The 41,337-nt window shown below is 58.0% G+C and carries 39 protein-coding genes and 1 pseudogene (1 of these 40 running past the window's edge); 8 read left to right on the forward strand and 32 right to left on the reverse strand.

What is annotated here, in order from left to right; translation table 11 throughout:
- The 3 genes in view from TU86_RS19050 to TU86_RS19060 are tightly spaced (at most 19 nt apart) and all read right to left on the reverse strand, a layout consistent with a single transcriptional unit that may run on beyond the window.
- Nucleotides 1-218 carry the beginning of a CynX/NimT family MFS transporter gene (locus TU86_RS19050; RefSeq protein WP_048365865.1) on the reverse strand. Its footprint begins 979 nt before the window's first position, so the window shows 218 of its 1,197 coding nt (coding positions 1-218); the start codon lies at nt 216-218; the stop codon falls past the left edge of the window.
- Entirely contained in the window at nt 205-666 is a 462-nt protein-coding gene (locus tag TU86_RS19055; RefSeq protein WP_048365866.1) for a nucleoside deaminase, read from the reverse strand. Before TU86_RS19055 ends, TU86_RS19050 begins: the two co-directional genes overlap by 14 nt.
- Nucleotides 667-685: 19 nt before the next feature.
- Entirely contained in the window at nt 686-1,345 is a 660-nt protein-coding gene (locus tag TU86_RS19060; RefSeq protein WP_048365867.1) for an ankyrin repeat domain-containing protein, read from the reverse strand.
- Nucleotides 1,346-1,454: 109 nt separating this feature from the next.
- Here TU86_RS19060 and TU86_RS19065 point away from each other — a divergent pair, with 109 nt between their 5' ends.
- The 3 genes from TU86_RS19065 (at nt 1,455) to TU86_RS19075 (ending at nt 5,299) form a co-directional block, all read left to right on the forward strand.
- Complete coding sequence (locus TU86_RS19065; RefSeq protein WP_048365868.1) at nt 1,455-2,318, forward strand: LysR family transcriptional regulator; 864 nt, start codon at nt 1,455-1,457, stop codon at nt 2,316-2,318.
- A 288-nt stretch (nt 2,319-2,606) separates the two neighbouring features.
- Nucleotides 2,607-3,158: a hypothetical protein gene (locus tag TU86_RS23400; protein ID WP_048365869.1), complete on the forward strand. Its 552-nt coding sequence runs from the start codon at nt 2,607-2,609 to the stop codon at nt 3,156-3,158.
- Nucleotides 3,159-3,325: 167 nt separating this feature from the next.
- The gene (locus TU86_RS19075) at nt 3,326-5,299 is read left to right on the forward strand and encodes an avidin/streptavidin family protein (protein ID WP_048365870.1); all 1,974 of its coding nucleotides are present in this window, start codon (nt 3,326-3,328) and stop codon (nt 5,297-5,299) included.
- An 83-nt stretch (nt 5,300-5,382) separates the two neighbouring features.
- Here TU86_RS19075 and TU86_RS22650 read toward each other — a convergent pair whose 3' ends face one another.
- From TU86_RS22650 to TU86_RS19095, 5 genes are all read right to left on the reverse strand, one after another.
- Complete coding sequence (locus TU86_RS22650; RefSeq protein WP_082149442.1) at nt 5,383-5,550, reverse strand: DUF2986 domain-containing protein; 168 nt, start codon at nt 5,548-5,550, stop codon at nt 5,383-5,385.
- Between the two features lie 102 nt (nt 5,551-5,652).
- Nucleotides 5,653-6,300: a DUF799 domain-containing protein gene (locus tag TU86_RS19080; RefSeq protein ID WP_048365871.1), complete on the reverse strand. Its 648-nt coding sequence runs from the start codon at nt 6,298-6,300 to the stop codon at nt 5,653-5,655.
- Nucleotides 6,297-6,656 carry a DUF4810 domain-containing protein gene (locus tag TU86_RS19085; protein WP_048365872.1) on the reverse strand — a complete coding sequence of 120 codons (360 nt, stop codon included), beginning with the start codon at nt 6,654-6,656 and terminating at the stop codon, nt 6,297-6,299. Before TU86_RS19085 ends, TU86_RS19080 begins: the two co-directional genes overlap by 4 nt.
- Before the next feature lie 29 nt (nt 6,657-6,685).
- Entirely contained in the window at nt 6,686-7,369 is a 684-nt protein-coding gene (locus TU86_RS19090; RefSeq protein ID WP_048365873.1) for a CsgG/HfaB family protein, read from the reverse strand.
- A 273-nt stretch (nt 7,370-7,642) separates the two neighbouring features.
- Nucleotides 7,643-7,960 carry a hypothetical protein gene (locus TU86_RS19095; protein ID WP_048365874.1) on the reverse strand — a complete coding sequence of 106 codons (318 nt, stop codon included), beginning with the start codon at nt 7,958-7,960 and terminating at the stop codon, nt 7,643-7,645.
- 149 nt (nt 7,961-8,109) lie between these two features.
- On the opposite strand from TU86_RS19095, the pseudogene TU86_RS19100 reads away from it, so the two are divergent.
- A pseudogene (locus tag TU86_RS19100) lies at nt 8,110-8,430 on the forward strand (helix-turn-helix domain-containing protein); the annotation flags it as partial.
- Nucleotides 8,431-8,443: 13 nt separating this feature from the next.
- Here TU86_RS19100 and TU86_RS19105 read toward each other — a convergent pair.
- The 8 genes from TU86_RS19105 to TU86_RS19140 are packed head-to-tail and all read right to left on the reverse strand — an operon-like array spanning nt 8,444 to nt 14,529.
- Nucleotides 8,444-9,064, reverse strand: a complete 621-nt coding sequence (locus TU86_RS19105; protein WP_048365875.1) for a LysE family translocator — start codon at nt 9,062-9,064, stop codon at nt 8,444-8,446.
- Between the two features lie 60 nt (nt 9,065-9,124).
- Nucleotides 9,125-10,078, reverse strand: a complete 954-nt coding sequence (locus TU86_RS19110; protein WP_048365876.1) for an ornithine cyclodeaminase family protein — start codon at nt 10,076-10,078, stop codon at nt 9,125-9,127.
- A gap of 3 nt (nt 10,079-10,081) precedes the next feature.
- Entirely contained in the window at nt 10,082-10,651 is a 570-nt protein-coding gene (locus TU86_RS19115) for a carboxymuconolactone decarboxylase family protein (RefSeq protein ID WP_048365877.1), read from the reverse strand.
- Nucleotides 10,652-10,690: 39 nt separating this feature from the next.
- Entirely contained in the window at nt 10,691-11,311 is a 621-nt protein-coding gene (locus tag TU86_RS19120; protein ID WP_048365920.1) for a bacilysin biosynthesis protein BacA, read from the reverse strand.
- Nucleotides 11,312-11,331: 20 nt separating this feature from the next.
- Nucleotides 11,332-12,297: a branched-chain amino acid transaminase gene (locus TU86_RS19125; RefSeq protein WP_053076071.1), complete on the reverse strand. Its 966-nt coding sequence runs from the start codon at nt 12,295-12,297 to the stop codon at nt 11,332-11,334.
- Between the two features lie 2 nt (nt 12,298-12,299).
- Entirely contained in the window at nt 12,300-13,700 is a 1,401-nt protein-coding gene (locus TU86_RS19130) for a phenylacetate--CoA ligase family protein (RefSeq protein ID WP_048365878.1), read from the reverse strand.
- Nucleotides 13,701-13,712: 12 nt separating this feature from the next.
- Nucleotides 13,713-14,135 carry a DUF2000 domain-containing protein gene (locus tag TU86_RS19135; RefSeq protein ID WP_048365879.1) on the reverse strand — a complete coding sequence of 141 codons (423 nt, stop codon included), beginning with the start codon at nt 14,133-14,135 and terminating at the stop codon, nt 13,713-13,715.
- Nucleotides 14,125-14,529: a Dabb family protein gene (locus tag TU86_RS19140; RefSeq protein WP_048365880.1), complete on the reverse strand. Its 405-nt coding sequence runs from the start codon at nt 14,527-14,529 to the stop codon at nt 14,125-14,127. Before TU86_RS19140 ends, TU86_RS19135 begins: the two co-directional genes overlap by 11 nt.
- A 220-nt stretch (nt 14,530-14,749) precedes the next feature.
- On the opposite strand from TU86_RS19140, the gene TU86_RS19145 reads away from it, so the two are divergent.
- Complete coding sequence (locus tag TU86_RS19145) at nt 14,750-15,235, forward strand: Lrp/AsnC family transcriptional regulator (protein ID WP_048365881.1); 486 nt, start codon at nt 14,750-14,752, stop codon at nt 15,233-15,235.
- 183 nt (nt 15,236-15,418) lie between these two features.
- On the forward strand, nt 15,419-16,156 hold the full coding sequence (locus TU86_RS19150; protein WP_048365882.1) for a hypothetical protein: 738 nt from the start codon (nt 15,419-15,421) through the stop codon (nt 16,154-16,156).
- Here TU86_RS19150 and TU86_RS19155 read toward each other — a convergent pair.
- From TU86_RS19155 to tssA, 16 genes are all read right to left on the reverse strand, one after another.
- Nucleotides 16,100-17,143: a serine/threonine-protein kinase gene (locus TU86_RS19155; RefSeq protein WP_048365883.1), complete on the reverse strand. Its 1,044-nt coding sequence runs from the start codon at nt 17,141-17,143 to the stop codon at nt 16,100-16,102. The two genes, TU86_RS19150 and TU86_RS19155, sit on opposite strands and share 57 nt — an antisense overlap.
- On the reverse strand, nt 17,140-17,868 hold the full coding sequence (locus tag TU86_RS19160; RefSeq protein ID WP_048365884.1) for a PP2C family protein-serine/threonine phosphatase: 729 nt from the start codon (nt 17,866-17,868) through the stop codon (nt 17,140-17,142). The genes TU86_RS19155 and TU86_RS19160 overlap by 4 nt, the downstream gene beginning before the upstream one ends.
- A complete protein-coding gene (tssM, locus tag TU86_RS19165; RefSeq protein WP_048365885.1) occupies nt 17,868-21,389 on the reverse strand; it encodes a type VI secretion system membrane subunit TssM in 3,522 nt (1,173 codons plus the stop codon). The genes TU86_RS19160 and tssM overlap by 1 nt, the downstream gene beginning before the upstream one ends.
- The gene (gene icmH / locus TU86_RS19170) at nt 21,389-22,279 is read right to left on the reverse strand and encodes a type IVB secretion system protein IcmH/DotU (RefSeq protein WP_048365886.1); all 891 of its coding nucleotides are present in this window, start codon (nt 22,277-22,279) and stop codon (nt 21,389-21,391) included. The genes tssM and icmH overlap by 1 nt, the downstream gene beginning before the upstream one ends.
- Before the next feature lie 5 nt (nt 22,280-22,284).
- Nucleotides 22,285-23,616 carry a type VI secretion system baseplate subunit TssK gene (tssK, locus tag TU86_RS19175; RefSeq protein WP_048365887.1) on the reverse strand — a complete coding sequence of 444 codons (1,332 nt, stop codon included), beginning with the start codon at nt 23,614-23,616 and terminating at the stop codon, nt 22,285-22,287.
- Nucleotides 23,617-23,618: 2 nt separating this feature from the next.
- On the reverse strand, nt 23,619-24,119 hold the full coding sequence (gene tssJ, locus TU86_RS19180; RefSeq protein ID WP_048365888.1) for a type VI secretion system lipoprotein TssJ: 501 nt from the start codon (nt 24,117-24,119) through the stop codon (nt 23,619-23,621).
- 5 nt (nt 24,120-24,124) lie between these two features.
- Nucleotides 24,125-25,318: a type VI secretion system-associated FHA domain protein TagH gene (gene tagH, locus TU86_RS19185; RefSeq protein ID WP_048365889.1), complete on the reverse strand. Its 1,194-nt coding sequence runs from the start codon at nt 25,316-25,318 to the stop codon at nt 24,125-24,127.
- Nucleotides 25,319-25,335: 17 nt separating this feature from the next.
- Nucleotides 25,336-25,476 carry a hypothetical protein gene (locus TU86_RS19190; protein ID WP_048365890.1) on the reverse strand — a complete coding sequence of 47 codons (141 nt, stop codon included), beginning with the start codon at nt 25,474-25,476 and terminating at the stop codon, nt 25,336-25,338.
- A gap of 89 nt (nt 25,477-25,565) precedes the next feature.
- Entirely contained in the window at nt 25,566-27,080 is a 1,515-nt protein-coding gene (locus TU86_RS19195) for a sigma-54 interaction domain-containing protein (protein WP_048365891.1), read from the reverse strand.
- Between the two features lie 10 nt (nt 27,081-27,090).
- The gene (gene tssH / locus TU86_RS19200; protein WP_048365892.1) at nt 27,091-29,736 is read right to left on the reverse strand and encodes a type VI secretion system ATPase TssH; all 2,646 of its coding nucleotides are present in this window, start codon (nt 29,734-29,736) and stop codon (nt 27,091-27,093) included.
- Nucleotides 29,737-29,749: 13 nt separating this feature from the next.
- Nucleotides 29,750-30,757, reverse strand: coding sequence for a type VI secretion system baseplate subunit TssG (tssG, locus tag TU86_RS19205; RefSeq protein ID WP_048365893.1), 1,008 nt, complete (start codon nt 30,755-30,757; stop codon nt 29,750-29,752).
- Nucleotides 30,721-32,508 (reverse strand): type VI secretion system baseplate subunit TssF, encoded by a 1,788-nt coding sequence (tssF, locus tag TU86_RS19210; protein WP_048365894.1) that lies wholly within the window; start codon nt 32,506-32,508, stop codon nt 30,721-30,723. The genes tssG and tssF overlap by 37 nt, the downstream gene beginning before the upstream one ends.
- A gap of 126 nt (nt 32,509-32,634) precedes the next feature.
- Nucleotides 32,635-33,042 carry a type VI secretion system baseplate subunit TssE gene (gene tssE / locus TU86_RS19215; protein ID WP_048365895.1) on the reverse strand — a complete coding sequence of 136 codons (408 nt, stop codon included), beginning with the start codon at nt 33,040-33,042 and terminating at the stop codon, nt 32,635-32,637.
- A 12-nt stretch (nt 33,043-33,054) separates the two neighbouring features.
- Nucleotides 33,055-34,530, reverse strand: coding sequence for a type VI secretion system contractile sheath large subunit (gene tssC, locus TU86_RS19220; RefSeq protein ID WP_048365896.1), 1,476 nt, complete (start codon nt 34,528-34,530; stop codon nt 33,055-33,057).
- 28 nt (nt 34,531-34,558) lie between these two features.
- Nucleotides 34,559-35,062 carry a type VI secretion system contractile sheath small subunit gene (gene tssB, locus TU86_RS19225; RefSeq protein WP_048365897.1) on the reverse strand — a complete coding sequence of 168 codons (504 nt, stop codon included), beginning with the start codon at nt 35,060-35,062 and terminating at the stop codon, nt 34,559-34,561.
- Nucleotides 35,063-35,094: 32 nt separating this feature from the next.
- Nucleotides 35,095-36,651: a type VI secretion system protein TssA gene (gene tssA, locus TU86_RS19230; RefSeq protein WP_048365898.1), complete on the reverse strand. Its 1,557-nt coding sequence runs from the start codon at nt 36,649-36,651 to the stop codon at nt 35,095-35,097.
- Nucleotides 36,652-37,605: 954 nt separating this feature from the next.
- Between tssA and TU86_RS19235 the strand changes: the two genes are divergently transcribed.
- Nucleotides 37,606-38,124 carry an Hcp family type VI secretion system effector gene (locus TU86_RS19235; RefSeq protein ID WP_048365899.1) on the forward strand — a complete coding sequence of 173 codons (519 nt, stop codon included), beginning with the start codon at nt 37,606-37,608 and terminating at the stop codon, nt 38,122-38,124.
- A 125-nt stretch (nt 38,125-38,249) separates the two neighbouring features.
- Nucleotides 38,250-41,207: a type VI secretion system Vgr family protein gene (locus TU86_RS19240; RefSeq protein WP_048365900.1), complete on the forward strand. Its 2,958-nt coding sequence runs from the start codon at nt 38,250-38,252 to the stop codon at nt 41,205-41,207.
- Nucleotides 41,208-41,337 lie beyond the last annotated feature (130 nt).

Genomic DNA, 41,337 nt, shown 5'->3' on the forward strand with positions numbered 1-41,337 from the left:
CGGGCTTGCACGCGCACCCCGAGCAACGCCACCAGGCCCATACAAATCACGGGCAGGCTGGTCAACCAGGCGCTGCTTTGAAAGCTCATGCCCGTGTCGGCACGAATGGCCATCAGCAGTGGGCTGACAGAGCTGAGGATCGGGCGCAGATTCAGGCCCAGCACGACCAGCAACGCCCAATGAGCGAACTCGCGAAAAGCGGCTTTATCCGCCTGCATGACGAGCCTGCCAATCGCGATAAATCTGCTCAATGCCCGGTTGCGCCAGATGCCGTACAGGCAACGTTTGCTCGCACACAGGGTGCGCCAATTGCTGATAGATCGCCTCCGTAGACAGGCCGAACGGTGCGCCCTGCTGGTTAGTGGCGCCAAACACCACCCTGGCGACACCGCTCAGGTACATCGCGCTCAAGCACATGGGGCAAGGCTGCCCGCTGGCGTAGATCACGCAATCATCCAGACGCGCACCGAGTTGCTGGCTGACTGCCCGTATGACTAGCAGCTCTGCGTGGGCGGTAGGGTCCTGAGTGACATGAATGGTGTTGGCTGCTTCAGCCAGTATCTGGTCGTGTTTAACCAGCACGGCGCCAAAAGGCCGGCCTCCGCCAGACACGTTTTCGGCGGCCAGTTGCACCGCACGTTGCAGGTAATGCTCATCGTTATGCATAACAACTCCAGATCGCGTATCAGTTTGCGCCAGCCTCGCGCAGCAAGTGCGCGATAACGTGTTGGCCGCGTTTTTGCGCCTGTTGCAACGGGGTCATGCCCTCGTTGTCAGGCAGGTTCAAATCGGCGCCCGCCTCGATCAGTTGGGTGACGATATGCTGGTGCGCGGGGCCGCCATCGGACAGTACGATGGCTTCCATCAGGCAGGTCCACCCCAGGCGGTTGACATGATTGAGGTCCACGCCCGCTGCAATCAGCAAGCGCACGGTTTCTACATGACCGCGTTCACAGGCCGGGATCAACGCGGTGCCGCCGTAACGGTTGGTACTCTTCAGATCGGCGCCGTGCGCCAGCGCAAGCTCAAGGATCTCGTTGCGACCCCTTGCGCCTGCCAGCAAGTAGGGGCTGTCACGGATCAAGTTTTTCTGGTTAACGTTGGCCCCCGCCTCGATTAAGGCCTGAGCAATCCCAATGTGGTTAGCGCGTGTTGCAAGCAACAGCGCACTGCTGCCATCCAGTGACGAGGCGTTGACATCTGTACCGTCTGCAATCAGTTGTTGCACTGTGTCCAGCTCACCGTTTTTCACCGCGCCAAGCAGTGTGGTGTCATTTGCCATCACGGCTCCCGTCATCAACCACCCCACTACCCACACTGCGTATTTGCCTGTCAGGGAACCCATGCTCACTCCCTCTTATCAATTTCATGAAAAGCCAGTATGGTCACCGCTCCAGGCATTCTGAAATTAAATATAAACATGCCTTTCAGTGGCTTTGTGAATGGCGGTAACAATGTTTGATCCCTTGCTCTTGCGCAGTTTTGTCGCTGTCGTGGATTGCGCTAATTTCACCCGGGCGGCTCAACGCCTGCATCTCACCCAATCCACGGTCAGCCAGCAAATACGACGTTTGGAAGACAGCCTGGGCTGCAAGCTGCTCGACCGCGAACAACGCCGGGTGATGGCCACCCCCGAAGGCGAGCGCCTGCTGGTTTACGCGCGCCGCATTCTGGCCCTGCAAGAGGAAGCCCGAGAGGTGCTTCTGGATGTAAAAAGTGAGGGGGTGCTACGCCTGGGTGTACCTGAAGACTTTGCGGCCGAACGCCTGATGCCGATCCTTTCGCGCTTCGGCCGCGAGCACCCCGGTGTACGCCTGGAAGTCACCAGCGGCTTGGGGCCGGAGCTGATGCGGCTCTATCGTCAAGGCGAGTTTGACTTGCTACTGGTCAAGCAGATGGGACAAGACGCGGACTGCCTGGCCTCCTGGCCGGAACGCATGTGCTGGGTAGACAGCCGCTCAACCCCCGCCTTGGCGCGTGATCCCTTGCCACTGGTTGTGTTTCCGGTCGGTGGTTTGTACCGCAATGAAATGCTGCATCACTTGGAGATGGGCGGATGGCGCTGGCGCATCAACTACTCAAGTGCCAGTCTGGCCAGTGTCTGTGCAGCGGTGGCTGCGGGGCTGGGCATCAGTTTGCTGCCCGAGCGGGTCATCCGGGCAGACCACCAGGTACTCGAAGCGTGCTGTGGCCTGCCTGATATTCAAGGGGTATTTCTCGCTCTCTACGGCCTGAACGGACTCAGCCACGCGGGCAATCTGTTGAAGCACCAACTGATAGACCTGTGCCAAGCACTCGCTCAACCCCAATCAGCCTGAACGCTTTTTGGCCGCTGGCGATATCGCGCCTGAGGGTGAGGCTCCAAACAACAGGCCGTGCGAGGTAAACACACCGCACGCCCTTGGATGTCGCGGCTGAAACCTTCAAGCACCGAGCCGCGGATACTCTTCTTATGCCGCCAGCCTGCGGCACAAAGTACGTGCAGGTGACGTGCACAGCATTTTTGACGGGCTACGGCAAAACCACCCTGCTGATGCAATGGCACGAGGTTTTGCGCCAACAGGCTCCCGAGACGGGAGTGGCCTGGCTGTCACTGGATGAGGCCGATGGCGAACCGCTTTCTTGCCTACCTGATTCTGGCCCTTAACCATGCTGGCATTGAACTGGCGAACTTGCCTCATCTGGCCGCGTCGCAGGCACTGGATGTTCAGCCGCAACGCACCCTGCATGCGTTGCGCCAGGCACTTGCCCGCGAGAACCGCGCAATCACACTGGTTCTGGATGACTATCACCTCGCTGCCAGCCCTGAGGTGGCCGATATTCTGGACCCGTTGATAGAGCAAGCAGCTCCGTGGCTGCGCTGGATGGTCGCCAGCCGCACACGCCCGCACTGGCCGCTATCACGCTGGAAAGCCAAGGGTTGGGTGCACGAAGTCAGTGCGATGCTCTATCTGAGCAACTTCGCCCTGGCCTTTTTTAGTCTGGGTGCCTGGGGTGTCTGGGGCACATGGATTGCCGAGCTTTACCCCACGCGGCAGCGCACCATTGGTTACGGCTGGGCAATTCTGGCGCAACGCGTCGCCAACATCCTGGCCCCCTCCGTGATCGGCATGCTGGCACTGCTCATTCCCGAAACCGAAGGCAAAACCCTGGAGTGACAGGGGTCCACACGCTATTTCACACAAATTGATTCGGCAGCCACTGACATCATCGTCTTGGGGGAATGCGCTTGAATAGCGGTTGAAGCAGGGATGCCCGCCGCTCCAACGGCTTCAACAAGCCCTTCAAAACATGACACCCCCGCTGACCAGAGACGGAACTCACTATGGACAAAGCCCCACAGGTGAAGGGGCTGACCCTCACCATGCATCGCGGCCCTTACCAGAACAACGGCGCTTCACCCTGGTACTCGACCCTACACATCGGCACACCCAAGCAACCGTTGAAGCTGGCGCTGGACTCTGGCACCAATATCACATGGGTAACCTCCACCCTCTGCGCGCCTGATCGCTGCCAGCACTCCAGTGGAGGGCGGTTTGACTATCAGGCGTCCAGCAGTTTCAGCTTCACCGACTGCTTGCAAAGACCTTATAGCTTCGGACCGTGGGGGACTCTACAGGTCGAGTCGGGGGATGACGTGCTGACACTCAACCAGACGACGCTGGCCAGCCAGCTTCTGCTGGCAAGTGACTATGCCGGTGCACAATTCCACCAATTGGACTGGGACGGAGGCATTGGCTTCCCTAGTAGCAGCGCCTATGTCGACAGTCGCAGCACGTTCGTGTTCGAAGCGCTGATGAACGCCGGGGAAATTGACCCCAAACAACCTTTCATCGCTTTCGATTGGGATCGCGTTTCAGGGCAAGGCCAGTGCCAGTTCGCATCTGTCGATACCAGCAAGACTCAAGGCCCTCATCTGTTCCTGCCCTGGGCGCTCTACAGCAAGGTGCCTGGCGTGGAGTACATTTGGTCCACACCCTTGACCACCTACTCGGTCGGAGGCGTTGTGTTGGCGCAGGACATCACCTTTGCGCTGGACTCCGGCTCCTCACGGTTCAAAGGCGACGACCGACTTATGCGCCAGACCCTGAAGCGGATCGCTCAAGGTGGCTGCCCGGATGTAGTGCTCGGCTTTGCTGATGGTGAGATCACTCTCGGGGCTGACCTTTACCACGTATTAATCGAAGAAGGGCCTGACAAAGGCCAAACACTGCCTCAATTTGAACCCCTTGGGCTGGCCGACCTGGTGCTGGTGGGTTCGGTGGTCATGGAGCATTGCTATACCGTTTATGAATACCGGGTCAAGCAATGCCGTCACGGGCAGTATTCATTGGCTCCCGTTGGCGTATGGCTCTACAACCGCCCGGACAGACCCAAAATCATCACACGCTCGTCTTCGCGCCAATTCGATACCGCGCCCAGGCTACTCGCCTGCGAAAAGCCAACACTTGACTACGCACCCAAGGCTCAAGTGCCACTTATACCCATGTCCGCGGCTGGCATCTGGAAGAATGACTACGGCTCGATCATGACGCTCACCGCGCAAGGGAGTCGACTCTCTGGCAGCTATGAATCCTCGACTGGCTCCACTGGAAAATACCCGCTCAGCGGTTATCAAGTACTTGCCGACGCCCAACAGGACCACGGCTGTGCGATAACACTGGCCATCGAATGGTATTCGCTAGACAAAGGTTCGCCTGACCCCAGCTGGCACTGGACCTCAGGATTATGCGGACAACTCTACCGGGTGAAGGGTGAGGATACCTTGGTGCTGTCGCACCTGCTGGTTGCCAGCAGCGGCTTTCCAGGGCTTGCCGACGCAGGAACCTACCTCGATAAGCTGACCTACCGCAGGGTTACCCACGAACCAGACAAGTGCCTGCCTGTCCAAGCATCGTCACTGCCAAAGATTAAGGACCGTCTAAGCGGCGTCTGGCTGGCCGCCGATGGGAGCCGCCTGGATCTAGGCGTCCATGCCTGCGACCAGCATGATTGGGGCTACGTTAGCGGCAGGCTGCTTTTGGATAAGGGCGAGACTGAGGTTTGCGGTTTTACCGACATCAATGCCCAGACCGACGGCCTTGCATTGCAATCGGTCAGTTTGGCAGCGCTCATACGCTCGAACACTACAGCCTTGTCCTTTTCAGGCTCAATCGACCTCAAACTCAACGTTTTGAACGTCCTGGTCATGCTCAGCGCGCCCACTCCTGCTGCGCACAGCTATATGCAGACTCAAGTGAAACCGCTTACGTTCTTGCGCCAAGAAAAACAGGACTGGATTCTGGGCAGAAACCCGTAGCTGAAGACCAGTTCACCTGGTAGGCAAGGCCGGACTGAGCCGCATGGCAAATACAACTGGCCCTGGAACCTGGCCGCAACACATCACGCCTCAGCGGGCATTTCTTCGCCGCGAACGGGTTCGGGTTCAGCCGCGAGTTTCATGCGGTCAGCTTTGCTGATGTACTTCACCTTGTTTTTCGGTGCCAATTTGGCACTGGCTTTTTTAGCGTGAGCCTTCAAGAGTTGCGTTATTTTTTTTCGACGATTCATATTTCAGTACTCAACGTGCCTGCTCGGAAGGACGTCCATTTAAAAAATTTACCCGACACGGTGTGTCAGTGGCCGGTGCGGGCGCCACTGACACTGACGGAATCAGTCCGAACCGTATTTGGGCGATCGAGGCCCATACAGTATCCCGGTGCGCTGGCCGGCCGAGAGCAATCGAGCACTGGCTACACCCGCAATAGGGTGTGCGGCATCGGTGGAGCTGTTAATCACCTGCTTGACCGCAGCCGTGATCAACATACCGATAATGCCTCCTCCGTTGCCGTTGCCCTCTTCGCTGGAAGCGCGCGCCACACCGGTCCACAACGTGGTGCCCGTTTTCAGGTCCACCAGTTTTGCCGTGGCCGTGACAGCGGTGTCACTGGCGATCAGCATGTAGCGCGTGCCGTACTCAGTGACGGTGATGTAAAGCCCAGCGTCCGCGCCAAAGATTTCCTGCAACTTGGCCGGTGATACCGCCTGAATATCATTGGCCGTGGTCAGCCCGTTCTGGCGGAAAGTTTCATCCACCAATGCAATCGGCAGCACGTAGTAGCCCGCCTCGGCCAACGGGTACGTAACCTGCGACACCAGGCTGTAAGAGGCCTGGATTTCGGGAGACTCGTTGATCGGTGGCAGTACCAGGATGCTTTTCGGACGGCTTTGTTTAAACGCCGCGTAGTCGATGGTTTTGGGGGCTGCGCAGCCGCCCAGCAAGGCCAGGCTCAACAACACCGCTAAATAACGCGCACTCATTTGGTATCTCCGGCCTTGGCGTTCTTGAGCAAGAAGTCCATGTAAGGCCCGGACTCGGGAAACAAGGCTTTTTCAGTGCGAAATTGCTGCACCATCTGATCATCCTTGCCCATCGACAGGTACAACATGCCCAAATGCGCGTGATAACCGGGCGGAGCCGAACGACCGCTGGCATTGATCTTTTGCAGATCGCGCTCCAGTGCCTCGACCTGCTGCTCCTTGGGTTCACCCTTGAAGTATTCGTACACCTGCGGCTGATAGCTTTCCCACTGATACAGCGGTTTGGGCGCGGTTTGGCAACCGGCCACTATCATGAATCCTGCCAGCATCAGCGACAACTTGACTGCCTTGCTCATCCTTGTACTGCTCCTTGATGCATCACTGATCAGTTAGAACGCGGGTTCCAGGCGCCAGCGTTGATACCGTCTACCAAATGATTGATCGCTTCACGCATGGCCAGGTCCAGCACCTTGCCGTTGAGTGTGGAGTCATAGCTGGCAGTGCCGCCAAAACCCACGATTTCACGATTGGACAAGGCATATTCACCTGCACCCTGAGTCGAATAGACCACTTCTGAGGTGCTGATGTTGACGATGTTCAGGTTGACCTTGGCGTAAGCCACCTGCGTTTTACCGCGACCCAGCAAACCGAATAATTGACGGTCGCCGGTTTCCTTGCGACCGAACTCGGTCACATCGCCTGTCACGACGTAATCCGCGCCTTTGAGCTTTTGGGCCTGGCCTTTGATCGCAGCTTCCTGGGCGATTTCGCCCATATTGTCGCGGTCCAGCACGCTGAAGCGGTTGGTCTGCTGCAAGTGGGTGATCAAGATGGTCTTGGCTTGTCCGCCGAGGCGGTCGACACCATCAGAAAAAATGCCGCGCATGTAACTGGAGCGGTTATCGAACTTGCCCACCGCAATTGGCACGCGCACACCGTGGTACGCAACGCTGGCACTGGCGACTTTTTCAATGGGTAATGCGCGCGAGCTTTCAGTGGCACAACCGGCCAGCGCAAAAAAACCAACCACGGCGGTGCTTGTCAGCAGGGTTTTGAACAGTGTTTTCACTGGATACTCCTTTAAGGAAAACGGGGTACCTGGTAGTTCGCACTGCCGAACGCTGCCATCTCGCCGACGTTTGCCCACGACAGGCACAGGCCATTGCGGGCGTGGAACGCGCGGCGCGCCAAATGAACATTGGGGCATTTTAAGAGGGGCGCACAAACGGATATGGCGCAAGGCTTAAGGCTGACCAGGTACTGTCTTGCTGAGTTCTTCACGCATGAGGGCTCAGAAAGCGCGCGGACAATACCAAACTGACCCGTCAGCTACAACTTGCCGCTACTTTCCTGATTGCGGATGCCGAAAGCCGTTGACCACGATATACAGCAGCGGACCTATCGAGACGAACACCGCCGTCAGCAGAAAATAAGGCCATACAGTAACGATCGGACGCCCCTTCGAGCGAGCATCGCGATACATCCAGACACAGGCCATGCCACCCAACAAATACAAGTCAATCACCACCTGAGCCGTATCGGGTTTGGACATAAGTTGCAGGCCGAAATCAATCAGGGATTGGTCGGCCTGCCACAAGGTGAACGCCGTATACGAGGAGAACAGCAGCAGTGCGATGAACGCGAGGTAAGGTTTTTTCATCATGGCCATCCTTGAGCAAAGGGGGTGTCAGTTGCCGTTACGTTAGTGATAACGTCACCGGCCAAGCAATGACCTGTCAGGTCATAGACGTTTGCCTTGTGCCCACAAGAGTTCATCCATGAACAGCCGACCGTTCCCACGAGCAGTGCCACCTGATCAACGCCTGTGAAATCAGGCGTGTTGCCTTGCAAAGCGCTGCGCGTGAAGCCTTGGACAATCGCGAATTGGCGCACCTGCTCAAGCAACTGCCCGCCCCTGCCATGCCGGACGTGTTGAGCGATGAGCTGCCACCGCTGGTGATGACGCGGGTCAACTCTCAACAGGGCGAGCTGAACTTCCTGTCTACCTTCACAACATTTGGCATGCCGCAGGATGTCACGGTGACCTCCTTGCGCATCGAGCACCTGATACCGGCTGACCCGCACACGTGGCACACCATGCGCCGAGCGTATGAGCAGGCCAGTCAGTAACGTGTGACACCCCTCAGCGAACCAGCATGGCCGCACCGGCTGCCACCATGATCGCGGCGGCACCGCGAAACAATCGCTGTTGCGCGCGCAGGCTCGACAGCAGGTGACGAATACGCACCGCACCGAAAACAAACAGCGCCCCGACACTCAGTAGCACCAGCACCGTTAACGGCACCAGCATCAGCCCCCACGTCGCCAGTGATACGGTTTCAAGGTTGATCACCAACGGCAGCAAGGCCAGGTAAAACGCAATGGTTTTAGGATTGCCCAAGGTGATGGTCAAACCTGAGACCGCCGCTGACAGCAGTTCTTTACGCTTCACAGGCTTACCGACTTCAATCGCCTGATGATCGGCAAACCAGAATTGCCAGGCCAGATAGAACAGATACAGCGCAGCCCCCCAACGCACCAATTGGAACAGCTCGTTAAAGTGCTCAGCGATCATCGCCAGGCCAAACACGGCAAATGACAGGTACGTCAAATCCCCCAGAATCAAACCAAACAACAAACAAAACCCGGTCAGTGCTCCGCCACTGACACTTCTGGCCACCAGTGCAGCCATGCCTGGCCCCGGAATGGCTGCGGCGATACCTAATGCCGCGCTGTAGGTGAGTACCTGTGTCAAATCGAGCATAGCGTTCCCCCTCGGGACATAAATTTTACGTAAGGCCAGGGCTCAAACCGGTCTGTGTAGTCAGCCCGATGAGGCGAGCCACTGGCGGATTACCTCACGGGAAAACACCAGGTCCTGCACCGCCAACCCTACGGACTTGAAGAGTGTGACGCCCCCTTCCTCCCGCCAACGTCGATCAGTCGGCACAGCACCGATTTCAGTGCCCACGCCCTGCGGGTTCAAAACGCCTTGGTTGACCGCTTTGATCACGCATTCACTGGCGGCCAACACCGACTGATTGCAATCGGTGAACAGAAGGCTGTCTTGGTACACATCTTCATGCAGCTCCTGAAACCCCAGCGCCGATGAGCCGATTGCGTTGACGTGGCAGTGCTTGGGCAAATCACTGCGCCTGATGATCGGTGACCTGGCGGCCGTGGTCAGGCACACAATGTCGCGGTCATGGACCGCCTCTGCGGCGCTGGCACATACGCTCACCGCCAGATCGCAGGTGCTCTGAATCCATTGGCCCAATTCACGGGTGGCTCGCGGGTTGCGGCCCCAAATTGAAACGTGCTTGATCGACCTTACGCTTTGCATGGCCAACAAATGAGCACGCGCTTGTAGCCCGGTGCCGAGTATGGCGAGACGTGAAGCCTGCGCATTTGCCAGCAAGTCGGTGGCATAGGCCGAAGCCGACGCGGTGCGAACCTGCGTGATTGCACCGGCATCCACGGCCACCACGGGTGGCGCACCGGGTTCGTCATAGATCAACACACTGCCACTGTGCGACGGGCCTTTGGCAGCCTCCCCCAACTTGACCACCACGGACTTCAGGCCGAAGCCCTGATAAGGGCCGGACTTGATGTACGCAGGCATGACGCCCATCAATTGCTGTTCCGCGCCCCTGACAATCGTGCGTAAAGGCTGATCGACTTGCCCAGTTGCGTGCAATTTGAAAGCGATCTCGCTCAATTTCAGGCTCAGCGCATCATTGAGCAGGTGTGTGACCGAGTGGCTGTCCAGGTACAGCATCAATCAGCCTCCGCTCGCCTGTTTGAAACCTTTAAACCCCGCCCATTGGAACGCGGTGTCGATTTCGGTGCCAGCAATGGCATTGACAATCGTCGACATGTTTTTCTGTGACACACCGAGCACCACATCCAGCATGTTTTGCTGGCTGAAACCGGCACGCAACACCGCATCTATGGCGGCTTGGCCCAAATGCCCGCGTGCATGAATCACCTCAAGCGTAAAGCTGCGCAGAGCCGTCAATTGCGGGCTTAAACGGCTCGGGTCATGGGCGATGGCATCCACGACTGCCGCGTCCACCCCGTTGGACAGTGCGATGAATGCATGCGCCTGCACCGTGTATTCACAGCTGTTTTCAACCCCGGTGGTCATCCACACCAGCGCTTTCTGCTCCTCAGTCAAGGAGCTGTCGATAAACAGGTCATGGGCGCTCTGATAGGCCGCGAGTAAGGACGGCGACTCGGACATGTAAGCGCTCTGATTAGGAATCCAGCCAAAATTATCGATAGAGCTTTGCAGCAACGGCTTGCTCTTGTGCGGCGTCGAGTCCAGGGTGTGGCGTTTCAATACAGTCATGACAACCTCTACTTTTATTCTTGGGAGTGAGCGCAGCGCTCAATTGCAATGCACGTTGCCTTCCATGCCCAACGCGCTCCACTGGGTGTAAGCGAACACTGACCACAGCATGCGGATGGGGCGTGTGCTGGAGACAAAGTTCAAACCGTGCAGGGCGGCGGCAACTTCAGTGGTCAACGCCACGTCCACTTCACCTCGGGCCGCGGCGCCAGCGGCGGCACTGGTGGACAGCGCAAGAATCACTGAGTCCACCTCAAGCCCCTCTGGCAACAGTTCTTCAATCAGCATCATTGGCGCGGGGTGAGTGGCCACCGTCAGTTTTTTGGTCGTCAGCGGCCCTTTGCTGGCCAAGCCATAAAGTGGCGTATCGAAGACAAACGTCGCCACCAGCGCCAACCGGGGGTCCATGTAGAAATGATTGATCTGCTGATAGGCATTGGCCACGATCATGACCGCCGGCACCTGTTCCACCAGGCTTGAACGCGCCTGTTCATACGAGTCGCACAGGTTGACCTGGACCTGAGCCCCGGGGTATTGGCGCCCAAACCACTGAGTGAAGAAATGGGCGGCGGCTTCGCTGCTGGTCCCGTTGGGCCCTAGCGTATTGATCACCAATTGACGCCAATCAACCACACCCACATTCATGAAATTTCTGTCCATGTTCATGACGCTCCAAGTGCTCAATGAATAACCGGGCTTAACCAGTGGGCGTATTGCGGGACCTGGCCCCTGACGGTTTTCAGGTACAGGTCCCTGACCTTCGCCGTGATGTTCCCCACCTGACCCGCCTGGATCGAGTAGTGATCAATCTGGGTCACGGGCACGATTTCTACCCCCGTACCGGCAAGGAAACATTCATCGACGCTGAACAGTTCTGAAAACGAAATATCGCGTTCAATGACCTTAAGTCCCAGCTCAGCCCGGGCCAGTGTCATCACCGTGTCACGGGTAATCCCCTCAAGAATATGCGCACTCAACGGGGGGGTGATCAGGCAACCGTCTTTGACGACAAACACATTGGAGGTGGTCGACTCAGCGAGGTTGCCGTGCACATTCAACATCAGCGCATCATCAAAGCCCTGACGTTGCGCCGACTCCATCGCCAACGCGGAGTTGGCGTAACTGCCGGTGATCTTGGCGCGGGCAGGCAATGACACATCGGGGATGCGGCGCCAGGTCGAAATCGCACAACGCACACCCGAGGCAGGCATGTAGGCCCCCATTGGCAGGGTATTGATTACCAGCCCGGAGCTGACACCTGACAGTTTCACCCCAAACCCGACGCCCGGTAGCAGCGCCTTTTTGTAGGCTAAAGGGCGGATGTAACTGTCCGTGCTGGCTTGGTTGTGACGCAGCAAGTCAACAAGGATGGCTTTCATTTCGGCGCGGTCGGGCAAGTTATCCAGTTGCAGCAACCTGGCGGAGTTCTCCAGCCGCTTGAGGTGATCCTCCAGGCGGAACACATTCAGCACGCCAGCGTCACTCACATACGCACGAATGCCTTCGAACACCGCGGTGCCGTAGTTAAACGCCTGCGTCGTCACCGGGATCAGCGCTTGAGCGGCCTCCACCACCTGCCCTTCAAAGTAAACGTGCAGGTGCGGCTTGCGCGCGAGGGTAGGTGCTTGATTGGGGGTATGCGCCATGATCAGGCTCTCCGTGCAGCAAGGGTCAACGCGGTATCGCGTTCGCGGTTATCGCTGCCCTGGCGCTTGTCGTGCAAGCGGGCGGCTTTCCAGCTGACCATGGCAGCGGTGCCGGTGACTGCATCGGTCGGGCCGACAGCAATGCGGGTCAGCGCTCCCAGGCGCGTCTGCATGAAGGCCGCGATGGCCACCAGATCGTTTTGCGTGGTCGCGCCCGGATACACCTCCAGCGTGACCTGCAACTGGTCAACGCCACCCACCGACTCCACCTGAATGTGGTAATCGAGGCAGCCCTTCAAGTGCTCGAACAACGCCGCTTCAACGTCGTAAGCACAATGGTTGTGGCCGTTGAGGACCAACGTGTCGCGCACACGGCCAATCGGCACGAGGTGCCACTTGCCGTTCTCCACGGCATGCACCCTGACCATGTCACCGGTGCGATAGCGAATCAGCGGTTTTTGCCCTTGATACAAATGGGTGATCACCAACTCGCCGGTCATGCGCTGATGTTCCGGTGACAGCACCTGGCCCGTCGCCGGATTGATCACCTCATAGATCACATTCAGCGGCACCGTGCACAGATCGCCGCGGGCATCACACGCCGCCAGAATCGACGACTCCTGTGAGGCGTACATGCAGTTGTACAGCGTGCAATTCCACACTTCGCCAATATTGCGCAACAACGCGGGCGTGGTCAGCTCGCCCAGCGTCAGCATCAGCTTGACCCCCAGGTTAGCGGGCTGCTGGCCTTTCTTGATCAAATGCCTGGCCAGGCTGATCGCCACGCCGGGCGTACACACCAATGCTGTGATTTTCAATTCGCGGATCAATGCCACAGCACGGTCCAGCCCGACCACGGGCGAGCGCGGCCACATTTTCACCACGGTGTGGCCAAGGCTGCGGCACACGTCTTCAAAGGTGTCACCGGTTGAATGCAACTCAGTAGGGCCCATCACCCCCACAATGTGACGTTCACCGTGCGCGCGAAACAGCTCACCGTAACGCTGGATCAGTGGGGTGTTATTGAAAATCGAATCATGCTCATTGCGCGGGCATGGCGTGGCGGCGCCGGTCGTGCCGGTGGTCTCGTAATAGACCCAGGCCTTATTGAGCGGTGCTGCGGCCAAATCGTGCCCGGCCTCGCGCAGGTCATTTTTGCTGGTAAAAGGCAGGCGGCTGAAATGTTCCCAACTCAGCGAATCAATGCTGTCATCCGGCACGCTGGACAAATGAGTCTTATAAAAAGCTGAGCCCGCTTTAACATAGCGCACCACCTCTTTAAGGCGATCAAGTTGCAGTTCCTTAAGGGCAGACTCGTCAATGCCGCCCGCCTCAAAAGCCGCCTGCTGTTGATACACCGCGCGCGCCAGGTCTAAAAGTTCAGGCTTGAATAATGCGTACACATAACCTCCTTGTTATTTGAAGAGTGCGAGATTGCCGGTCAACTTACTGATTAACTTTTTCGGCCCCACCAGACCAATGGCAACTAACTCAATGGCCGGACTGTCAGCCTCGGCAATACGCGACTCATATTCTTCATAGGTTTTGCAGGACTGCGCCAACGCACTAAACGGCATCACATGCACGCCTTCATCCGCCAGTGCCTTTTCTTGCAAACTGTGCAACAACGCATTGTCAGACACCAGAATAGGCAACGGTGCGTAAATGACACCGGGGTAGTTAATACCATCACGGCTGTGCAGATCCGGACCTACCAAGCCTTCGATCGCCCCCCCGAAACTGACCCCGATCACGCTGATGGCATTGGCTGCATGCCCCAGCCCCAGAGCCTTGTCGACAACAATCACGCACTTGTGAATGGCCGCATCAAACTTCATGTGTCTCTCCCTGGACTTTCCGGCTTTTCAAGATATCCCACTGTTTTATCTGGCCACCCACGCCCCCGGCCAACAACCCGGCAAAACTGGAGGTTTGGCTGTCCACTTCAACATCCACCACGGACCACGTCGCAATACGCCGCCACTTCTCCACGCCACGCATATGATCCGGATGTATTAAGTAGGCGGACAATTGTGTGTGATTTTCAAACAAACCCATGACCACAAAGTCCATCGCCTGTGCGCGTTCACTTATATTGCGCCCACAGGCCCATCCCAGAATCTCATCAATGTACAAGGGGTGTTGGTGAGTGGTTGATTCGGCATCAATAACTTCTTCATCCCCCCATTGATACGGTTCAATAAACTTGAAAAACACCAAATGAAGAATCATGCAGTCCCCTGAACGCGCACCTCGCGGCGCACATCACTGTTATTTTTATATAAGCAAGGGTTAGCCCTCACTGCGAAAGTTATTCAAGGCGTGTGTGCAGGTTGATGATTAAAGCGTTAAAAAATACTAAACCTTTGAGCAGAATAATTATTTCTATTTTGATTGCCGCGCGAATCGATTTAGGTAGAATCTTGCGCCTGATGACAGGGAGTTGGAATTTATGACCACGCCGGTGCTAACCACTACAGATGTGCGCATTCTTACCGCTTTGCAACAGGACGGCCGGATCACCAACCAGACCTTGGCCGATCAGATCGGCATGTCTGCGTCCCCCTGCTGGCGCCGCGTGCGCCAACTCGAAGAGCACCGCTACATTCAGGGCTACCGGGCGGTACTGGACCGACGCAAGATCGGTTTGGGGGTCATGGTGTTCGTGCGTATCAGCATTGGTCACCACAGCGAGGCAGAAGCCAAGAAGTTCGAAGAGCAAGTCATGCTGCTCGAAGACGTTGTGGCCTGCTACAGCATCGGCGGCGACGCCGACTTCTTGCTGCAAGTGGTTGCCCGTGATCTGGACTCTTTTGCCGATTTCGCCATGTCAGTCGTCCGGCGACTGCCCGGTATCAAAGAGATGCAGAGCATGTTCGTATTGAAAGAAATCAAACCCTTTGTCTCTTTCCCGGTTAAAAGCGCCCAAGACATTTAGCGTGACGCCCCACCGTTGAGTTCACCTTCAGGACGATCATGAACATACGATTAACGGAAACAAGAGACTGGCAAGCCCTCAAGTCCATTCGGCTTGCGGCGCAGTTGCAAGCACCGACAGACTTAGCCAGCCATCTCCAGATCAGGGTGCAAACCATGATTTGGGAAGACAGGGACCGGACCGATGCATAAACACTGGTCGCAGATCAAGCAGCTCTACATCGAAAGCAATCGGGTTTTTAGCTACCCACGCCTAAAAAGCTATGGCCGCTGGCGGGCGCTGGGGCCAGCCCTGGGGGTGCTCGGGCTGATCATTGCCCTGTCAGGCACGCTGTTTATTTTCAACCACCCAGTGGGCCCGGTTGCGTGCGTCACCGGTATTGCCCTGGCCATGATCGTGTTCTTCAGATCTGTCGACAAACTGCTGACCCGCCTCTACCCCTGCGAATACGAGCAGTACGATATCGCTCAGCAACGCCTGTCTGAACGCGTTGATTACTTGGCTTACGCGCTGTTCATGCAACGTATCAAAGCGCTCGGCTACACCCCGGCCCGCCTTGAAGCAATTAGCGAATACTCTGAAACCCTCAGCCAGCCGCCAAAACCGTTTCTGATCAACCAGCACTTCATGACGATGATCATGATTTCGATTCTGGTCAGCCTGTTCAGTGCTTATCTGCAAAAAACCTCAGGCTGGTCGACGCAGGCGCTGGAGTACATTTTGACCGCCGTTGCGATGACCTTCGTACTGGGTCTGGTGCTCGACGGTTTTCGTGTGACGCAAACCCGAGACGGTCGCATCCGGCGTTATCTCAAGCGCGCCTCCATTGAGCTAACCCACGAAGCAAACGCACAGGCAGCGCTCTCAGAAACGCCCGAAACGCTCACTCACCCTGTGGGCAATGCAACGCACAGCGGGTAACCCCCACAGCCAGCCACGCCACGTGCTGGCCCAGGCGTCACGCAGTTGCTGCACGGTGATGATGCGCTCTGCCGGATCAACACTCAGCGCCGCTCGCAACGCAGGCCAACACTGCTTGGGCACGTTACGCGGCGCACGCAGTTGCAGGTGCAAACCCTGCTCACGTGCGGTGTTTGAGGGCAGGCGCTGATACGGATGTTTACCCTCGGCCAACTCATACAGCACGCACGCCAGGGCAAAAACATCCGCACGGGCCGACAACGGTTGCCCTTCCAGCAGTTCAGGGGCCGCATAGCCGGGCGTCCAGGCATTAAAACGGCTGCGACTTAACTGCGGCAGGCCACTGAGAACGCCCTCCTCGGCCTGCCCCAGGCCAAAATCAAACAGGCGCACACCGTCTTCGCTGACCATCACATTGCTGGGCTTGAGATCACCGTGCAGCACCCCACGTGCGTGGGCATGAGCCAGCGCATCCATTAACGGCAAGGCGATCTCGCGCAATTCGTCCCACGCCAGGCCCTGGGGCCGCTCACACAGCAGCTTGTCCAGCGTTAACCCGCGCATCAGCTCCATGGTGATAAAAGCGTGCTGACTGTCGGGGTCGACCTCAAACGTATGCAGACGCAATACGTTGTCGTGACGCACATGCCGCGTGAGGGCGAATTCGCTGTACAGCAATGCGCTGCAATCAGGGGCTTGTGCGAAGGCTTCGCTGAGCACTTTGATGGCGATGTACGGTGACGGATCGCCGTACTGCTCATGCAGCAAGTCCCGCGCACGGTACACCGCGCCCATCCCACCCGCACCCAGCAAGCCTTCGAGCTGGTAACGGGCCGCCAGCACTTGCGGTAATTGCCCGACACTGGCCCGGGTGGGCGGGCCAGCTGGCGTGTCGCACACCGCCTTGGCAAAGGCAAAATAAGTCAGGTTACTGGCATGCTCAGCGCTGAGCAGCAAGTCGTCGATCACACTGTCGGGCAGGCTCATTGGCGTATCACCACGGCCGTCAGGTTATCCCGTGCAGCGCCACGTAACGCACCGTTAAACAGCCGCTCCAGCGCCTGCTGCGGCGCGGGCAAGTTCAACGCATGGCCAAGCGCGTCCGTACTCAAGCCTTGGTACAAACCATCGCTGCACAACAAAAAAGCATCACCGGGTAACGTCTCCAACTCCAGTACATCGAGGGTCAATTGCTCACTGGCCCCCACGGCCCGGGTCAAGGCATGAGCCGACGGATGCGCCTTGGCCTGTTCGACGCTCATCTGCTGTTCATCAATCAGTTGTTGTTGCAAGGAGTGGTCTTTGGACAGCTGGTACAAACGCTGCCCACGCCACAGATAACAGCGACTGTCACCGGCCCAGATACAGGCCGCACGGTTGCCTTCCATCAGCACCGCCACCACCGTGCTGCCCATGATGCTGTCATGGCGCCCGGCGGTGACCGTCAGCTCTTGGCCCAACCGCCGGTTCAGCCAGTGCAGGCACTGACGAACGCCCTTGAGGCGCTCGTCAAAATCCACCTGCGTCGGCAAGTCTGCCAGGCTCGCGACGATCAACTGGCTGGCAATATCACCGCCCTGATGACCGCCCATACCGTCCGCGACCACCCACAACCCCTGTTGCGGGCACTCCAGAAAGGCATCTTCGTTGCGCGCCCGCACCTTGCCCGCATCGGTACGCGCCGCGCTGCGCCAGGCACCGCTCACCGGCATCAGAGTTGCACCGGCATACGGAAAGTGCGGATCACACTCATGTCAAACGGGTTCGGTGTGCGCGGGCTGGTCAACAAATAGTTAGCGCGCAGGCCGCCAAGATCGGCTTTTAGCACCAACACGTCACGGCCGGTCAGCGACTCGGTTTGCATCAGGTCGAACAAACGGAACAGTGACCACGGCCCGGTATTTTTCTCGATGCCCACCGGGCGCCCGACCATTTTGTCCAGTACCAGGCTGGTTCGACCATCCGCGGCCTCCGTGGGCCATTTGAACGCCACCGGCACAATCGGCCCGTGGCGGTATTCAATGACCTTGTCGCCGAAGGTGAACTGCGACCGACTGACCGCCGCGTCCAGCGTGTAGGGCTCAAGCTTGAACTGCACCTGCGGCTCGGCCGGATTCTCTGCAAAGAAACTCTGACGGATCACCTGCGCCGACCCCATCTGGTCCAGGTATGCCTTGGAGATGGGCAAGCTGTGCCCATCAATGCTGCGCAACCGGTAGTTACCCGGATCACCGCTGACAAAGGCGCGCATGTAGGTGTCGAAGAACTTGTCCGCAATGCCCTGTGCCTTGAAGAACTCGCGGAAGTCGCTGATGGCGACGTCGCTGGTGCTGTGGGCATAGAACGGATAGCGCTTGTTGATCGCTTTGCCGTAGTAGCTGTACAACTCGCTCTGATAGCGCTGGTTCAAATACTGATAAGTATCGTCAAGCAGCAAACGCCAGGTGTCTTCGGCCAATACGTTGAACCAGGTGCCCACCGGGCGCGGCAAACGCGCCGAGGCATTGCGCAAACTGCTCAACGCATCGCGCTGACCGCTCATGCGCACCTTGGTCATTTCATAGGCCGCCTGCTCTGGCGCACTGGCACGGGCCAGGCTGGTCAGTTGCAACTGCAAGTCATTGAGCGCTTGCAGCGCCGGGGTCAAATCAGCGGCCGGGCCGTTGTTGTCATCCAGCAAACGGTGCAAAGGTTCAAATCGGCGCTGCAACGACTTTTTGGCGGTGTCTGGCAGTTTGGCGGTCAACACTTGCGATGCCTTGCCCGCCACTGCTTTAACCGCCTTGCCTGCTTTTGCGGCCTTTTTGCCCAATGCTTCAGTGGCCTCACCGGCTTCTTCGACGCTGTCGGCGATGGCCTGGAAGCGCGTGTTTTCCCGCACTTCAACCAGCAGTTGCAGCACGGGCGAGTTGGATGAGGTCAAGCCCGCCAATTGCTCGGCACCTTCACCGGCATCATTGATCGGTTGCAGCGCCACTCGGCCCACGGCTTCGCCCCAATAGTTGGCGTAGTCACGGAAATACAGCTGCTCCAGCTCCACCATCAGGCGGCGCAAGTCCATCCCGCTCATGCCCGGACCTTCGCCCAACACCCAGTTGTCTTGCAGGATGTCGGTGACCAGCGTGGTGCTCTGCACCGAGAAATACTGCTGATAGCCGCTCTGGGTATAGAACCCCGGAATCACATAGTCTGTGCCGATAAACAACCCGCCCTGCGGCCCCAGGTGCTGACTCAACCGGTATTCCGGCAAGCTGCGCGCCTGCTCACGCAACATCCGATAAACCACGTTGGCCAACGACTCACTGCGCAATACCTGACGCGCCTGCGCCACCAACTGTTCGTTTAGCGGGTACACGAACGGTTGCTTGAGCAAACGTTCAAAGTGCGTATTCAAGCCGTTTTGCACCTCGGTGTTACCGGCGTAACGCACCGACCAGTCGGTGGCAACCCAGTCTTTGAGCCAAGCCGCATCACGCCGGTCTTTGAGGTTAAGCATCAAGTAGGCACGCAAACTGTTAAGCAGGCGCTCGCGATTCTTGAGGTTGGTACGAATCTGCCCCTCAAGCATCGTCGCGACTTGAGGCAATAATTGGGCTTCAAGCGCTTGGTCATACGCTTGCGTGACCACGGGATTGACCGCCTCACCCTGATAAAGACCACCACGTTCCAGGTACGACACCTCCCCCGTTTTGGGAAACACTTGCGTCGCCGCATACAGCGTATCCAGCGGCTTTAGCACTGCACGGGCGTCGTCACGAGCGGTCAACGCTGCACGCTGCTGTACCCACTCCTGAGCCAATGTGCGCAGGTTTTCGAGGCGTTCATAGTTAGCCGAAAAGCCACCGGCCCACAACACGCCAAACAGCGCCAAGGCGGCCAGCGCGCCCACATACAAGGCCCGTTGGCCCCAATGGATGCGGCTGCGTTCGCGCTTGTCCAACCCTGCCAGATCAGCCTCAGGAAAAATCACCCGGCTGAACAAATGATGGATAAAACACGCACGCCCCCGGTGCAGGTTAGGCAATGCGCCAGCACTCAGGCTGTTGAGGTCATCCTCCTCGCTGTTGTCCGTCACGTGTGACACATGCGGCGCGCTGGTCAGGTAAAAACCACGTAACTGGCTGACACGCTGGTAGCGATTGCCGGTAAAGGCCATGTCCACAAACAGGCACATGCGTTCACCGATCTGGCCTAACTGATGCGGGAAATCGAGGATTCGCGCACGGCGCTGAGTGTCACGTTCCTGATGCATGCGCATGATCACCTGGCTATTAAGCCTGCGCAGCAGCTCTTCAAACTCAGCCCGTAAAACCGCGACATCGGTGCCACTTTGCTCCTTGCGCAACGTGGTACCCAATACCTGATCGCTTTCTTCGCGGCTTAATTGTTCAAAGAACTCATCGAACCCCAGTAAACGGTCTGCCTTGCTCAACACCAGGTACACCGGCACATCGACGTGCAGCTTTTGATGTACATCTTGCAAGCGCGCGCGGACTTGACGCGCCAACGCCTCCAGCTCACCGTCAGTGCCGTCCAGCAAGGTTTCCACGGGAATGGTCACCAGCACGCCATTCAAGGGACGGTTGCGCCGCCGTTGACGCAGCAAACTCAGCAACGTGTGCCAGCCGCTGCCATCGACTTCGGCATCCGGTTGGGTCAGGTAGCGACCCGCGGTGTCGATCAACACCCCATGATCGGCGAAGTACCAGTCGCAATAAGCCGTGCCCTGGGTATCGCGGGTCAACTTGCGGTCCAGCTTGTTGATCGGGAACTCCAGCCCCGAGAAGTCCAGCAAACTGGTTTTGCCGCTGCCCTGTGGGCCAATCAGCAAGTACCACGGCAAATCATTGCGCCAGCGCTCGCTGCGACCGCGATACACGCTGGAGGTCTTGAGGGTGTTGAGGGCGTCCTTGAAGCGCGTTTTGAGCGCTTTGCGTTCACTCTCGATTTGCTCTTCGCGCTGCAAACGGGCCTGCCCGTCTTCGCTGTCCAGCAACACTTGCTTGCGCACTCCAGCGCGCCAATTGACGTAGACCATGAACAGGCCCCACATCAATATCAGCGCGCTGATGGTCAACAGCCGCGAGGTCGAACCTTCCCAGAACTTGTAGTCATTGACCGCTAACAGCGGCCCGACAAACCACACCAGCAGCGCCACGCACAGGAGCAGTAACAGGGTCCAGACCCAGGTCTTGCACAAGAATGCGCCGATTTTTTTGAAAAACTGTTTCATCACACGTCCTTGTTAACGGCGGCGGCATCAGGCTGAACCAACGCCGGATCAAGCTGCTGATAAGGTTGCAATACCGTTTCGCGCTGTTCACCCAACACCCAGGCAAAACCGCAATACATCACCACCAGACACACGGCGGTAAACAGCACCACCATCCAGGCCGGTACGATGCGCACCAGATGGCGTCGCTGCTGGCTCAAACCTTCCCACTGCGGTGACAGCTCGCGGGGAACATCGCCGCGCAGTTGGCGGATCTGGCGATACAACGCATCGCGGATACCTTCCAGTTCCAGCATGCCGCGTGGCTGGACCCGGTATTTGCCCTCAAAGCCCAGCGACAGGCACAGGTACATCAACTCCAGCATCGGCAAGTGCTTGACCGGGTTTTTGGACAGTCGATCGAGCAGCTGAAAAACCTTTTCGCCACCGAACGTCTCGTTGTGAAAACTGCTCAACAGGCTCATCTGCGACCATTCGCTTTCATTACCCCAGGTCGTCGTCACCACCGCTTCATCGACGACTGTGCACAGCACGTAGCGGGCCGCCATGACCTGGCTGCTTTCCGCGCCGTTGTGCAGCGCGCGCACCTCAAACACTTTGAGCGCCGCCGTCAGCCGCTCGTTGAGCGGGAGCAAATCCTCACGACTTTCGCTGTGCTTGAGCCGAACCACCTCACTTAACAGCTGCGAAGCGGCGGCGACCAATGAATTGAGGCTGATGCTGAAGGTTTGCGTCGGGCGCAGGCGCGCGGCGTAAATCATCCGTTCTTCGAGCTGTTCAAAGCGCGGCGGCGAGGCGAAGTCAGTCAGCGGACCCGCGCCGGGCCCTTGGCCTTTGCGGTCAAGCAGCACGGTTTTTTCGTCCTGGCTATGTTCCATGTCCTTGATCATGTCGGTCAGTTCCTGATGGCCCAGAATTTCAGTTCAAGCTCGGCAAATTCCCCGGATACATGGAATGCAAAACCACCGGAGCGCTCCAGCTGTGCCACGTCATCAGGACTGAGTTCGAGAATGAAATAGGTTTTATTGGAATGAAAAGCGATCTGGCGCGGCGCAACCGGCAGCGGTTTAACCTTGATCCCGGGCAGGTGCAGGTTGACCAACTGGCGGATCTGCTCCACGGGGCCGACCTTCAGGTGCGCAGGCAGGCGATGGCGCAGCTCTTCGCTGTCGCAGTTGGCGCTGGCGGCCAACACAAACGAGGCCGAGGCCAGCAGCTTGTGGTCGTGTAACGGTGACACCAGAATCCCGTATTGACGCGCTTGCAGCACCAGCTCAATAGCATGCTGCTCCAGCACCATCGACAGCACTTGGCGAATCGCGTCCATTAACTTGCGAAAGCTGGCGCCCTGATCGCTGTGCTGATAACGGCTGTCCAGACGCGGGCGTTTGGTGTCGCTGGAAAACGTCGCCAGCTCGCCCAGCATGGTCAGCAGCGTGCGGTAAAGCTCTTCGGGGTGGACCTGCTCAAGTCCCAGGTAATGGCGCAGCAACAGCTCGGTACGGTTGATCAGTTGCAGCATCATGAAATCGCCGACTTCAGCACCACCGACCTTGCCGTTGGAGCGAATACGCTCGGCAATGGTGTCGCCACGGTGCCCGAGCATGCTGATGATTTCTTTGAGGCACGACAGCAAATAGCTCGAAGAGTGCGCCTGGATAAACGTCGGCACAAAGTCCGGGTTGAGGCTGATCACCCCATCGGGCGTGGTGTCGAGCACCTCACACAGCTTGAGCTTGACGTACGCCTGATCGCTCTGCTGCTCACCCAGCAGCAAACGAAAATCCGGCCGCGCGCAACTCACCTGGCTGGACGAGTCATCGCCTGCATTAGAGTCAGTGACTTCGGACTCGTAGGCGGTGTAACGCGCCAACACATCGGATTGCTCCGGGCGGCGGGCTTCAATGTGGTTGCCGGTGACCAGCGGCAACGCCAGGTAAATCGGCGTATTGCCGGTGTTGGGTGGCACATCGAGGGCCAGCGGTTCAGTGTTGCCGCCCAACTCAAACAGGCTGCCGTCGGGCAAGATCCCCGACGCCTGACTGACCACCAGCTTGCCCATGCTGAGGAACTGCAAATCGATTTCCAGCCCCAGAAACCCCCAGATGTAACTGCCCAGCAACTGCGTGCGGGTTTTCATCTGATGGTCGTAATAACGATCGTTATGTTGAAAATGCTGCGGACGCAGCAGCATGCCTTCCTGCCAAATGACTTTGTGCGCATTCATGATCAGTCATCCGCCTTGGCGAGCATTTTTTGAGCGTTGAGAATGCCGCTCTGATCGAGGATCAACGCCACGTCCGTTGTCTCTTGCGGGGTGACTTCAACCGTATAGCGCCACTTACTGTCAGGCAGGTCGCGGTACGCCGCGAGGATGCCGATATAACGGCTGCCCTCCTCTACGGTGAGTTTCAACTCCAGGGTTTCACCTGGGCGCAACTCAAGCTGTTCGCTGGCGACCATGTCCGGGCTGAGTGCCTCTTTGGCATGCTCATACAGACTGAAAAAGTCCGCATTCTCAAACGCCACCGGGTGTTTGAGTTCAAACAGGCTCACCACCACAGGTGAAGGACGCCCGTTAAGATCAGGGTTCAATTGATCACTGGCTTGAAGTTTGAGATTGACCTTGGTCAGCGTCGAATACGGTGACAGGGTCGAGCAGCCCGCCATCAGCACCAGGGCGGCGCAGGCCAGCAGCGTGTGAAACAAACGGGGCGAGCAGCAAGACATGCGCTTCATCCTTGGTAGTCGTTGTGAAGGGAAGAAATCAAGCGCACCTGTTCTTCGTAGGCTTGCGCGAAGTCACGGGCCAACAGGCGTTCGCTCCAGTCATCGTCCTGTTGCAACGCCTGGTGATAGCGACCGAACGCTCTCCAGCGGCTGCCGGAGGTGGCCAACAAAGGCTTGTTGTCACGCTCAAATCGCAGGGTCAGGCGCTCGGGCGAAAAGTGCTCCAGCGTGCTACGCAACGCCGCCCGGCTGGCGCTCAGCAATGCCACCTGATGCGCCTGCACATCACGAAAGGCTCGCGCAACAGACTGCTCGGCCGACAACTGTCCCGGACGGCCTGGCGCAAGCAGGATGCCCAGCGCTTCACTGGCGTCAATGGCCACTTTCAGCGGGTTCTTTTGCGTGCTTTGAACAGTGGTTTGCGCCAGACGCAACTCGTTTTTCAGCTCGCTGCGGGTGCGCAGGCTCTGCTGCAACCCTCCCACACTCTGTTTAAGCAACCGCGCAGCCTTCAAGGCCAAGGCTTCTCGGGCATCGTGATCAAGCTCGTTGAGGTCAACGCCGAGCGCTGCGCCAAAGTGCTGCCAAAATCCTTCAGTTTGACGCTCGACCGCAGGTGGTGGCGCCGCAGGCTCTGCCACAGGGGCTTTGATCAGTTGCGGTACGATCAGGCGCTCGCGATCCACCTGCGCGTAATCGGCTCGCTGGCGCGGCGGTTCGGCAGCGGTTTTAGGGCTGATCAGTTCATTAATGTGCGCGTCGTCGTGCTCGTGCTGACCGAGCGCATTGAGCGGGTCAAGATCATAAAACGCATCATCCGGAATGATGCTGCCCGCGGCTTGCGGCAGACCGATTTCAACGTCAAGGCTGGCCGGGTCACGAATCAGCCGGGCGCGGATTTCAAAGTCGCCCAGTACATAGGCCGTCCCACTCTCGATGCGCAGCGCTTCACCCTTGGGCAGGCGCGCACCGGTGTCACGGTCCTGAATACCGTTGCTGCTGGTGTCGGTCAGGTAAAACACACCGTCGCGGTAACTGATCAACGCGTGGCGGTTGGACAAGTGACGCTTGCGGTCAGGAATGACCCAATCGCAATCCTCACCGCGCCCGATCACGCCACCGCTGGGGGTGAAGGTTTTCTGGCACAGCTCTGTAGGCACGAATTGCTTGGTGTTCAGCATTTCGAAAACCAGTTCCATGATCTTGCTCCTTGCGGTCACTTGCCGCGATTGACCGCCTGCGGATCACCCAATGGGCGATAGGTGTTGTCATTGAATTTGTAATTGCCGTTACAGCCGCCAAGGCCGCAGACAACAACGAGGGCCAACAGCACGGTTTGCCAGTGACGAACAGGCATCGGAGGGTCTCCTGGGTAGACAAATTTCACAGGCAGGCGCTGGACGCGCGGCCTGCCGCAATCGAATGAGATGCACGCAAGAGCATTAACTAACCATCGCGTTCACCCACCTGAACATTCAGGCGCTCCATGCGGTACAGCAAGGTGCGGCGCGGCAGCCCCAGTTCGCGGGCGGCCAGGGTCTGGTTGCCATCGTTTTTGCGCAGGCTGTCGAGCAACCAACTGCGTTCGACCTGCTCCAGTCGTTCTCGCAGGCTCAGGGGGCTGTCTTCCAGTGCCAGGTCGGGGCGTAACGAGAAATGCTCGGCCAGTAGCTCCCCGCCCTCGCACAGCAGCACGGCACGTTCGACCAGGCCTTTGAGTTCACGCACGTTACCCGGAAAGGTGTAAGCCAGCAGATGGTCCAGCGCCGCCTGCGACCAATGCACGGCGTCGCGCTGCAAGAAGGTGCAGGCCTTGTCGGCGAAGTGCCGTGCCAACTCCAAAATGTCGCCTTCGCGCTGGCGCAGCGGGGGTAACTCAATGGGAAATTGCGCCAGTCGGTAATACAAGTCCTCACGGAATTTGCCTTCACTGACCAGTACTGCGAGGTCGCGATGCGTCGCGGCAATGATGCGCACATCAATTTTGTGCGTGTCGTTAGACCCCAGCGGCCGGATCTCGCCTTCTTGCAACACACGCAGCAGCTTGGCTTGCAGCGACAGCGGCATGTCACCAATTTCATCCAGTAACAAAGTGCCGCCGTTGGCCGCATCGAACAGGCCGGGGCGGTCGCAATCCGCCCCGGTGAAAGCGCCCTTGCGGTAGCCAAATAGCTCGCTTTCCAGCAGGTTTTCCGGGAACGCCGCGCAGTTCTGCACAATAAAGGCCCGTGAACGACGCGGGCCGTAGTCATGGATGGCGCGGGCAAAGACTTCCTTGCCGCTGCCGGTTTCCCCCAATAGCAGCACGGTGTACGGGCTGTGCAGTACTTTGCTGATTAACGAATAAGCCTGACGCATGACCGGGCTTTTGCCGATCAAGCCATAGCCGCTGGCACTCGGCACGCTGACCAGCGCCGCAGGGGGGACGCCTGCCGAGCTGCGCAATGATTGCAACAGATGCAGTTGTCCGAGTACGAAACTGCCGAGTTGGGCCAGTGAGTGCGCAAAACCTTCGAGTTCAACAGCGTGCTGACTGGCGCACAGCAGCACGCCTGCCACCGATTGCTTCTGGTTGACCAGCGGAACGCACAGCAACGACTGCCACGCCACGCCCGCGGGCAGGAAGCTGGTCTCGTGCAGACTGGAACTCAGCGCGTTGAGGCACAGCACCCGGTTTTGGCACAGCGCAAATTGCAGTAACTGCTCCCCGTTGTAATCGGCGGGCAGGCACTGCGCTTCACGGGGTTGTACCACCCCGTTCAGGCACTCGGCGCTCAAGCCCAGGCAGGTGTGGGTGGCGTCCAGCAAATACAGTTGCGCCAGTTCGCAGCCGCTGAGTTCTGCCAGCCCCTGCACAAACCGGCCCAACAACGTGGCGTCATCAGGTGCATGCGACAGGTTCGCAAACTGCGCGAGCAAGGCCTCTGCATACACCAAGGGTTGTGCCACTTGCTTAAACATCACGCCCACCTCAAGCAAACTCGCAGATCACGCTGGCATTGGCGTCAAGCGTGGCATGCACGCGTTTGAGACTCACGCCTTGGGCCATGGCGTCGAGCAAACGGTCGGCAACCAGCGTTAACACGTGCTGATCAAGCAAGTGATCAATCAGCCGCGCACCACTGTCGCTCTGGGTGCAACGCTCGGCCAATTGATCCACCAGCGGCTGGCAATAACTGAAGTCCAACTGACGACGCGCCAGGCGCTCGCCCAAACGATCCAGTTTGATCTCAATCAGTTCGCGCAACACCGGGCCGCCCACCGGGTAGTACGGGACTACGCGCATACGCGCCAACAGTGCGGGTTTGAAGTGGTGACTGAGCACCGGGCGGATGGTGTCTTCCAGCACTTGGGCCGATGGCCGTGCTCCGTTCTCGCACAGCTGTGAGATACGGTCGCTGCCCAGGTTTGAGGTCATCAGGATCAGGGTGTTGCGAAAGTCAATCTCACGCCCTTCCCCGTCATTGGCCACGCCTTTGTCGAAGATTTGGTAAAACAGGTTCAGCACGTCCGGGTCGGCCTTTTCGACTTCATCGAGCAACACCACCGAATACGGCTTTTGGCGCACCGCTTCGGTGAGCATGCCGCCCTCGCCATAGCCCACATAGCCTGGCGGCGCGCCAATCAGGCGTGACACCGTGTGTTTCTCCTGAAACTCGGACATGTTGATGGTGGTGATAAAACGCTCGCCGCCATACAGCAAGTCGGCCAGTGCCAACGCCGTTTCGGTTTTGCCGACGCCGCTGGGACCGACCAGCAAAAACACGCCCACCGGCGCATCGGGCTTGTTTAACCCGGCAGCTGTGGCACGCATGGAACGGTCGAGTGCATGCACCGCTTGATCCTGCCCGCGAATGCGCGTGCGCAAATCGGTGGCAAAATTCGCCACCTTGGCGTTGTGCTCACGCGCCAGTTGCGCCAACGGAACACCGGTCCACGCGCTGATCACTTCAGCCACCAGCCGTGGGCACACTTCAAAGCTGACCAGACGCTCAGTGAGCTGGGCCTCGGTCAAGCTGCGATGGGTTTCATTGAGTGCCGCCTCAAGGGTTTCGATGCTCGGTGCATCATTTTCCGGCGTCTCAATGACTAGACCTTCGGCATCTTCCTGTAAGGCCACCCGCGGGGCTGCGGCAGCAGCGATGCGCGCCGTCGCCAATGCTTTGCGTTGCTCCAGCAAACGCTCAGCCAATTGCTTTTGCTCGCTCCACAGTGCCTCCAAGGCCAATCGCTCGTCTTGAGCATCGCTCAAACGGTCTTCGAGCAGGTCAAGGGCTTCGTGGTCTATCTGCAAACCGGCTTCGGCATCCCGACGCAGGGCCTGACTCTGGCGATCACCTTCGGCCAGCTCACCGCGCAATTGCTCAAGGCGCTGGGGCGCGGCCGCGAGGCTGATACGCACACGGGCACAGGCGGTGTCGAGCACATCCACCGCTTTGTCAGGCAGTTGACGTCCGGCCAAGTAGCGTGCAGACAACTCAGCGGCCGCCACCACAGCGTCATCACGCAGGTAGATGCCGTGGCTTTTTTCATAGACTTGGGCCAAGCCGCGCAGAATCGTCACCGCCTCGCTGACGGTGGGTTCGTGCAGTTGCACGGGTTGGAAACGCCGCGCCAAGGCCGGGTCTTTTTCAAAATACTTTTTGTACTCCGACCAGGTGGTGGCTGCAATGGTGCGCAACTCGCCACGAGCCAGCGCGGGCTTGAGCAGGTTGGCAGCATCGGAGCCACCCGCGTTGCCGCCTGCGCCAATCAAGGTGTGGGCTTCGTCGATAAAAATAATGATCGGCTTGGGCGACGCTTTGACTTCGTCAATCACCCCTTTAAGGCGACGTTCAAACTCACCCTTGACGCTGGCACCGGCTTGTAACAAACCCATGTCCAAAGCCAGTAATTCAACACCTTTAAGGACCTGCGGTACTTCACCGGCGGCAATGCGCGAAGCCAGCCCTTCCACAATCGCGGTTTTACCCACGCCGGCTTCGCCGACCACAATCGGGTTGTTTTTACGGCGACGAGCCAAAATGTCGATCATTTGGCGGATCGCATCGTCGCGGCACAGCACCGGGTCGAGTTTGCCGTCGCGAGCCTGTTGCGTCAGGTTGTGGGTGAAGCGCTCCAGCAACGACTCACCCGGCGCAGTGGGCTTACCGGTGGCCGGTTGCTCTTTGAGCGACAGGGCAAACGCCTTTAAACGCTCGATGTTCAACCGGGCCAGCAGTGGCAAGTAATGACTGCCTGCGTAACGCATCGGATTGCGCAGCAATGCCAGGATCAACGCCGCTTGATCGACCTGGCTTTGACCCAGCTCCAGGTTGGCCACTAATAAAGCGTCTTGCAGCCACTGCACCAGTTCGGGAGCAAATACCGGGTTGCGCGACGCACTGTGTTCAACCCGCGACTGCAAGGCCGCACTCAATTCTCCAGCGTCCACGTCCGCGTCTTGCAGCGCTCGCGACAACAAGCCTTGCGCACGCTCAAGCAAACCCAGCAGCAAATCTTCTACCAGGATTTTGCTGCCGCCGCGGGCCACGCAGCGTTCAGCCGAGCTTTCGAGGTCGCGACGGGTGTCGGCGTCCAGCGCCTGAATCAGTTGTTGCAGGTCTACGTTGATCATGTGTCATCAGTCCTTAATGTATTTTGCTGCCCAGCGTCACCACACCGTCGGCGCGCTCGCGGCCCAGCCAACTGGTCCAGCCCAGACGACAGGCGTTTTGTTCGCCAATGCGCAGTTCGCGGATCTCTTCCTGACGCAGCACCAGGCGGATGTCGTAGTCGAGCGGATCGCGCAAGGTAAAACGCACCAGCGCGCACAACGGTTGATAACCGAACCCGATGGGCAAAAACTCATGAAAACGCTCCCAATCCAGTTCGCGGATGTAGATACGAAACTTGCCGCTGCGGTCGCGCACCCGCTCGCCCAGTACCAAGTCTTCACCCAGCATGCTGTTGGCACGGCCCAAACGGTTGCGCTGTTCTTCAAGAATCTCGACCCGACGCTCAATGCATTGCTCGATGGTCAATTGCGCGTGTTTGAAGTAGTAACGCAGCACTGCCTCAATCAGCGCCGCCGAGTGCGCCCGCAAGCTGAGCAACCCCAGATACGGCAGCAAGCGTTTCCAGTTCAGCTCCTTGGCCTGACGAATCTCTTCGCCGCCCAAGCCAATCAGCGCAAACAGTTGCGCCGAAAAAGGGTCCAGCGCACCGCTCTGAAAACTGGCGCGGTAGCGGTATTTTTTCCAGATCGGCAGCATCAGCCGTTGCAGGCGATGGTGAAACACATCCAGAAAGTTGCGTGTCGGGTTGCCGTCTTCGCTGTCGCCCAGCGCCTGCTCGCCATAGAACGCAGGCAAGGGCGAACCGGCGCCTACAAGCCCGATCAAGTTGAACCGCAGGCGTGCGCGCAACTGCCCGTGCTCGTTGAAAAACTCAACCCGGTCCACATCACTGCCCGGAAACCCGAGGCTGGGGTTGGCCTGAAATTCCAATTGGTCGTACAGATCGTCTTCGCTCAGGTAGGGATGCGCTTCACGCAAGCGGTCCACCACCAGCAACACGGCCTGGAACAGCGAGTACTCGCGTATTACCCGGCTCAGCCCGCTTAAAGAAGCGGCTGAAGGCCCATACGGGGTGTCCATTGGTACACCTCTCCCTGTGTGCTTTTTACGCGCAACTCGTGATACGAATTAAGACTGGCGTAGAGTGCGAAAAACTCGTTGAGCACCGACGCAAACACGAACAGATCGCCTTCGCCGATATACCCCTGGGTGTCGACAGTCAGCTCAGTGCGCAACCCGCGCACCGGCAACCCGCGGTGCAAGCGGTCTACGTGCTGGTGCTTGATCGACTTGAGACCGCCCAGCAAACGCTTGCTGACTTTCTCTGCGTGCTGGTCGTAGTAGCGCGGCAAGTCGTAAGTTTCGAGAATCACCTTCAATGCATTGACATCGGCCAGCGACAGGTAGTTAAGCGACATGTTGCTGATCAACTTCCACAGGAAATCGCGATTGAGCGGCGGCGCGAAACTGGCGGTCGCAGGCGTGATGTTGCGAAAAGTCAGAAACTCCGGGGTTGCTTCACATGCCCGGCAAATGTCACCCAACTTGAGTTTGCGCGGCAGGTTCTGATTGGTGCAGGTCAGCTCGATCGACAGGGTTTCGTGGGCTTCGCTCTGGCGGATACCAAAACTCAAGTACGTATCGAGACCGCCGTGCAGCAACGACGAGCGCTGACGAATGCTGTAATGCGCGCGGGCGGTGGGCACATCGAAGCTGGGGTCATGCTCAAACGATTCGAATGGCACGTAGTCCTGATAACCCAAACCACCGGGTTTCCAACCAATCACGCTTTCGACCGAGAACACACCGCAATGCTCTTGCTCGTACTCCGCGGGCAACAGCAGGTACTCGTCCTGTTTACCGTCGAGGCGAATCGGCAGCGCGTCATGCTTGAACAGGTTCACAATCGGCGTGCAATACAGCTTCACGTTGTCGAGTGTGGGGCGCAGGCGCTGGATACCGCTCTTGCGGATGTCAAAGCGCAGTTCCAGGCCGCGCATCTGTTTGAGCGTGTCGGGTGGCAACGCCTTGAGCATGTCCAGCCCATTGACATCGACAAACAGAAACTTGTCCTGAAACGCGAAATATTCTTGCAGGTAGCGGTAACCACGGAAGGTGTTGAGCGGGTACGGAATCAACGCTTCTTCTTCCGCGAAGCCGACGAGCTGCACGCGGTCGCCCGGCATTTTGAACGCCATCGGGCGCCCGCCCACGCCATCGAGCGGTTTGCCCGCAGCGTTCAACGGCACCAGTTCGATGCTTTCCAGATTGCGCAGCAGGCTCAGGTACAGCATCTGGCTGATGTAACGCTCGCCAGCAAAGTGCAAACGCAACGTGCTCAGTTGCAGCTCTCCCAAGTGGCCGTCAGCACTCATTTCAAGGCGTAAGCTGAGCAACGAACCGTCACCCTTGACCGAATAGTTGAGGGCGGTCAGGTCGAGCGCCATGACGTCGGTCGGGTAACAGGTGCGAAAGCGGCAGCGCACACCATCAATCGGCACGCTTTCTACCGGTGTGTCGCGCTCCACCCTCAGTGCAGGGCCCGGCAAGGTCAGCGGGTCAAACTGCAAAATGCTGAACGCCGGCAACGGACGCATGTAGTTGGGCCACAGCAATTGCATCAACGAATGGCTCAACTCCGGCAACTCGTCGTCGAGCTTCTGGCGCAGACGCCCGGTCAGGAAGGCAAACCCCTCCAGTAACCGCTCCACGTCCGGATCCCGACCGGCTTGCCCCAGAAAAGGGGCCAACGCCGGGCTGCGCTCGGCGAATCGACGACCTAACTGGCGAAGTGCGGTGAGTTCGCTTTGGTAGTAGTGGTTAAAGGACACGAAATACCTTCCCGGCTTTAAAACTCATGAAAAAACTGCCCTGCCCGTCCAGGCTTTGCCCACCCCCGGACCGATAAGGAACTGCTCACGTCTCGCGATGCGCCGCCCTGTTGCGGCGCGCAATTTTCAGGTCACTTTGACTTGACCGCTGCCGTCCAGGCAGGCGGAGAACGTCACTTGACGCTTCAAACCCTCAACTTCCAGCAGCCCTTCGATACTGAAGGTCAGGCGCAGTTGATCGTTATCCCGCGGCAAAGAAACGACACGCACCTCGCTCAAGCGCGGTTCGTAGGCTTCGATAAAACCCACAATCGCCAAACGTGCCTGACTCAAGGAGTCGTGCAGGCTCAGGCGCATGTCATTGAGATCGGGCAACCCGTAATCGGACAGCGTTTGCACACTGCCCGCACGGGTGCTGAGCATCTTGGCGAGGTGGGCAGCCACAGACGCCATCGCCGACACCTCGCGGCTCCAGCCGACGCGTTTGTCCGCATCGCCATTGAGGCGTTCGAAAAGGCTGCCGTATCCCGTCATCAGACGCTCCGTTTACTCTTTGTCCAGCTTGCCAACCAGCGACAGAGTGAAATCGGCGCCCATGTACTTGAAGTGCGGACGCACGTTCAAGCTGACGCGGTACCAGCCAGGCTCGCCTTCAACGTCACTGACGATGATCTGGGCTGCACGCAATGGACGACGACCCCGCACTTCGGCGCTCGGGTTTTCCTGGTCGGCCACGTACTGGCGGATCCACTTGTTAAGTTCCAGCTCAAGGTCGGTGCGCTCTTTCCACGAACCGAGTTGCTCGCGCTGCAACACTTTCAAGTAGTGAGCCAAACGGTTGACGATCATCATGTACGGCAGCTGGGTGCCCAGTTTGTAGTTCAGCTCGGCGGCCTTGCCTTCAGCGCTGATGCCAAAGAACTTGGGCTTTTGCACGGAACTGGCTGAGAAGAACGCGGCGTTGTCGCTGCCTTTGCGCATGGTCAGAGAGATGAAACCTTCCTCGGCCAATTCGTATTCACGGCGGTCAGACACCAGTACTTCGGTCGGAATCTTGGTTTCGATTTCGCCCATGCTTTCGAAGTGGTGCAGCGGCAGGTCTTCAACCGCACCACCGCTCTGCGGGCCAATGATGTTCGGACACCAGCGGAACTTGGCGAAGCTGTCAGTCAGCTTGGTGCCAAACGCGTAGGCGGTGTTGCCCCACAGGTAGTGCTCGTGGCTGTTGGCGACAGTTTCTTTGTAGACGAACGACTTGACCGGGTTTTCTTCGGGGTCGTACGGGTTGCGCAGCAAGAAGCGCGGCACGGTCAAACCCACGTAGCGCGAGTCTTCGGACTGGCGGAAGCTCTGCCACTTGGCAAATTGCGGGCCTTCGAAGTGGTCCTTGAGGTCCTTGAGGTCAGGCAAGCCGGTGAAGCTTTCCAGACCGAAGAACTTGGGACCGGCCGCTGCAATGAACGGCGCGTGGGACATGCAGGCCACGCTGGACACGTACTGCATCAGCTTCACGTCGGGCGAGCTTGGGGACATGAAGTAGTTGGCGATGATCGCGCCCACAGGCTGACCACCAAACTGGCCGTATTCGGCGGTGTAGATGTGTTTGTACAGGCCGGCCTGCATCACTTCTGGCGAATCTTCGAAATCGTCCAGCAGGTCTTCTTTAGACACGTTGAGGATTTCGATTTTGATGTTTTCGCGGAAGTTGGTGCGGTCAACCAGCAGTTGCAGGCCACGCCACGACGATTCCAGCGACTGGAAATCAGGGTGGTGCAAAATTTCGTCCATTTGACGGCTGAGCTTGGCATCGATCTCAGCAATCATGCGGTCAACCATGGCCTTCTTGACGGGTTCACCATTGTTCTGCGGCTTGAGCAGCTCTTCGATAAACGCCGACACGCCACGCTTGGCGATGTCATAGGCTTCGTCGTCCGGGGTCAGACGCGTCTGGGCGATGATGTTGTCAAGAATGCTGTATTCGCCGTTTTCGGTACTGCTTTGCTGCGCTGCGTTGGTGCTCATTGCGTTGTCTTCCTTGGCTGATGGGGACTCAAGCGTCCTGGGCGGCGGCGTTCAAGCCCAGCTCGCCCAGTACGCGACCACGGGATTCATCGTCGGCCAATACGCTTTCGATGGCTTTGCGAAAGGCCGGCGCATTGCCCAATGGGCCTTTGAGGGCCACCAGCGCGTCGCGCAGCTCCATCAGTTTTTTCAACTCCGGCACTTGCTCAACCAGGCTGGCCGGGTTGAAGTCTTTCATCGAGTTAACGCGCAATTTCACGGCCAATTCTTCAGTGTCGCTCTCTTCCTGAAGGCGGTTGGCAACACTCAAGGTCAGGCTCAGTTCTTGCTTGGCCAGCACTTCGTCGAACGTCATTTTGTCGATGCTGATCGGCTTGCGATCTTCGACTTTGCGTTCGTCCTTGCGGTGGGTGTAATCACCGATGGCGAGTAGTTTCAACGGCAGTTCAATTTCTTCCTGAGCACCACCGGTGGCGGGCTTGAAGGTGACGTTGATGCGTTCCTTGGGGGCTACCGAGCCTTCTTTGGCCATGGTTTTTTTCCTTGCGTGTATGACCCTTGGGCCTATTCGAGTACCACTTCGAGATCGAGATGGCACAACCTGCGATAAATCTCATCCCTGCGTTCACGTACGGCATGGTTCTGCGGCAACAGTTCGCAGCAGCTGTGCAGTAAATGCAGTACTTGCAGCGCAAGATCGGGCTCCCAGGCATGCAGGCCTGAGTCCTGTAATGTGTGGTCCAGGGTCTCAAGCTGGGTCTTGGCCAGCTCGTACTTCTTGGCCATAAAACACAGCCGCGCGAGGGCGAACTGCCAAAAAAACCGGACACGTCCACCCTGAGCGTTTTGCAAGCCTTGTTTGAGGGTCTGTACGGCGGGCTTGAGGCCGTCCTTGCGCAGAATCGGTAGCACCGCTTCAAGGGCCAATTCCCACGCGGGCTGAGTGGCGGTCACTTCCACCTTGCGCGGCGCACTGGTGCTTTGCAGGTGCGGCATGACATTGGCGCTGATCCACGCCCGCGTCGCCGGGTCGGCAAACGGCGCACCATCGTGAAAGCGCAATTCGATGATGCCCGGCAAACGTTGAATCAACAGGCTGAAGTGGATTTCCACCTCACGCATGGCGATCTCGGCATTCAGCGCCTGCAAACACTCCCAGACAATGCGATGCCCATCGAACCAGAACGGCGCTTTGCCCAGGCTGGCTTCGACTTCGACCAACAGATCGGCATATTGACCTTGGGCAAAGCGGTCCTGATAAGCCTTGAGTTTGTCGACGGGCAACCCCCGCAGCACGGTAACTTGCTCACTATTACGCTCAGGTACAGCGTCTATCGCCATCCACATCAACGTACGATTTAGGCGTAGCGCCCGCACATCCGTAGCCTTCTGTTTAAGCCACCAGGCACACAGCGGCCGTGCGCTGTCCTGCTGGGTGCGCAGCGCTTTTTGTGCGTCTTTTTCGTTATCAATCGGGGTGCCGGGCGTGAATAACTGGGTCGCGGCCTGCTTGACCTGAGCCACCACCGCCCCTACCACGCCAGGTTCGGGCTCATTGTTCGCCGCGCGCTGAACCATGTTTGCCAGCCGCCGGTGAATGGGCAGCAGCAACGGCGCAGCATCGTCAAGGTGTTGTGTCAGCACCGCATCCAGCGCTTGCAACTGCTTGACCAGGCTGCGGAACAGCGGCAGTTGCTCTTTGATCGGCACGTCATCTTTGAGCGCACCCTCAAGACGCGGCACCAACCAAGCAATCGCAGCGGCCCGAGTGCGCGCTTTGGCGGGGTGAAACTGCTCCCAGTGGTGCTCACACAGGTACACCAACACGCCTAATCCGGCATGCAACCCCACAAACGACTCACGCAGGTGCAAGGCCCATGTCAGCCAGGCCGCGACACGTAAATCCTTGGAGGATGTTCGGAGAATAAGTTCGCTGTTTTCCTGGATTTTCAACCAGTCGATGGGGCCACTGGCGTGCAGCGACTGGGCCTTTTCCAGCTCGGCTTCCAGGGCTTCGAACTCACTGGAGTAGCGAACTTCGTCGCCGGCAAAGTTATCACTTGAAATAGGCTGCCGGGCCAAGTCGGCATAGCGAACCATTAGCGTGCTTGAATACGTCATCTATGCCTCCTTGATGATTGAACGCTGGGCGTTCGTGCCTCCTGGCAAATGCAGAAAGTACCGTGGATGGTGTGCATGAGCACAGAGGATCCAACAGCTTCTCAATCAAGCCTCACACATGCCTTTATGGCACTTTGATACTTGATGCGGGCCGAGAGAATACACAAAAAATAAAACAGAAGTTACCAAAAAATTGATTCCCGTTCGTCGTAAAGAATCATGACCTTCATATCTTGCAAATGAATAGGCGCTTATTTTTCAGGTACGCCCCTACTCTGAAAGTTCTTTGAAAAGCCTTGGATTCACGTCTAAAAGGACCAATTTCCGCCCACTAAAATCAGGGTTTAGCCATTTATAATCAATGGCTTAACAGCTTTAAATACAGACTGTAATTTAATCATGAACACTGCAAACAATGTCGACAATAATCCACTCAGAACAGATCCGCGCCTATAAGACGATTCTTACAAAAATAAAGGATCTGACTTACATGCATAAATGCGACAAGTCGGAGATCCATGCAATTTACCCTACTAACAACCTGCTCCCGCAAAAAACAGTACAGATATGCCGCACATCTGATACGCAAAGCGCTACACAAAATCTGATTACCCGTTGACTTCTTAAAATCAACAAAATTGACATTTATGACAAACACCAACTGCGCAAGAAGTTGCGCACTTAAATGTGGATAACCGTGTGGATACATCGCCACAGCGTATATAAACCGGTAGCTGTAGACGAGTGCGCAAGAAGTTGCGCAGTACTGCGCAACTTCTTGCGCACTTTATCCATGCTACCTACCTGAAAATTGGTCATTTCATACGCTTACTTTAGCTATCTATCTGATTTATATGGTTATTATTTATGTTGGCACGAACCTTGATTGTCATTACCAGCACTTGAACGGCATTTGGGCCTTTCAAGTCCTTTTTTTCAGCAAGGAGAGCCTCCATGGCGACGCCAGCGTATATGTCCATCACGGGCACCAAACAGGGTCTGATCACTGCCGGTGCGTTCACCGCGGACTCAGTGGGCAATACCTATCAGGAAGGTCATGAAGACCAGGTCATGGTTCAGGGCTTCAGCCACGAAGTGATCATTCCTCGTGACCCGCAGTCCGGTCAGCCGACCGGTCAGCGTGTGCACAAACCGGTAAAAATCACCAAGGTGTTCGACAAGTCCTCGCCGCTGCTGCTGGCTGCGCTGACCTCAGGCGAGCGCCTGACCGAGATCGAAATCCAGTGGTTCCGCACCTCGGCTGCCGGTACTCAAGAGCATTACTACACCACCAAACTTGAAGACGCGATCATCGTTGACATCAAGGACTACATGCACAACTGCCAGGACCCGTCGAACGCGCACTTCACCCATCTGGAAGACGTGGAATTCACCTACCGCAAAATCACCTGGACCCACGAAGTGTCCGGTACATCCGGTTCGGATGATTGGCGTACTCCGGTCGCGGGCTAAGGCTGCGCGAGCGTTTTAGCGCACCGGGCCGTTGCGGGCCGGTGCGTGCATGACCCCAGAATTTTTCTGTTTTCGGCGCCTGTTTCCACACGACGAAAATCGCTGCACTGCATGAGGGACAAGGGATGTTCGCACCGGCTCATCAGCCCCATTTCACGCTGGCCCTCGACGGGGCGGACTTTCAGGTGCTGGCCTTCAAAGGCCGCGAAACCCTGAACACGCCGTTCGTTTTTGACCTGGAGCTGGTCAGCGAGCGGCCTTTCCTCGACCTCGAAACCCTGCTGCACAAGCAGGCGTTTTTGCAGATTTCAACCACCGGCACCGGTTTTCACGGGCAGGTGTACAGCATCTCCCGGGGCGAAGCCGGTAAGCGCCTGACCCGCTATCACCTGTCGCTGCGCCCGCATTTGTCGTATTTGGCGCACCGGGTCAACCAGCGAATCTTCCAGCAAATGACTGTGCGCCAGATCATCGCCCAGGTGCTGGAAGAACACGGGATTTTGGCCAGCGATTATAAGTTCCAGCTCAGCGCAACCTATCCTGAGCGGGTGTATTGCGTGCAGTACGACGAATCGGACCTGACCTTCATCCAGCGCTTGTGCGAGGAAGAAGGCATCCACTTTCACTTCCAGCACAGCCCTGGCGCGCACCTGCTGGTGTTTGGCGACGACCAGACCATCTTCCCAAAACTGGCACCGGTGGCGTATCAACAAGACACTGGGCTGGTGGCCGACACGCCGATGGTCAAGCGCTTTGGCATGCGTTTAGCGACGCGTACCAGCCGCGTCACGCGCCGCGATTATGACTTCACCAAACCGCGCATCGAGCTGGAAAGCGACGCCAAAAGCAAGGCTGTGCCGGACCTTGAGGATTACGATTATCCCGGTCGTTTCGTAGACCGCGAACGCGGCAAACACCTGGCCAATCGCAACCTCGAACGCCATCGTACCGACTACCAACTGGCCAAGGGCAAAAGCGATCAGCCCACCTTGGTCAGCGGGCATTTCATGCCGCTCACCGCGCACGCCAATGCGACATGGAATGACCTGTGGCTGCTGATCGACATCACCCACCACGGCAAGCAGCCGCAGGTGCTGGAAGAGTCGGTCACCAGCGATGTCACAGACTTGAAAGACGATTTCCATCAGGGCTATCGCAACACCTTCAGCGCAATCCCGTGGGACGTGCCGTTCCGCCCGCCACTCAAACACCCCAAGCCCAAAGTGCTGGGCAGCCAGAGCGCGATGGTTACGGGGCCGGCAGGCGAAGAAATTTACTGCGACGAATACGGCCGCGTCAAAGTGCAGTTCTACTGGGACCGCGAGGGCAAGTTCGACGACAAAACCAGTTGCTGGATGCGTGTGGCGTCGAACTGGGCGAGCATGAGTTTTGGCTCGATCAACCTGCCGCGCATTGGCATGGAAGTGCTGATTACCTTCCTTGAGGGCGACCCGGACCAGCCGCTGATTACCGGCTGCCTGTACCACGGCGTGAACCTGCCGCCGTACAAATTGCCCGAGCTCAAGACCTTAGCCACGGTCAAAAGCAAAGAGTACAAAGGCAGTCGCGCCAACGAACTGCGCATCGACGACACCACCAGCGAAATCAGCATCGCGTTGCGCAGTGACCACGGCGCGAGCGCGGTCAACTTGGGCTATTTGACTCATCCGCGACCTTCGGGGGGGCAGCCGCGTGGCGAAGGCTTTGAACTGCGCACCGACCGCCACGGCGCCGTACGTGCAGCGGCGGGTTTGCTGATTACGACCGAGCCACGTCCCAACGAATCCAAGCACCACAAAGACCTGCCCGAAACCGCCGAACGCTTGGCCACTGCCAGCGATCAGCAAGACGGCCTGTCCATGCAAGCCATGGAAAATCAGGCGCAGGAAGCCGGTGACCAAGACGAGGTGGCCAAGGCGTTGTTTGCTCAGCATCGCGGCATTACCGGCAGCGGTCCGGCCAACGTCAGCGCCAACGAATTCCCTGAATTCACCGAGCCGCATCTGGTGTTGGCGAGCCCGGCCGGTATCGCGCTGAGCACGCCCAATTCGACCCACATTGCGACCGGCGAGCACTTGGGGCTGAGCAGCACCGGTCACACCAGTCTTTCAATTGGTAAAAAACTCTTGGCCAGTGCCAGCCAAGGCATGCGCCTGTTTGTGCAAAATCTGGGCTGGCGACTGGTGGCCGCATCGGGCGACATCGACGTGCGGGCGCTGAAAGACAGCATCAACCTGTTGGCCAAACTCAATATCACCGCCAACGCAGACCGCATCACCCTCACCGCTAAAACCGAGCTGGTGATTCAAGGCGGCGGCAGCGCCACGACCTATAACGCAGGCGGCATCACCCACGTCACCACTGGCCCGTACACGGCGCACGCGGCCAACTTTGCTTATACCGGTGCCAAGAGTCTGGCCGGGGTATTCCCCGAGCCGCTGAAACCGGGCAAGGGCAACCTGGAACTGTTCAACCAGTACGCCAACCGCCAAGGCATCAAGGGCGGTGATTTTGAAGTGATCGACGCACTGGGCAAAAGCATCAAGGGCGCGCTCGACCCCAAAGGTTTCGCCGCCGTGGCAGGTGCTGCACCGGGACCGGCACGGGTCAAGTTTGGGCCCGACCCGTCCGACACCTGGAGCGTGGGCAGCTACATCGGCCAACCGCAATGGCCGCGTGAAAAGCCCGGCGATGCGGGTTCGGACAGCCTCCCCGGCCCGATCCAAAACATGATCACCGACCTGTTGCCGCGCCAAGGCAAAAGTGCCGAGTTGCTGGAGCAAGGCAAGGGCCTGGCGAAAAGCGGCCTGGACATGGCCAAGACTGGCATGGCCACGGTGCAAAGCGGTATGAGCGTAATCCAGACCGCCCAAGGCGCGATGCAATCAGCGCAAAACGTCAAAACCACTGTGCAAGCAGGCGTTGCGCAACTGGCCAGCGCTGCGTTGCCGAGCGCCTCAAGTTTGCTGAATCTGGCCAACAGCAGCGGCGCTCTGCCGAGCCTGCCTGCGCTGCCGAGCTTCACCCCTCCCAAGCTTTCCTTCAAAACCCCCGGCCTGCTGGCGGGTGAGATGCTGTCATGACGGCTGAAAATGCTGTTGCAGAAAAACGTGGCCCACAAGTGGCCATCGTGCCGATCAGTGCCATCGACATTAAAGACGTGGCCAGCGGCGCGGCGGTGTTCGATGCCTGGTTGCAGGAAGTCAGCGGCGG

Origin of the sequence: Pseudomonas weihenstephanensis (assembly GCF_001043055.1) — a bacterium.
Classification (GTDB): Bacteria; Pseudomonadota; Gammaproteobacteria; order Pseudomonadales; family Pseudomonadaceae; genus Aquipseudomonas; species Aquipseudomonas weihenstephanensis.

Bases quoted from the DNA above. Each gene is read 5' to 3' on its own strand.
- TU86_RS19055 (WP_048365866.1), bottom strand. From the start codon at position 666: ATGCATAACGATGAGCATTACCTGCAACGTGCGGTGCAACTGGCCGCC.
- TU86_RS19060 (WP_048365867.1), bottom strand. From the start codon at position 1,345: ATGGGTTCCCTGACAGGCAAATACGCAGTGTGGGTAGTGGGGTGGTTG.
- TU86_RS19065 (WP_048365868.1), top strand. From the start codon at position 1,455: ATGTTTGATCCCTTGCTCTTGCGCAGTTTTGTCGCTGTCGTGGATTGC.
- TU86_RS23400 (WP_048365869.1), top strand. From the start codon at position 2,607: ATGGCGAACCGCTTTCTTGCCTACCTGATTCTGGCCCTTAACCATGCT.
- TU86_RS19075 (WP_048365870.1), top strand. From the start codon at position 3,326: ATGGACAAAGCCCCACAGGTGAAGGGGCTGACCCTCACCATGCATCGC.
- TU86_RS22650 (WP_082149442.1), bottom strand. From the start codon at position 5,550: ATGAATCGTCGAAAAAAAATAACGCAACTCTTGAAGGCTCACGCTAAA.
- TU86_RS19080 (WP_048365871.1), bottom strand. From the start codon at position 6,300: ATGAGTGCGCGTTATTTAGCGGTGTTGTTGAGCCTGGCCTTGCTGGGC.
- TU86_RS19085 (WP_048365872.1), bottom strand. From the start codon at position 6,656: ATGAGCAAGGCAGTCAAGTTGTCGCTGATGCTGGCAGGATTCATGATA.
- TU86_RS19095 (WP_048365874.1), bottom strand. From the start codon at position 7,960: ATGAAAAAACCTTACCTCGCGTTCATCGCACTGCTGCTGTTCTCCTCG.
- TU86_RS19105 (WP_048365875.1), bottom strand. From the start codon at position 9,064: ATGCTCGATTTGACACAGGTACTCACCTACAGCGCGGCATTAGGTATC.
- TU86_RS19110 (WP_048365876.1), bottom strand. From the start codon at position 10,078: ATGCTGTACCTGGACAGCCACTCGGTCACACACCTGCTCAATGATGCG.
- TU86_RS19115 (WP_048365877.1), bottom strand. From the start codon at position 10,651: ATGACTGTATTGAAACGCCACACCCTGGACTCGACGCCGCACAAGAGC.
- TU86_RS19120 (WP_048365920.1), bottom strand. From the start codon at position 11,311: ATGGACAGAAATTTCATGAATGTGGGTGTGGTTGATTGGCGTCAATTG.
- TU86_RS19125 (WP_053076071.1), bottom strand. From the start codon at position 12,297: ATGGCGCATACCCCCAATCAAGCACCTACCCTCGCGCGCAAGCCGCAC.
- TU86_RS19135 (WP_048365879.1), bottom strand. From the start codon at position 14,135: ATGAAGTTTGATGCGGCCATTCACAAGTGCGTGATTGTTGTCGACAAG.
- TU86_RS19140 (WP_048365880.1), bottom strand. From the start codon at position 14,529: ATGATTCTTCATTTGGTGTTTTTCAAGTTTATTGAACCGTATCAATGG.
- TU86_RS19145 (WP_048365881.1), top strand. From the start codon at position 14,750: ATGACCACGCCGGTGCTAACCACTACAGATGTGCGCATTCTTACCGCT.
- TU86_RS19150 (WP_048365882.1), top strand. From the start codon at position 15,419: ATGCATAAACACTGGTCGCAGATCAAGCAGCTCTACATCGAAAGCAAT.
- TU86_RS19155 (WP_048365883.1), bottom strand. From the start codon at position 17,143: ATGAGCCTGCCCGACAGTGTGATCGACGACTTGCTGCTCAGCGCTGAG.
- TU86_RS19160 (WP_048365884.1), bottom strand. From the start codon at position 17,868: ATGCCGGTGAGCGGTGCCTGGCGCAGCGCGGCGCGTACCGATGCGGGC.
- tssM (WP_048365885.1), bottom strand. From the start codon at position 21,389: ATGAAACAGTTTTTCAAAAAAATCGGCGCATTCTTGTGCAAGACCTGG.
- icmH (WP_048365886.1), bottom strand. From the start codon at position 22,279: ATGATCAAGGACATGGAACATAGCCAGGACGAAAAAACCGTGCTGCTT.
- tssK (WP_048365887.1), bottom strand. From the start codon at position 23,616: ATGAATGCGCACAAAGTCATTTGGCAGGAAGGCATGCTGCTGCGTCCG.
- tssJ (WP_048365888.1), bottom strand. From the start codon at position 24,119: ATGTCTTGCTGCTCGCCCCGTTTGTTTCACACGCTGCTGGCCTGCGCC.
- tagH (WP_048365889.1), bottom strand. From the start codon at position 25,318: ATGGAACTGGTTTTCGAAATGCTGAACACCAAGCAATTCGTGCCTACA.
- TU86_RS19190 (WP_048365890.1), bottom strand. From the start codon at position 25,476: ATGCCTGTTCGTCACTGGCAAACCGTGCTGTTGGCCCTCGTTGTTGTC.
- TU86_RS19195 (WP_048365891.1), bottom strand. From the start codon at position 27,080: ATGTTTAAGCAAGTGGCACAACCCTTGGTGTATGCAGAGGCCTTGCTC.
- tssH (WP_048365892.1), bottom strand. From the start codon at position 29,736: ATGATCAACGTAGACCTGCAACAACTGATTCAGGCGCTGGACGCCGAC.
- tssG (WP_048365893.1), bottom strand. From the start codon at position 30,757: ATGGACACCCCGTATGGGCCTTCAGCCGCTTCTTTAAGCGGGCTGAGC.
- tssE (WP_048365895.1), bottom strand. From the start codon at position 33,042: ATGACGGGATACGGCAGCCTTTTCGAACGCCTCAATGGCGATGCGGAC.
- tssC (WP_048365896.1), bottom strand. From the start codon at position 34,530: ATGAGCACCAACGCAGCGCAGCAAAGCAGTACCGAAAACGGCGAATAC.
- tssB (WP_048365897.1), bottom strand. From the start codon at position 35,062: ATGGCCAAAGAAGGCTCGGTAGCCCCCAAGGAACGCATCAACGTCACC.
- tssA (WP_048365898.1), bottom strand. From the start codon at position 36,651: ATGACGTATTCAAGCACGCTAATGGTTCGCTATGCCGACTTGGCCCGG.
- TU86_RS19235 (WP_048365899.1), top strand. From the start codon at position 37,606: ATGGCGACGCCAGCGTATATGTCCATCACGGGCACCAAACAGGGTCTG.
- TU86_RS19240 (WP_048365900.1), top strand. From the start codon at position 38,250: ATGTTCGCACCGGCTCATCAGCCCCATTTCACGCTGGCCCTCGACGGG.